The following is a 57,671-nucleotide window of genomic DNA, read 5'->3' on the forward strand; positions in this document are numbered from 1 at the left end:
CTCCAATATGACTGTTATTTTGAATATATATTCGATTACAAATCTAATTTTCACCATGTCGCCTAACGACCAAGGGTTATCGACGTTTTGCGAGTGCGAAGCGCTTGGCACGAAGCTTGCCACGCAAGATGAGTGACAAAGCAAAATGTGGCGTAGCCCAAGCGAAGGTTGCGAAGCAATCCTGAAGCGCAGCGATAAGCCGACAGTTATACGCCGTTGGTAAGTTTTTATAAAATATTGAAGAATAAATTATTTTTTAGATCCAACCCTTCTAACATCCTTTATTAGATCATCTATTTTATTTAAGATAAGCGAAATGGAATCAGAAGCAACTGCGCCAGGAATTAAGCTTGGGAATTTTTGTTTATCGTACTTCTGAGTATGATTAAAAACGTTGTCCAGTAAACTTGCTACAGGCATATCTTCATCTGACGAATAAATAAGTGCGATATGAAGACGTATTAGTCCGATTTTAAAATGCTCATATTTATTTATCTCAGTAATATGAAGTCTATACAACGCCATGAGAATACCAACTAATGTAATAAGTAAAAGTACTAACGAAATTATTATGGATCTACTAATACCTCCATCATATATGTTTAGATAATTTTTTGCAGTTTCTGGATTAAGGATTTTAAGCAATTCAAGAGATTCCGCACTAGATTTATAAGTCTTCTCTGCAGTATCAATAAGTTTGAAAATAAACGTCCCAATCGTGACAATGACAACTATGGAAATGAAAACGAAAAAATTGGCTCTTGCTCTATTTCCATTGATTATAGTATCACAAATAGAAATCCCAGTTCCTATGGCATTTTTCCAACTTCCTTCTTCAATTTCTTTTTCTGCTCTACTTTTTTTCATTAACTTTCTCTAAAAATTATTACCAATGGCGTATAACGACCAAGGCTTGACGACGTTTTGCGCGTGCGCAAGCACTTGGCGCGAGGCTTGCCACTGCAAGACGAGTGACAAAGCAAAATGTGGCGTAGCCCAAGCGAGAGTTGCGAAGCAATCTCGAAGCGCAGCGATAAGCCGACAGTTAGGCGAAGCGCTTTTTATTACCCAGTATTTTAATGTTGAATTAAGTCAGAACAAATAACTATAAGGAATTGATATCCCAATAATTAGTCCTTTTTCAAGGAAGTCTTTGGGAACAATTCCGAAATTAAGTTCCATAACTGAATTCAAAATAGCTTTATTAATGTTCTCAGGAATATTAGAACAATGAAGTGCTATATCAATAACTTTTCCCTTCGAGTTCAGTAAGAATGTAAATTTTAACATAATATCGCTTTTAGAAATATTTGAATCGAAGTTACCTTCATTAAATGAATTTTTCAGTTTTGATTTCTTTAGGTCTGTTAACTTCTTTTTCAAGATCTTTAATATTTTCTGTTCATACAAATTTTCTGCAGACTTGACTTTATTATTTTTTATATTCGATTTTCTGACTGATCCGGAACTACACTTTTCGATTTCTTTTGTTTCTACTTGATCACTAAATGAGATAATCGTAAAAAGAAACAATAAAGAAAGAGTATATTTCACAATTTCGCTCACAAAGATTTTATAACTCAAAACTAGTCTAAAAGCGTTTCGCCTAACGACCAAGGGTTGGCGACGTTTCGCCAGTGCGCAAGCACTTGGCGCGAGACTTGCTTTGCAAGACGAGTGACAAAGCGAAATGTGGCGTAGCCTGGAGCGAGGGTGCGAAAGCATCCCGAAGCGCAACGCCAAGCCGACAGTTATACGAAGTGGCTGGTTGCCTAAGCACCTTTACTTTTTAAATGAATAACAGGTTCCGCATCCAATGCTTTAGCAAGGCGGTTAATGAAAGAAAGCGATAAATTTCTATAATTCCCAGACTCGATTCTTGCAATTGCCGGTTGGGATGTCCCAATTCTTTCTGCCAAATCCTTTTGGGTTAAATTTCTTTTCTTGCGAAGTTTAATAATTTCTTTGGCAAGAGTAAATTCATTAGAGAGAGCATCATATTCTTTCTTAAAATCTTTATTCTTCAGTTCTTTATTTAAAAGCGAATCAAAGTCTTTAGTCTTAAGTTTCATGCCCATCTCCTTTATAAGTTTTCATTAATTTGAAAGCTTTAGTTAATTCATCTTTATCAGTCTTTTGATCTTTCTTTACAAAACCAGAAGTTATTATGACAACCCGACCCTTTTCAAAAAAGTAAAATAATCTGCAAATATTAGAACCTTGTTTAACTCTTAGTTCAAACAATCCCGCATAACCTTGAATCTTTTTCGAAAAAGGTTCTCGAAGTTCAGGGCCGAATTCTGCTAACAACTCGATAGTTCTAAATGCTTTTGCCTTTAATTTATTCTCCAGTTTTAGCAAGAAATCTTCGGCAGGTCCCAAAAACTGGACTTTGAACTTCACAACGTCAATATATCATATTTGATATATTTTGTCAACTCTTGTAAAAAGGAAAGTTCCCAGCCATTTCGTATAACGACCAAGGGTTATCGACGTTTTGCGCGTGCGCAAGCACTTGGCGCGAGGCTTGCCACTGCAAGACGAGTGACAAAGCAAAATGTGGCGGAGCCCAAGCAAGAGTCGCGTAAGCGATCTCGAAGCGCAGCGATAAGCCGACAGTTAGGCGTAGTGGCTAAGTAGTAAGCAAACTATCAACTTCCTTTAAAGATTCGTCGATGATCTCAGATAACACTTTTCCTAAATAGTCCGGCTCTTTCGGTTTAAATGCTACTGTATTCTCATTTTCGTAGATTTTCTCGAACATTCTATTTTGAGAGCAATTAATTTTTTCTTCTTTGGAAAGTGTAGTAATGTATTTTAGAAAATATTTCTTAAAAATAGATTCGAATTGCTTAACATTTATATTCATTTTTCCCTTTTTATTTAATTTTTCAATTTTACTGATAACAGGATGATCAACTGAATTATCTTTATAATATTTAGCTTCAATTTTCTCAAAACCAGAATAGTCTCGTACAGTATATGTTAACCAAATAATATACTGATTTATTTCATGCGCAACCGCTTCTGTGACGACAAAAGCAAGTGCTTTCTTAATATCTTTTTCACGCTCATAGAATAATCTTACCTTATCCAAAACTTGAGGGAGCCGAATATTATCCTTTTTGTTATTTAAAATAAGATCACCAAGGACTTTTTCCGCTTCAACGGACTTCCCATTTTCTTGAAGATACATTGGAAGTCTTAACTCTTCCGCTATTAATAGCTGCACAGAGCTGACTTCAGCTAACGAATATGCCTCTTTTAAGAGAGATATTGCTTTATCAAGATTTCCCTCTTTCTTGGCGTTAGTTGCGTCTCTTAATTTTTGATATATTTCTTCCATCTAAGTATCGTTTTTAGCCATTACGCCTAACGACCAAGGCTTGACGACGTTTCGCGAGTGCGACAGCACTTGGCATGAGGCTTGCTCTGCAAGACGAATGACAAAGCGAAATGTGCCGGACGCCAAGCGAGAGTTGCGCAGCAATCTCGAAGCGAAGCGTCAGAGCCGATAGTTAGCCGACGTGCTTGCCCTAACTCGAATAGATTTCTTTCTTATCTAATACTTTAAGTATCTTTTTATCTAATGTCCAAAGTCGAAGTTTTTTACTTCTAACTTCATTAATAAGCACTGAATCAATTAGTCCAATACCTTTATCGATATGCTTGCTTTCAAACGATAGCTTGCCTGCTAACAAAAAGCTACCATCTGAAGTTAAGGTGTTTAGATTTTCCCAATACTCTAAAATAAAAGATACTTCAGTCTTATTTTTACATCCTTGGAGCAATTCACCAAAGACAACTTCATGAACTATTACTTCGGAAGATTCTATTAGTTCTTTCAGTTCACTGAAATAAGGTTCGTTCCCTCTAAAGAATTCTATCCAAACCGAAGTATCTACTAAGATCATCTATTTCGGTTCAAGCCCCTTATATTTTCACCGGAAAAGTCTTCCTGAAACGAAAGTGGGGATTTATGTAGCTTTGCGTTCAGATTCCTTATTTTGGCTTGTTTTAGCCATTCTGAAAGGGCCTTCTGGAGTGAATCAGTTATATTCTTACCACCAGAATACTTCTGAACCTCAGCAATTAAATCATCTGGTAATATCGCGGTCACTTTCATACGATACAATATACGATAAGAATTCGTATTTTCAAGCTTTTAATTTCAGATTCTTCGAATAATCTTTTGAAGCTTCCCCTTCCCTATATTTCTAAAATATTTATTAAACAATAGAATTTGGCAAGCATGTCCGGCTAACTCCAACTATCCGTATGTTCGCCCATGTAGCTGCTTACAGGGCATATCCCGTATATAATCAGAGATCGTCCAGAGGACTTTTGATCTTAGAAACCATCGGGTCAACAATTCTAGCGTAGATTTCCGTAGTTTTTACAGATACATGGCCAAGCAATCTTTGGATCATTTTAATCGATGTGCCTGACTCCAGGAGATGGATCGCAAATGCGTGTCTCAGATCGTGGATCGAAACATCTTTAGTGACGCCTGCTTTTTTCTTAGCAGAAGTGAATATGTTTTCCGCGCTTCTGACGCTAAGATGTTTGCCTGGAATTTGGCCAGTGAAAATCCAGGAACTTCTGACTTGGTGTTTGAACAAATCGTTTAGATCTTCTTTGCAACTATTTGGCAAAAGACTGAAACGGTCCTTCTTTCCTTTACCTTGTCTGATACGAATAGATTTTTTATCCCAATCTAAATCATACCCTTTTAACTTTACGAGTTCCCCTACTCTTAAACCGGATCCATAACAAAGTTTTAATAGAAGTTTATGTTTCGGATTGGAAAGAGATTCTATGATACGGGTAACTTCTTTCCTGGATAAAGATTCCGGGATCTTGTTCTCTCTTTTCGGAGGAGAATAAGATATTAGGAATCTGCTACCTATTACAGTATTATAATAAAATTTAAAAGATTGAAGAGCTGATCTTAGGGAATTAGAAGCTAAGTTTCTTTCGTATAAAATCCGATCCAAGTAGATCTTTAGTTCGGACTCGGTAACCGTGTATGGATTTTTTTCGACGGACCTTAAGAAAGCTCGGTTATATAGAAAATAAGACTTCAGGGTTTTCTTGCTATAATTTCGCCTTAATACCTCGGTTTTGAGTGGAATGAGAAGAATATCAGGCTCCGCTTCTATCTTCTCCCGATGAGTAGAAACAAATTCGGATAGAAAAGATTCAGAGAACGGGATTTTCCAAAATTTGGACTGATGGCTCCAAACTGCATTCGGCATTTTGGAGAATTTTTGGAAGAGTTCGGTGTCGTAAGAAAACGAAATGGCACTGAAGCAGAGTCCATTCTCCCAATGTTTCCAAATTTTGATTTTTTGGGGCATAGGGAGAATTTAGGAAAATACTAAATATTTGTATAGTAATTATTTTGAATTTAGAATATAGCTCCGCCCCTTCAGTCACACTGAAACAAAAAAAATCTTATAAAAAAGAAATCGTCGGACCTCATTTGACGCTTCTGGGTAGAATTTTGCCTTTTTTATTCGCGTTTCGACTTATTGCCAGCAAATTCCGAAATTTCAGGAACGTTACCAGAAAAATATCCGTTATGCGCCTCTTCCGGACAAATTTATTGATTAAGAGAGAAAAAATTTTGTAGGAGGTCCAACGGAAGATCAGGACCGTTTAACATACGCAGTTGGTGGATTTTTTGGAAGTATACTTAAGTGACACCATCACTCAAAGGCTAATTCTTGAATGACAAAACTTCCCTAGTTCTTTAAAAACGGAATGGATTCTAATGGAACTTTTTAGGAAATTAGATATTCTATTTTATCCGTATTCTTTAATTTTGAAATGAATTCGTATATTTTTGGATCTATTTCATTTCTATATTAGGCAAACCAGATGGATCATTCTTCTTCCAGCCCTGATTTTCGTCTTCTTTTCGAATCTGTTCCAGGTTTGTACCTGGTGCTTTCTCCCGAGCTCAAAATTATAGCAGTGAGTGATGGGTATCTCAAAGCCACTCTAACAGAGAGAGATAAAATTGTAGGCAGGGGAATTTTCGAGGTCTTCCCCGACAATCCGGATGACCCGGAAGCAACCGGTGTAAGTAATCTTCGCAGTTCCCTTCTCCGTGTTCTGGAAACGAAAGCTCCGGATACGATGGCAGTCCAAAAATACGATATCCAACTTCCTGAAGAAGAAGGCGGAGGATTTACTGTTAAATATTGGAGTCCTTTAAATTCTCCTGTCTTAGACAAAAAGGGCAAAGTGATATGTATCATCCATAAGGCAGAAGATGTCACAGAATTTGTCCTTCTAAAAGAAAGGGGGGAAAAACAATCGGAGATGACAGAGACGCTTCGTTCCCGCACCGAAGAGATGGAAACGGAAATCATCCGCCGTTCTCAGGAATTGCAATCTGCAAATAAAAGTTTAAGAGAAACCGAAAAGATCAAAAACGAATTTTTTGCGAATGTTTCCCACGAGCTTAGAACTCCTCTTAGTTTGATCTTAGCTCCTGTGGAATCCATTCTTACGGATAAAAAATCCAATCTATCTTCCAATAATATCCAAATGTTGGAAACGGTTCACAATAATTCAGTCAGACTTCTTCAAATGGTGAATAGTCTATTAGATTTTTCTAAATTTGAAGCCGGAAAGATGAAGGTGGAACTTGAATCGACAAATATCAGTAATTTGATCCAATCGATTTTGAAAGATTTCGAGCCGAGCGCTTTGGAGAAGAATATACGGATCCAAAAAGAGATACCCTCTTCCGACTTGTATGTTTTGATCGATCGTTATTTATTTGAAAGGATATTTTTTAATCTTCTTTCCAACGCATTAAAATTCACTCCTAAAGATGGGAATATCTCGGTTACTCTAACATATTCGAAAGAGCAACTTTTTCTTACCGTTCAAGATTCCGGGATTGGGATATCGGAAGCAGATCAAAAGATCATCTTTAAAAAGTTCCAACAGGCGGAAGGTTCTTCTACCAGAAAGTATGGTGGGACCGGAATAGGTCTTGCGATGGTAAAAGATTTTTCGGAACTTTTAGGCGGCTCCGTAGAAGTTGACAGCAAATTAGATTCAGGAAGCAAATTTAGCGTCAAAATTCCGGCTCAAAAAGCGGAGTCAGGGGAGAAGGATCCTTCTTCTAAAATTTTCTCCCATTCTCCTCAATATTCTAGTTTAGAAATATCGAATAAAGAAGATACGGCTTTTTCTGATAAGCCTAAAGTCCTTATCTGTGAAGATAACGAGGATCTTTCTAGTTATATTTATTCCCTTCTTTCTCCTTTATACCAGGTCAAGTCCGCTCATAACGGAAAAGAAGGTATAAAATTAGTTTATACCTGGGAACCCGATCTGGTTCTTTCGGACGTGATGATGCCCGAGATGGACGGTGTCCAACTCTGTAAAGAGATCAAGGCTGATCCTAAAATTTCCAAAACAATCGTAGTACTTCTTACCGCTTTAACTCATAGAGAAGCTATGTTAAAAGGTTGGGAAGCGAAGGCGGACGAGTATTTATGCAAACCTTTCCATCCGGAAGAATTGATCGTAAGAGTGAAGTCGCTTCTTGCTATTGCGGAAGATAGGAAAATAAATTTAGTAAAATTAGAGCAGAAAAACTTCGAACTGGAATTCGCAAACGCCGAGTTGGAAGCATTCTCTTATTCGGTTTCTCATGATTTAAGAGCGCCATTGAGAGCGATCCAGGGATACACTCAAATGATCTTAGAAGATCATAGCTCCGTTTTGGATGCCGATGGGATACGATTCTTAAATGTACTGATCGACTCCACGAAAAGAATGGAAAATCTAATCGATAACTTATTAGAATTCTCTAAAGTAGGAAAAAAGGAACTCAAGGATTCCACTTTTGATCTTACCGAAGTTGCGGAAAATGTAGTAAGTCAGATCAGGGACCAAACAGAACATAATGCTGAAATTATAATTCATCCACTCGCGAAAGTAACCACGGACCGAGACATGATGTCTTACGTATTCCAGAATCTGATCTCCAACGCCGTAAAATATTCCGCCAAAAAAGAAAAACCTAAGGTCGAGATCGGAGTTACTAATACAGAAAAAGGTAAAACGTTCTTCGTAAAAGACAATGGAGCCGGTTTCGATATGAAATATTATAATCGGCTCTTCGGCGTTTTCCAAAGATTGCATAGACAAGACGAATTCTCAGGCACAGGAGTCGGTCTTGCAATCGTACATAGGATCGTCACACGATACAAGGGTTCGGTTTGGGCAGAAGGTAAAATAGGAGAAGGTGCATCCTTCTTCTTTACCTTGGGAGAAAAAGCAGGAACTGCGGTCGGTTTCCGTAACTGAAATAGACATTTAACTCTATAATTTCTTTACTTAAGAGATAAATTTACTCTTCAAAGATTGGATATACTCAACTAATACGTCTTATATTTTAAGCTTAGAAACTTTCTCCTTGAGCCGAAGGGGTGGCGTTCAAAATTAGTTTGCATGGGAACGGAAGTCCAATCTTTAGCCTGGTTCAAATGGACACCTTACGCGATCCTTCCCTTAATTAGCCTCTTTCTTTCTTTTCTCTCTCTTAGAACAGGATTCAAAAGTAGACAAACTTCCGGCGCTCCTGAATTCATCCTGGTGTGTCTTGGGATCGTTCTGTATAGCTTCGGTTATTTTTGGGAGATAGTCAGCATAAGACCGGAGAATATTATTTTTTGGGATAATTTCCAATTTATAGGCCCGGACCTTCTGATCGCTTCTCTTCTTTTCCTCTGCTTAAGAGTAGCAAACTTAAATAGATTCATTCACCCGATCAGTATCCTTCTTTTTTCTATCATTCCTATCTGCACCGAAATCGCGGTTTGGTTCGGACCGGAAGAATGGATCCGCCCTTCTTTCAGATTCGACCCCTCCGCTCCTTGGTTGGCTCTCATCTACGAATATGGACCTTGGATGCAGGTCTATGTTATCAATTCAATCTCCATATTCACTTTGTGTATTATAATTTTGATATACGGTGCTTGGTCACAAAGAGCGTTCCACAGAATAAGATGTTTGGTATTTATGATAGGGATCTCACTTCCTTTCGGAAGTCAGGTAATGACTGCCGGAGGTTTTATTCCTTTCATCCATCCTAAACTAGATATTTTTCCTTTAACGGCAAGTTTTGCTTTGATCGTTTGGATGTACGGTCTTTTCTATTTTAGGATCTTAAATCTTATTCCTTTGGCGAGAAACCAAGTTTTCGAATACATTCAAGATGCAGTTTTTGTAATGAATTCTTCCGGTTTCCTTTTGGACTGTAATGTTTCCGCTCTACATCTACTCGGAACGGCAAGGCTCAAACAAAATTCCAAACTTTCCGAATTTCTTCCCGATCTGGATGTTCTTATAGAAGAATGCCATGCCAGCCGAAAGGCAAATACGGAATGGAAAACGAATCATGGAAAATATTATGATGTTTCCGTTCGTTCCCAAAGAGCAGAAGGTTCTCATTTTACGATCGTAGTTTTGAGAGATGTGACCCAAAGGGCAATTTCCGAAAGAAAACTTTCGGAAAGAAGGGATATTCTTCAGAGTATTTTAGATTCCACTAGTATCTTATTCTTAGTTTTAGACGGTGATGGTAAATTAATTTTATTGAATAGAGCCTGCTTACAAACCACAGGATTCGACCTAATGGAGTTGGAAGGAAAAGTTTTTTGGGAAACGGAACTATTTGCGGAAGAAAGTAAGGCTATCGCAAAAGTTTTCGAACTACGATTCGCAAAGAAGAAGTTCCCAAAACACACAAGTGTACTTCTTAGGACCAAAGACGGAAAATCCAGAAGAACTCTTTGGGAACATAAAGAAGTTAGGGATAGAAACGGCCATTTACAATATGTGATCTCTACCGGAACCGACGCCACAGGCTTAAAGGAAGCAGAATTCAGAATAGAAACATTACAAAGAGCGAATGAAGAAATTCTAGCTCAAAAGGAAATCATCGAATCCCAAAAATTCGATCTGGAAGATGCTCTTCAGAATCTAAAAAGGACCCAAGCAAAACTGATCCAAGCATCTAAACTTGCGGACCTAGGGCAATTAGCTGCAGGGATCGCTCATGAGATCAATAATCCCATAGGCGCAATCCAAGCCGCAGGTTTTAATATTCTATCTTATTTAGAAAAGATCAGAACAGATTTACGTTCTATTCTTCCACTTCTCTCTTCTTTATCCGACGAAGATTGGAATTCATATAAAGAACTGATTTCTTTGGGAGTTTCTTCCAAAGAAATATTGATCGGTCTGGAAAGAAGAAGGATACTTGCAGAGATCAAAACTGAAATGAAGTCGGCAAATATTCTTTTCCCGGAAGAAACCGCCGATTTTTTTGTGGATTTCGGAATTGCATCTTCTTGGAAAAATTTCGAAAGAATATTAAAAAATCAGAATACAAGGGAACTTCTACCCTTCTTTTTAAATCTTTTGGGTCCGGAACAATGTGTGGATACGATCAAGACCGCAGTAGAACGTTCCGCAAAAATCGTTTACGCGCTTAGAAGTTTTGCACATTTTGAGTCCTCTCATAAGAAAAGAAAATTTTCCTTAAAAGAAAATATAGATACTGTTCTGACATTATACCAAAATCTGTTCAAACATGGTGTTGAAGTTTCGACTAACTTAGATGGGATCCCGGAATTTTTAGGTTTTCCGGATGACTTAATGCATCTATGGACAAATTTGATCATGAATTCCGTCCAAGCAATGTCGTATAAAGGTTCGATTGGAATAAACGCTGTCTTACAAGATAAAGAAGTAATAGTTTCCATCCGAGATAAAGGGCCTGGCATCCCTGCAGAAGTGAAAGACCAAGTATTTGATGTATTCTTTACTACCAAACCTTTGGGAGAAGGTTCCGGTTTAGGTTTGGATATAGCGAAGCGAATTGTAGAGAAACATAAAGGAAGGATCTGGTTTGAATCTTCTCCTGGAAATACTATATTTTATGTGGGGCTTCCTTTCGAGGTCTGAGTTTTTGTGATCGCATTTTTAGATAATTTTTTCATTTATAATTCTTCAGCTAAACTACTTACGGCCACATACAATCCTTGGCTGGTAGTCCTTTCAGTTTTGATGGCGATATTTGCATCTTATATCGCTCTTCAGATCGTAGGACAGAAGGTTCCGGAATCTTCTCCACCGATTACAAAATATTTAATTTCTTCAGCCGGAAGTTTGGCATTGGGCTGCGGTGTTTGGTCCATGCATTTTATCGGAATGCTTTCCTTTGAACTCTGCACAACCGTTCAATATGATAAAAGTCTAACTATCTTATCCATCTTTCCCAGTCTTCTTGCTTCCACAGTTGCTCTGTCATTCGTTAGCAAACCTAAAATTTCGGGTACGGAATTAATATTAGGCGGAGTACTTGTGGGCTCCGGGATTGGAGCGATGCATTATACAGGCATGGGAGCCGTGGAAACCGCTCCTTACTTACGTTATGATCCATGGTTCTTTGCATTATCCATCGTAGTTGCGGTGGTACTTGCGATTCTCTCTCTTTGGGTAAGGTTCGGTTTAGAAAATTTGAAATTAGGAGCCCTCTGGCCTTCTCTTATTTCTGCCACCACCATGGGGTCTGCGATTTCCGGAATGCATTATACCGGAATGGCAGCTGCAAGATTTATCGGAGAAGATGATAAAAATCTGATATCTCAAACTGCGGATTCCACATTCTTAGCCCTTGCCGTTTCATTGATCACGATCGCATTCACTCTGTTCGCATTTGCGGTAAACTGGTTCTTAAGGTATCGTGATCTAGTAAACGATCTAAGGATAAGCGAATCCAGACTTAGAACAATCATCACCACTGCAGTGGATGGCGTAATCACGATGGATTCTCAAGGTAGGATCCGAGAGTTTAACCGTTCTGCAGAATTGATCTTCGGTTATCTAAACAAAGAAGTGATCGGAAAAAATATCAGAGAGCTAATGCCTGATCCGTACTACACTGTAAAAGATAAAAACTCGGAGATAATGTTAAGTGCAGGCTTCGCTAAAATTATTGGAAGCAGTAGAGAAGTTATAGGTGTTAGAAAAGATGGATCCGACTTTCCAGTACGATTAGCAATTGGTCACGGAAAACTTGCCGGAGAAGATCTATTTGTTGGTTTTGTAACGGATATCAGCGAAAGAAAAATGATCGAAAACGCATTAAAACAAAGCGAGCAACAAGTGCGTTCCTTGATCGAAAATATTCCAGGGATCACTTACAGATGTCTTCCTAATAATGATTGGAATATGTTATTCATGAGTGATGCTTCCGAATCAATCACCGGTTATCCTGTCCATGATTTTATAAGCGCAGGATCCGTACGATCTTTCAAAGATATTGTGCATCCTGATGATCTTAAAATGGTAGAGTCCATAGTCGATTCTGCAGTCGCAGGGAAAAGAGCATTTACTTTAGAATATAGGATCATCCACCAAAACGGAGAGATTAGATGGCTTTGGGATAATGGATGCGGAGTCTATGGTGGAAATGGAGAAGCAATCTTCATCGACGGAGTTATTTTAGATATCACAGAAAGAAGAAGGATCGAAGAAGCGTTACGTAAGGAAAAAGAAAAAGCGGAACTTGCAGCGATCACTAAAACTTCCTTTTTGGCAAACATGAGCCATGAGATCCGAACCCCAATGAATGCTATTTTAGGATTTACGGAAGTTCTACTTTCAGACGAATTAGAAAAAAATCATAGAACCCATTTGGAAACAGTCAAAAGTTCGGCAAAATCTTTATTAAGACTTTTGAATGATATCTTAAACACTGCTAAGTTGGAAAAAGGAGCGGTGGAATTGGAAGAAATGGACTTCTCCCTTTTCAAATTGATCGCAGAATTAAAATCCACTTTAGGTATCAGCACTAGAAAGAAAAATTTAGAATTCGAAGTGATACAAGGTCCAGATCTTCCTGAATTTTATAAGGGAGATTCTTTAAGGATCAGACAAATCCTGATGAACCTGATCGGTAACGCTGTCAAATTCACTGATAATGGAAAAGTAAGTTTAAAAGTAACCAGAGAAGAAGGAAACCTTCACTTTGCGGTACAAGATACTGGGATCGGAATCCAAGCAGATCGTTTGGATAAAATTTTTGAACCGTTCACTCAGGCAGACATTTCCACAACAAGACGTTTTGGTGGAACAGGATTAGGGACCACAATCTGTAAACAGCTAACGGAATTGATGGGCGGTAGGATCTGGGCAGAGAGTGTTATCGGGAAAGGAAGTACATTCCATGTACTTCTTCCTTTGGAAGAAGGGAAACCTAGACAAGAAAACAAGGTGCAAACAGGGATCAAACTTCCTTCTTTAAAGATCCTTGTTGTGGATGATGTGGAAAAAAATACGGAATTAATTTCCCTCCTTCTGCAAAACCTAGGGCATCAGGTGGAATCGTCGTATAACGGCGAAGACGCGGTAAAAAAAGTCACGACTGGATCTTTTGATCTGGTTCTAATGGACGTACAGATGCCCGGATTGGATGGTCGCCAGGCAACTAAAGTAATCCGAATGCATGAGGCCCAGGAAAATGTTTCCAAGACCCCTATTTTAGCATTGACCGCAAGCGTATTTGAAGAAGATAAAAATGCAGCGACTGCGGCCGGGATGGACGGATTTGTCTCCAAGCCTGTGGAGATGGATCAGCTGATAGCTGAGATCGCAAGAGTATTAGATTATTCTGAAATGATCGAAAATCCGGAAATTGCTCTTTCCGAAAAGGAAGGAGCGGAATGGGATCCTAAAAAAGCGTCCGTTCTAGCAAAAGAACTATCCGACTCTTTCCAAAGAGGTTCGATAGAAGAAGATTATTTAGAAGAATTTTCGGATCTGATCCGAACAAAAGTGGAAAATTCCGATTTTAAATCTTTTCGTTCTAAAATAGAACAATTCGAATTCGAAGAGGCATATACTCTTCTTAAAAAATTCGTTACCCAACTCGAATTATAAACGGATTTCGGAAAATAGAATGAGCCATCCACTTGATGACAGACCTAAAATTTTGGTCGTAGACGATGAAGCAGCAAACCTGCAAGTACTCAAACAAATATTACAAGAAGATTATAGACTTTTTTTCGCGAAAGACGGGATCAAAGCTATAGAATTAGCTATTTCAGAAAAACCAAATCTTATCCTTTTGGACGTGATGATGCCTGGAATGACCGGGCATGAAACCTGTAAAAAACTCAGAAACGAACCTTCTACTTCAAGAATGCCTGTGATTTTCGTGACGGCAATGGCGGAAGAAGAAGATGAGGCGGATGGTTTCGAAGCGGGAGCAGTAGACTATATTACAAAACCTGTAAGTCCTGCGATCGTTAAGGCAAGAGTAAAAACACATCTTTCTTTGGTCAGAAACGATGAGTTAAAGGAAACTAGGTTACAGATCATCCAAAGATTAGGACTGGCAGCGGAATACAAGGACAATGAAACAGGTCTTCATGTGATCCGAATGAGTCATTATTCTCAAACTCTAGCGAAGGCTTTAGGTTATTCTCAGGAAACTGCAGATAAAATTTTACATGCATCACCGATGCATGATATAGGTAAAATCGGGATCCCAGATAGTATATTACAAAAACCAGGTAAATTAGATCCGGAAGAATGGGATATCATGAAAACCCATCCTACTATAGGCGCGGAAATCATTGGAGATCATGATTCTTCCCTCTTAAAAATGGCAAAAAGTATCGCTTTAAACCACCACGAAAAATGGGATGGGAGCGGTTATCCGAACGGGATTAAAGGAGATACAATTCCGGTAGAAGCGAGGATCGTAACGATCGCGGACGTATTCGATGCGCTCACTACCGAAAGACCTTACAAAAAAGCCTGGAGTATAGAAGACGCGGTCAATCATATCCGAAAAGGTGCCGGATCTCATTTTGACCCAGGTCTTGTTCCTATCTTCTTAAATTTGATGCCTGATCTTTTAGCGATCAGAGAACGTTGGGCAGAAACCTAAAATTTAAAGTACACCTTTAGGTGGAAGAAAAAGTATCTCATCCTGGTTGAAACTTGCAGGAAGAGAATATAAACTTTCTAGAAAAATTGCAGCGTCCGACGCAGGTATCATATCTTCTCTTTTAAACCCTTCTCTTCCATCCCAAATTGGAGTATCGATCGCTCCTGCATATACGGTAGTCACTCTTATTCCACGATCCTTTACTTCTTCCCGAATTGCTTTTGCGAAACCGGCCAGACCATGTTTAGAAGCGCAATAAGGAGAAGATTCCGGAAATCCCTGTTTCCCCGCAGTGGAAGATATATAACATAGAAGAGATCCCTTCTTCATAGAAGGCAAAAGTTTAGAAGTTAGTAAAATAGGAGCACTTAAATTTAGGGTAAGATGTTTTTGAAGATCTTCCCATTCCAGATTTTCTATCTTTAAGAATAAGCCATCCCCGGAAGCGAAATAGATTGCATGAATCTCTTTCCAAAATCGCAAAAGTGAAGAAGTAAACTTGAGGATCTGGTCTTTGTCCCCCAGATCGCAAAGATAATTTGTCCCTTTTTCTAGATCTTTCTCCAAGGGGACTCCGCGTCTGGAGATCCCGATCGGAAAATATTCAGGATTTGTATTCAATTTTTCTAATAAAGATCTGCCGATCCCAGATCCGGCCCCGACTACCAGGATATTTTTGGGTTCCATGTTCTTACTTGGACATTGCCCGCACTTTTAGTATAAAATCCGCAGCTTCCAGATGTCGATTTGCCTGGATCAGATCTTTTCCCCAAACAGTAATCCCATGTTTTTCTATAACGCAAAATGGAACTCTGGGTTTTGCTTGAATGAGATGTTGTTCCAAATGGTCCGAGATATCTTGGACCTTAGGATAATTGTATAGAACAGGAACGGATACATTCGGATTCTCATCCCAAATACCGAATGCTTTTATAATTTCTAAAGGAAGAAGAGGCAGATCCTCAATAGGATTCTCTTTAGAAACTCCTATCTCGATCAGATTGGACTCAGGAGTATGAACATGAAGAGAACATCCCATTTCTGGAAATGCTTTATAAACTGCTCTGTGGATAGAAGTTTCAGCAGAAGGTTTCAGACCTTCTCTACCTTTCCAACCTTCTAATACTTTTCCAGATTCTATTTCTACAGGAAGAAAATCTTTTCGAGTCAGTTTGTTTTTATCCAAACCGCTTCCACTTACCCAGAATACGTTAGGATCTTTTTCATCTTTGATGGAAAGATTGCCTGCAGTTCCAGGCATCCATCCTTTAGAATGATATAGTACTCCTGACTCCGCAAGGCGGGCCAGGATTTTTTTTTGGGACATTCTTTAAACTAGAGCCGTAGTTTCTTCTACGTAATTAGGGACCCAGCCACTCATGTCCTGGAAATAACGGACTGCTTTGATCCTTTTGTTCTCGTCTAGAGTGAACCAGTGATTTGTGTTTTTAGGAACGGAGATGAAGTCGTCTTTTTCCACCCTTACTAAAAACTTTTCACCGGCAAGTGCGAATCCGAAAATCCCGGATCCGTCTACGATATAACGAACTTCGTCGTCGGTATGATAATGCACTTTATCAAATTTAGCTAACATCTCGTTTAAGCCGGGAACTTGCGGATGAAGAACGATTAGGTCTCTAGATTGATAACCTTCTTTCTCCTTCAATGTCTCGAAACGATTATCTAAATTTTTAAGAAGAGCTTCTTTCTCATCATCTACAAGAGTTAATTTATCCGTAAGAGAATTAGAGGCACTAGGAACCGGCCAATGATCGTACTCGATCCCTCTTTTATTTAGGAAAGATTTAACTTCAGTGTTGTCTTTGATTTCCGGTAGTCCCGGTTTTTGGATAATAGTCGCCATTCGCGCCCTCCTTTAGGTGGTGTCCCTTTTTTTAGCTCCGCACCCTCAAGCGGTAATTGCGGTCCCTTATATTTATGAGACCGCTTTATAAAACCTTATTTATTGACCCTCTCCACGTAGGTAAGATCTCTCAAGTCGATCCGGATAGAATCACCTTGTTTGATAAAAATAGGTACGTTAATCTCTCCGCCTGTTTCTACAGTTACTCTTTTGAGAGCGGTTCCAGAAGTATCACCTTTGAGACCTTCTTCTGCATAAGTTACTTGCAGGATAGCAAAGTTTGGAGGAATCACTCCGATTGGTTTACCTTCATAGAAGGAAACTTCCATAGCAGTTTCTTCTTTTAAGAATGGAAGGATGTCCTCTAAGTATTCTTTAGAAACCGGAAGTTGTTCGAAGTCATTCGTGTCCATGAAGATGATATCATCACCCTCGGAATAACAGATGGTCATCTGTCTCTTTTCCAATTCTACGGATTCTAATTTTTCCGCAGCCTTGAAGGTTCTTTCGATGGAGCTACTACGAACCAAGTTCTTTAATTTTGTGCGGATGAAGGCAGAACCCTTTCCCGGATTCACGAATTCGCTTTTTACAACGGAATAAAGTTCTCCTTCTACCTTGAGAACCATTCCTTTTCTAACTTCAGTAATGCCTAAGTTCATAAACGACCTAAATAAAAAATACGCTACTTCTATATCCTTGCGGGAAGGCCGGGTGTCAAGCGATGTACTCAGGCTCTCTCGTTAATTGTAATATTTCAAGGCCAAAATCCGTTCGACTTTTCGCCTTATAAGAGGAGAATCCCCTTTTGGAAAAGATTTCCGGAGAACCAAAGACTCGATGAAACAAAAATTAACGCTATTACTCCTTCTGTTTACCGTCCTAACGGTTGCCAATTGCAAAAAAGAACCCTTACTGATCACGGGGTCCGAAACCATGCATACTTTATTGAACGTGGTAGCAGCCGGATACGCTAAGAAGAATTCTAATATAGAAGTGACCGTCCAAGGAGGAGGTTCCTTCGAAGGGATTGAAAAATTATTCGAAGCCAAGACGGACATAGCCGCTTCTTCCAGACCTTTAACTCCTGAAGAACAAACCCAGTTCGAAAGAAAAGGAAGATTCGAGAATGTACTGATCGGCTATGATGGGATCGCTGTAGTAGTGAATCCGGCAAACTCTGTTTCTAAACTTACCTTAGAACAAATCTCCAAAATATTCTCCGGGGAGATAAAAGATTGGTCCCAAGTAGGTGGAAAACCAGGACCGATCCATGTGGTACTTCGAAACGATAAGAGTGGAACTGCAGCTTATTTCGAAACTCATATTCTAAGACAGAGAGACTTAGGAGAAAAAGAATACCAAACTTTTAAGAAGAAAGAATTCACGAATGATTCCAAGGTAGTTGCGGATAACGATGAGATGGCAGATCTGATCGAGAAAGATACCGCATCCGTTGGATTTATGGGAATGGGAAGCGCTCAGATCCAGAACAAAGGAAAAGTGAAAGCAGTTCCTTATTCCAAAACCGGGAAAGATCCTTTTGTGGAGCCGAGCATCCAAAACGTTTCCGAAAGAAAATACAAACTCTCTAGAGGTTTGTACCTATTTTATCTCTCCGATAGAGGTAAAAAAATTGATGAGTTCATTACTTATATCACTTCGGAAGAAGGACAGGCTATGGTGCTGAAAAGCGGCTATTTAAGAAGTACTTTAAGTACTGTAGAAGTAGAAGCGATCAAACCATAAATTCCGATTTTCTTCCCGAAAAAAGGTTGCGAAAGCCGTTTTGTTCCGTCTAAGGTTAGATAGATATGAAGCGGCTTTGGCTTTTACCTCTGATCTTATTCATGGTACTCGCCCTCTTCAGTGAGGTCGTGGCCAGAGATTATAGTTCCGCCAAAAGTTATTCCTTCCAAAAAAAATCAAGAACCCAATCTTTCAGAGATGGTGATGACCAAGGACTTCCGTCCTTATTCTCCACGAGTGCAGACGATGCAGTCATCGGATTAATCACCAAATTCTCCCAGTCAGCTTCCGGATTAAAGAGTAGCCTTCTTCCGAATGACTCAGATCGCAATTTTTACTTTCACACCCTAGCTTATCGTTATCTTTTCCTTCCCCCTCCGGTCTGACCGGTTTTCATTCTGTAAGTCCTCGGGAGGACTTTTCCCCGTAAAAAGCATGAATGCGGTTTCGGGCAAAAATTCCGCTTCGGCAAAAATAGAAAACGGGAAATCTAGCTCATCCTTCTCCTAAGTCTCCAACTTTAATAGATGGGCATTCTCCTTGAGGTTATATAAATAAACGACTCGAATGGAAACCTATGTTTGGTTTCCTTCTTTTTTATACGGATACTCGGTTGACTAGAATTGCAGGCGTGAGAATCCATCAGTAAGAGGACTTCTTGGAACTCGTTTCATCACATCCAAAACAAAAGAAAGTTTCCGAATCGGAATGGTTGGATTGGAAATGGCAGATCCAAAATCGGATCAAAGATGGATCCGAACTGGAAAATTACATCCGGATCAATTCTGAAGAAAAAGAAGCATTACTCGCTTGCTCGGATGTGTTCAGCTTCTCCGCTACTCCTTATTATTTGAATCTCGCAGATCCGGAAGATCCGAACTGCCCTATTCGATTACAAGTTTTACCAAGAAAAGAAGAGTTACATACAAGAGCCTGGGACAGAAGAGATCCGCTGGCAGAAGAATCCTATATGCCAGTCAAAGGAGTGACTCATCGTTATCCGGATAGAGCACTTTGGTATCTATCTCATGTATGTGCAGTCTATTGTAGATTCTGCACCAGAAAAAGAAAGGTATCCCAATCTGCAGACACGCCAGGCTCCGAAGATTGGAAAGATGCAATCCGTTATTTTAGAGAACATACTGAGATCAAAGAAGTAATCCTTTCAGGAGGAGATCCTTTAAATCTTTCTGATTCAAAACTAGATTATCTTCTGGGCGAATTAAAATCTATTCCACATATCAATCAGGTTCGTATCCATACGAGATACCCTGTTACACTTCCTATGAGGATTACGTCGGAACTCTGTCAGGTGCTCAAAAAACATTTTCCGATCTATCTGGTAACACATTTCAATCATTCCAAAGAGCTTACTGAGCTTGTAAAAGAAAGGATCGGGATGCTCGCGAAAGAAGGTGCAGTAACCGTTCTAAACCAGGCTGTACTTTTGAAAGGGATCAATAATTCTGTAGGAGCTTTGACAGATTTATTCTACGGACTGACCAAAATCGGGATCAAACCGTATTATTTGCACCAATGCGACGAGGTATTCGGATCTTCTCATTTTAGGGTCCCTATAGAAGAAGGTGTGGAACTCATGAAACAGATCCGAGGAAGTATCAGCGGACTGAGCGTTCCGTTATATGTGGTGGATCTGACAGGAGGAGGAGGAAAAGTACCTCTACCTGCGAACTATCTGGAAGAAACCAAAACTTCTTCTTATGTATTTCGAAATTATAAAGGAGATCTGTATGAGATCGGTTTTTAGAAGTATCATTCTACTTATATCCGCCCTGGCCTTCTCAGAATGCAAAAGCCACCAGGAGAATCCGACCTCGGTCGTAGCTGAAAATCCGTCGGCACTTCGACTCAATTATGATGTAGTATATTATACAGGCGGACATTCCGTTTTACTCAACTCAGGAAGATTATTCGCCAGGGGACTCTTCTACGAATGTAAAGTATCCGACACGAATTCCAATTTCGAAAGTTTCCGGGCTTCTTCTTACACTGAGGATAATTCAAACGATTTCAGACAATTGGTATCCGAAACAGACCAGGCAAAATTCAATTCCAGACAATTCCAATATTTCCCAATCGGGGAAAATTCCAGGGCCACAGTATTTTCTGGCTGCGCCAAAGGATCGGGAGCGGAAAAATGTTACGTCCGTTGGGAGTGGCAAAAAGAAGCGTTCATATTCGTGTTCGAAACCCAATTGGAAAACAAAAAGGGACTGGGTACCGCGGAATTAGGAAAAGAATTCCACGAATTCGTAAGCCGGGGAATAAAAGCGTTTTAAAAGTGTATTTTCTTGACCGATTTTGATCCGGAAAGTATGTTATCCGGCGGGGAGAAGAGATCCCGAGGATAAGATAGAATGTGGTTAAAATTGGGGGATACCGAGGTCATTAATCTAGACTATATCTCCTCCATCAAAAAGAACATGGCGGCAAACTCGATAGAGATCACCTACCATGACTTCAACCACGTAAAATCGCTTCCTTTCGGAGATCCGGAAGATAGAGATCGGGCCTACAAAGCCATTTTGGAAAACCTTTCCAGGATGCGTTTGTTTTTCGAATAGTATATCTTCTAATATTCCTAAGAGTAGAGACCAAAGCGATTCTAAAGCCATGGAACGAATTAAAGAAAATCTATCCAGCGTCTCCTCCCTAAAACCATTCGAACTCATATTTTTCGGTTCCAGACAAAGAAGAGAAGGAGACGAATCTTCCGACTTCAACTTTCTTGTGCTCGCAGATCCTTCCGATCAGCTCAAAGGAAATTTTATCCGAGAGATCAACCGAGCGATGGAGCCACTCCAAAGCCAGGGACAGGTAAACTTACTCGCTGCAGACTGGGACGGATTCCGCACCAGGATGAGAAGTTACGACCCGGGAGCCATCCATATCTGCGAACTGGGCGAACCTTATTTCGGTTCGGAATACTTTCCAGTCATCAAAGAAGAATGGGATAAACTTAAATCCGAGCCTATCGACGGAAACACCGCAGGCAAATATTTAAGAAAACGTTATAGATTCTATAAAGGTATCGTTCCTCGCAATACTAAGGAAGACGTGGTCCGGATGGAAAGACTTCTGACAGTCTATCTCCAAAACTGGATGTTCCGACATATCGAAGATCTTGGGATCGCAGAGATAGTAAACTCGGATATCCCTTCCAGGATCGGGCCGATGTTCCGTGCGCTTTATTCAAAGGAAGCCAAAGGAAACACTTTGGAACTACTATCGCTATATGAAGAAGTTCTAAAATTGAAAAAGGAACTGCGTTCTCCGGAGTCCCCTTTCTCCGTAGAAAGATTCAACCAGCTCAAAGAAACTTTACGCTTCGAAGAAAAAGAAATTCGAATTTTAAAACTGAACTATTAAGATTTAGTTGCCGCGGCCAAAATTGAATCCGCGATTTCTTCTCCCCAAATAGAACAACCTTTTATTGAAGGATGGAATCCATCCGAACAAAAGATTCCGTCTGGAGAAAGTGATCCGATCTTTCTCATCGGAATATGAAATACATTTTCTAACTTCGCAGAAAGATAAGAAGAAGCCTGGTCCAAAAGTCTGGCCTTCCAACCTAAAACAAATCTCATAGTCTTAGGTAAGGCTGGGAAAATACCGAGAGGTGGAACTCCTGCAATAAATACTGGAGCGCTCGGATATTTTGTCCTACAAAGATCGATCAGATCCTGCAGATCAGAAGACCATTTTTTCTGGGAATTCAATTTCACTACATCATTAGCGCCCAAAGCAATAACGATCGCATCCGGAAAAGATTCAGGCAAACGAGATCCAAACTTTTCCTTTGCTTCCTCCAAAGTGATCCCACTTTGTCCTATCGCTTTCCAAAAGATCTTCCTTCCGCTCTTGTTTTTAAGAGCAGAAGCAATTTGGCCGGTCAAAGAACTTTTATAGTCTGGAATTCCCACACCTGCAACGGTAGATTCTCCCAAAACCAAAAGATGGAATGGATTAGAACCAGGAAATTCCCCAAAGTTTGGGCCGGAAGCTTCCGGCAAACGAGGGATCCTTTTACGAGCCTTCAACCCCTGCCATATAAGTACAGGGGATAAGAGAAGGCTCGTAGTATAAAACGGGATCTCTCTCATTAGAATTTTCTAATTTCTTAATTCTCTCAATAAATTTGCGTTGCCGGTTACTGCAAGAGCAGCAGCTAAACCCCCCATCATCGCACCTGCAATTCCAGGAGAAGCTGCATCCGCACCGGTTAAATATAGACCCTCAACCGGAGTTCTAACATCAAACCAAGGACATTTTTCCTTCTTATATCTTTCAGGCACACAAGCCAAACCATAGATTGCGCCGTCAGGATGTGAAGTAAAATGTTCATTCGTAATCGGAGTGGAAAGTTCCGCAAATTCGACCAATTTAGTAAGACCAGGAAATCTGGACTCCAATGTGGTAAGGATACGATTTATGATCCTCTCCTTAAATCCCTTATACTCCTCTCCTCTTTTCTTCCAAGGTTCGTCTTTCCATTCTGCAAAATTAGAATAATCCGTGAATGTGATAACATCCATCGTATGGGACTTAGCTTCCGGGTTTTTTAAACTTGGAAAGGAAAGATATAGATTCGGGATCTCATCACTTTCGGAAAGCCAATCATTCCTTTCTGAAAAATTCTTATCATGATCAGGAGAAGCGAAAATCCAATAGTTCTCCCCTTTAAATCCGAATTTCGCAGGACTCTCGGAAAGACCAAGATAGAGGCAAATACTTGTAGTCATTCTTTCTCTATTATAAAAATCTTTTAGATCCTTTCTGAAAGAAATCGGATAGGAATCAGGGATCAATTTTGTATAAGTAGGATAAGCTCCCGCGCAGGAGATTACCACCGGAGCGAAAAAGTCGCGCTCATGACCTTCTCCTCTTAATGCTTTTGCTTTTACCCCTACTACCTTTCCATCCTTGATCAGGATTTCCTTTGCTTCTACAGAAGATAAAACCGCACCACCATTCTCTTGTAAGATAGGTTCTATTGTATCGAAAATTTTACCGGCGCCTCCGACTGGATAATAACCTCCGTTAATATAATGCTGAACCAGTGTAGCATGCATCGCAAAAGCAACTTTAGAAGGTGGAAGTCCATAATCACCCCATTGAGCGGCCAAAATTCCCTTCAAATCATCACTCTTAAAATTTTTATCGAAATAATCCTTGAGAGTTACTACATTTCCTTCTCCTAATATTCCAATGAGAGAATCCAAAGGTGGAGGAGAAAGTCTCATCATGATCGCCTTTCCAAAAAGGACTGAAATTTTTCTAATATCCTTTAAATATCTTTCGATAGCTTCCTCTTCTTCCGGGAATTGGCTAATCAGATCCGATTTGAATTTTTCCGGATTTCCATAAATATCAAAATTTCGAGTAGGGAAAACCAAACGTTCAAAAGGATCCGGCATTCTTTTCCAAGCGAGTTGTCCACGAGTGATCTTATCCGAGATCTTCTTACAAAGTCCGCCTTCATGCATATCACCCACATAATGAATTCCCACATCCCAATGATACTTTCCTTGTTTTCTTTGGAACTCGTGAGTAAAACCGCCCGGCTGGAAATGTTTTTCCAGAACCAAAATTTTCTTACCCGCAGATTGGGCCAAAAGACTTGCGGTGGTTAGGCTTCCCATTCCGGAACCTATAAATATAATATCGAATTCGTTTCCTACTTGATCAATATTCATTGACAAAACCTCTTATTCGCATTCAATGTGAACACTGAACACATTCAGTTTTATAATTTCACCCTTTAATGTAATACATGTCAACATGAAAAATTCCCAAGAAAAAAATTCATACCACCACGGAGACCTAAAAAGGGCCTTATTGGATGCTTCCATTAAGATCTTAAAAGAAGAAGGTTATAAGGCCCTAAGCCTCAGAAAAGCCGCAACCCTGGCCGGAGTCAGCCAATCCGCACCTTATAGACATTATCCAGATTTAGAATCTTTATACGCAGACATCGCAGAAGAAGGATTTAAGATCTTAGCAGAAAGACAAAAAAGACTGAGAGCAAAATATAAAAAAAGACCCTTGCTACTATTCAGAGAATCCGGGGTTTCTTATGTAGAATTCGCATTAGAAAATCCTGATCTATTTCGAATCATGTATGGGAACCAGATCGAAAGCCATCTGAAATATGATTCGCTGATCAAAACGGAAGATGAAACTTTTCAGATCATAGTAGATATCATCAAAGATTGTCAAAAAGCAGGACTGATCCCGGAAGGAAATGCAGAAAAAGCGGCCACATCCGCTTGGACAATGGCACATGGAGTTGCAGTATTATTGTCCGGCCAACAGATGATGTTTCGATCTATCGAGATCAAACAAGCAAGAAAGATCACTAAGGATTTAATTCAGTTTTTATATACTGGATTAAAGGCCTAGTTCGCAATTTAGTCGCGGAATTGCGGACTCATTGGCTACTGTGCAAAGGTTGCAAACCTATATGCGAAGGATATTTCATCTTTTATCAAAAAGATAATGGGAGACGATCCATTCTTCTCCGTTTTTGTATTTCCAAAGTTCTGCACATGCCATAAAGAAAGTTTTCCAATAAACAAACCATTTCACTGCTTGTTCTTTGCCATAGGTTTCTTCTAAAATTTGTAAAATTTCTTTTTTATTTTTATACATATTGGAAAGCCAAGCTTCCGAAGTAAGAGCGTAATTATTTCCGTTTACAACCCATTGGTCGGAGATCTGAAAATCCTTTTGGAAATATAAAAACAGATCATGAGAAGGCATCTGCCCTCCCGTAAAAAAGTATTTTGCCATCCAATCAGTATCATCTACAATTTCAAAAGGATAAGCGAATTTTTTATGAGTGAATATATGTACGAAAAACTTTCCTTTCGGTTTTAGAAAAGTAGCCAACTTTTGAAATAGAACCTCATAGTTTTTCATATGCTCTAACATTTCGATAGAAATGATACGATCAAATTTAAGATTCGTTTTAAATACATTCATATCTGAAGTAATAATATTCAGGTTTTTTAAACCTCTTTTTTTAGCCTCAGAATCTATGAACTTTTTTTGGCTTTTGGAATTGGAAACCCCTGTTACTTTGCATTTCGGATACTTCTCTGCTACATAGAGAGAAAGAGATCCCCAACCACAACCCAGGTCCAAAACATTCATTCCGTTTTCGAGTTCGGCCCTTTTACAAGTCAGATCCAACATCGCTCTTTCTGATTCGTCTATTCCAATATCGTGAGAAGTCCAGTAACCTGAGCTGTACTTCATATATTTTCCCATCACCAATTTAAAAAAAGAAGAAGGTACCTCATAGTGCTGTTCATTTGCAGCCTTAGTATCAATTGCAATAGGAGATTGTTTTAAAGAATTTACATATTGGATCAGATGTTCCTGATTCTTTTCCAGATTGCCTTTGTCTTCCATACGAAGCCTAAGACGTAGAAGCTGGCGTATTCTGAATCGGATCAACCAATCCGGGAAAACATCTTTTTCCATTAGAGTATAGATCAGGCTCATATTTAAGTTTTCCTATATTTTAATATGGATCTACTTTTTAGGAAACCAAGGGAAGAATGCACTTGTCCTGGATTTGTATTCCAAGTACAGATTTCCTTTTGATTTTAATTGTCCGATCTCATTCAGGGGAATACCTGTGATCTTAGTTAGAAGAATAAACATCACTAATGGAGAAATAAGGCCGATCCATCCCCAAGGAGAAGCAAGAGAGACCAAACCGAAAGAAATCCAGATCACCCATTCGAAAAAATAATTCGGATGCCTACTATATCTCCAGAGCCCAGCATCGCAAACTTTTCCTTTATTCGCAGGATCTAATTTGAATTCCGCTAATTGGAAATCCGCGACCGATTCTCCCCAAAGGCCAATTACAAATACGCAAAGACCTATCACTTCCAATGGATGCGTTTGGATAGAAGGATTCAGAGCAGGAAAAAGAAAAGGAAGACTTAAGATCGTTCCAAGAACTCCTTGGAACTGAAATACATTGGTGAAAAATTTTCGATCCACCTGATTCCCGTATTCTTTGCGAAATTCGGTATACCTTGCATCCTCATGTCCTGTTAGAACTCTTGTGGTAAATATAAAATAAGAAAGTCTCCATCCCCAAACCGTTGCCATAAAAGCAAAGATAGCCTTTCTTACCGAAAAAGCATCGCCTAATAAAAAATATACGATCGCAACCGTGGAAATACAAAGTCCCCATCCCACATCTACGATCGAATAATTTTTAATCAATTTCCCGATCAACCAAAGTAGACTCATCAAAAAGAATATAACCACCCAAGCGCTGAACATTAAGGACACGGCTTTTTCGTACATTAGAATGCTCCGATATACATGGATTTTATTTGCGGACGATCTGGTTCGCTTTTTTGACCAGGATTAATAATAGAAAATAGGAAATCACCGCAGGAATAGGAACCATACAAGTCCAACCAAGAACGGCATATCCTGCAGTATGTGAAAGACCTTCCCATACCCCCGAACTGTCTCCTTCTATAAGTTTATACGCCCAAGTCAGATCCAGTTCCTTACCCGACAAATGAGCACCTAATTTTAAAAAAGGAATAATTAGAAAAACTTGAAATGGATACATCGCGTAATTTGCGATCTGAATGGAGACCGGATTCAATCTTAATACAAAACCTAAGAAAGCGCATAATGCCATTGTAGTCCCGATCAAAGGGAAAATACCGATTGCCCCGCCGATTGCCAAAGATAAAGCAATCTTTTCCGGACTGGTCCCTGTTTTTAATTCTTCTAGGATCCTTGCTTTAGTCTTAGCTAAAAAGGAAGGTTTCGATTCTTGGTCTTCTAATTTTGTCACTGGGAATTCAATCCGAGATTATTCGGCCTAGTATATACTACCTGCACCACGCTGATATTTCTCATATGGAAGGCTGCAGCGCAATACGAAAAATAATATCTCCACTTGCGCAAAAAGGATTCATCATAGCCCATACTTCTGATGGCAGGAAGATTTTCTTCGAATCCCTTATGCCAAGACATGAGAGTTTGATCGTAATATTTACCTATATCTTCCAATTCGTGTAAAAACATATCACCGGTCTTATTGATCGCTTCGTTGATCCTTGCAATAGAAGGCAAAAGTGATCCAGGGAAAATATGTTTTTGTATAAAATCCACACCCTTTCTGAAAGATTCATATCTAGAATCCGGGCAAGTAATGATCTGGTGAGCCATGAGTCCGTCTTTTTTTAAAACCCTATGACACATCCGAAAGAAATCTTCGAAATATTCGTGACCGACTGCTTCTAACATTTCTACAGTCACGATCTTATCGTAGGAGCCCTGCACTTTCCTGTAATCTTCCAGTCGGACTTCGATCTTATCTTCTAGACCCATATCGGAAATTTTTGCTTTTGCAAATTTGTATTGTTCTTCCGAGATCGTGTAAGAAGTCACTTTGCATCCATAATTTTTAGCGGCATAGGTAGAGAACGCACCCCAACCTGTTCCTATCTCCAAAAGATGATCGGAAGCCTTGAGTTTCAGTTTTTTGCATAAATTCTCTATCTTCGCAATCTGCGCTTCTTCCAAAGTTTTTGACTTATCGGCAAAATAAGCACAGGAGTAAGTCATCGTAGGATCTAAGAATTTTTTATAAAAATCATTTCCTAAATCGTAATGTTCTGAAATATTCTTCTTACTTCCTCGAACTGAATTATTTCTGAACAAATGCAAAAGTCGATTTCCTAGATTCATTAACGTAAGATGAATGAAATTTTTGTTAGAACCACTGACAGAAGGAGTACTTTCTATATTTAATAAGAACCAACATATGATCGCACGAATATCATCCGTGTCCCAGTCGCCGTCCATATAAGATTCTGCAAGCCCAAGATCACCGTACAATACCAGCTTTTTGAAAAACTTTCTGTCTTTCACTTGTAAGATCGCGTGATGAAACTCAGAAGGATCGGAAGAATTAGGATTTCCTAAATATCTTTGCCCTCCGTCCGGAAAAAGGATCCGTAAAGATCCCCTTTGCATTCCTGATAATGCGGAGAAGAAGATCCTTTCATAAAAACCTAAAGTTCCGATCTCGGAACCTGCACTTTCCAACGGTTCTACTTTTGCAATATTATCGCCTTCCAAGATGCAATCCTCTTTGTTTGTCTAATCCTTCATTCTTTCGAATGAAAGGAAGTTTTTTCAGGTAAAGAAGTAATGCCTGCCAATGGATAAGTCCGATCACTTTTAAGGTTACAAAAGGATATTTTACAAACATCCAGATTAGATTTAGATCAGTAAGATCCGAAACCTTTCCGGTATAAGTTGTCACCATGACCCTTTCTCCATTTTCGAAAGCGTCTATCCTTAAGTTTATCCTTCCGCCTTGGGGAGGATTTAAATGAAATTCAAACTCCGAGTCCAAACTGACAAATGGAGACACATAGAAGAACTTCCCTTCTTTCTTTTTAAATCCTTTTTGATCAAAGGATCCTTTTCCAAGGAAGAATAACTTCATTTCTCCGAATGTATTTCCAACCTCAGCAACGGCACATATTGGATTTCCGTCTTTGCCCTCGGCAAAATAAAATGATACCGGATTAAAGACGTAGCCGAATACTCTTAGATTGGTGATTAGCGTTACCTTTTCTACCTTCTCTTTGACTCCTTCCTGTCTTAAGTACTCTAAAAAATTTTCTTTTATACCTTCTTTTCCGAAGTTTAAATGATCGGTATCCTTAAAAGAAAATACTCGAAATTTATTATTTCCAATCATCCATAAACGATCGTTTACTAAATCAAGCTCGTCCAGATCCAGCTGGAATGTAAAGATCCCGTAATTGAACCTATTCGGTTTGGGGATTTTACGATCGTGCATTACCCTGGCTTCGACTATTTTGGAATTTAGTCCCATACCTTCCTTCCAAGTAAGGTCTCTGATAATTCTTTAGCGGACCAAAAAGCATCCTCATGGAATCCATATCTAAAATAACTTCCGCAGAAATAGATAGGTCCCTTTCGATTCAGTTCGGATAATCTTCCTTGGGCTTTCAAAGAACCGACGTGAAAAAGAGGATGTTCATATTGTATCCTTTTCAAGATTTTTTTAGGATCCACAAGCCCAGGATCTCCTATAGATAGAAAATAATCCTTTTTCTTTGACACTCCCTGCAAGCTGTTCATCCAATAAATCGTATGAGGTCGGATCTGACCTTGGATCCGGTCCATTCTATAATTCCAAGAAGACCAAGTAGATCTTGTATTCGGCATTACGGAATCATCCGTATGTAAGGTCGCAATATTCTCCTGGTACTCAAACTGAGATAATAATTCTTTCTGCAAAGATGTCGGCTTTTTTAGAATAGATAAGGAACTGTCTGCATGGCAGGCAAGTACGACCTTATCGAATATTTCGGACTTCTTTCCTTTGATAATAAGTTTGGCCTTCCCAGTCGGAGTAGTTTCCACACCTAACACTTGTGAGTTGGTATGAAATCTGTCTTTATTGGATGAAAGTAATCTTTTAACATATTCGATAGAGCCACCGTCTACTGTGTACCATTGGTGCTGAGTGTTTAGTCCCAAAAATCCGTGATTTAAGAAGAAACGAACCAAGGAGTAAGCGGGAAACTCCAACATCAGATCTTCCGGAGTAGACCAAACCGCAGAACTCATTGGCACAAGATAGTAAGTCAAAAGATCGTGATGATACCCTTCTTCTTTTATGTATCTCTGCAGAGAATATTCTTTATATTTTGGATCCTGTAATATCTTAGGAGACTCATCATTGAAACGATTTATATTCAAGAGCAAACGTAAAAAACGAAAATTGAATATATTCTTTTTTTGAGCAAATAGACCGTTCAACCCCGAACCACAGAATTCCAGTTTATCCGGAACATGTTGCACACTGAATGACATACTGGTCTTTTTTGTAGGCACATTCAATTCTTCGAAAAAACGTTTTAAATTCGGATAAGTGACATGATTGAATACTATAAATCCGGTATCTATCGGGACCTTTTTGTTTTCTTCCGGTACGAATACTGTGTTTGTATGACCTCCGACATAGTCAGCTTTTTCGAAAACGGTAATATCATAATGGTCCCTTAAAAAATAAGAGCAGCCCATTCCGGCAACGCCAGAACCTACGATTGCAAGTTTTTCCTTTTTTCGGTTAGAAGTCTTTGGGGACTTCTTCTTGAGGGGAGAATTCTTTTTCAAAATCTTCCTTCTTCCTTTCTGGTTTTGTATTGTTGGAGTTCCTTCTTATAGATAGGTCTTAAGAAGGCTTTTCTATAGACTTGGCTTGTACCTTTTGGGTTTGGAAAAATTTTTCCAAAGCCCGGCCATTAAAAGAGAATTCGCAGTTTTAGTAAAACAAATTAGGCGAATCCGAATGCGAGAGCCAGATATCTTAAGATCCTAAGTGAGAATACTACCAAGGCAAATATCCAAAACTTCTGGCGAAAGAAGCCGGAAAGCACCGTGATTGGATCTCCTATAAATGGTAGAAAAGAAAACCCCAATACCCAATAGCCCCATCTGGACATTCTTTCTGCCCAGCCTGCATAGGTTTTGGATTCGAAGATCCTTGCTTCTATTTTTTTCCCGAACCAATAGCCCAATGAATAGTTGAATGCGCAGGCTGCACAGTTCCCGATCGAAGCCCAAATCACCGCCTCGCCTGGAGAAAGTCCGGACCAGATCGCCCCCATAAGTGCCGCCTCAGAACTGAAAGGTAGCAATGTAGCGGCTCCGAAAGAAACCAAGGTCAATCCAGGACCTGCGTAGGCCTGTAGGAGTTCTGACAAAATTTTTGAAAGTTCCAACAAGCTCTCCCAGTCCTAGATTTTTTTCAGTATAAATCCAATTTCAAATGACCCCTTTGGGCTTTAGATCGGATATGTAATGTAAGACGATTTTAATACAAGAGCGCCTAACCTTGAAAAAAATAATATCCCTATTTGTAGTTTGTATTTCCTCCCTTCTTCCATTTTCTTTATTTGCAGAACCCTTTACCCTAATTGGAGAAGGCACTCAAATCTCACCTTTCACCGCAAAGATAGGAATCGGAGCAGGACAGGCAGAATACCAATACGGCCTTGCAGGAAGATCCGAAACGTATAGAGCTGGATTCGAATACAATCCAAGAAATTTCGGTTTCGAACTCGGAATCAATCGTAGCAGTTATTTTATCCCTCCGGATCGCTCTACGGAAGTATCTTCTGCGATGATACTTTCCGCTCCGACTTTCGATAATTTCGGATATTATTTTGCCGGAGCGGCAATGATCGATAAGATTACATTTTCCAAAACATTCTTAGACTTAGGACCCACATTCCATTTTCGTCCCGGATCTAAATTCGATCCATACATTGGAGCGGGATTTGGTATCGCAGACATAGGCGCAAAACAATCTACATTAAGAGCCTACGGTAAACTCGGTGTCCGGATGAATTTCGAGCGCAGCTTTTTATTTTTAGAATTGGAAGGAGCTTCTATCAATCGCCATTTCCTAGGAGAAAAGTATATCTACGGAGAAGGTTCCGGGATTTTCGGATTCGGTTATTATTTCGGATCCGCTTCCTCTTCCGATAACAAACAAGTGGCTCCTGTAAAACAAAAAGAAGAAGAGCCTGCACCTAAGCAAGAAGAGGTTAAAAAAGAAGATCCTAACCCTTCTAAAACGGAAGAAGTTCAGCCTACAGAAGATAAACCTTAAGATAGATTTAGAATCCTTCTTATCTTTTATGGGGAAATGACTTAATTTTTCGTTTTACCTCGACAAAGACCTAAAAACAATACGAAGCAAGCGGTATCAGCCTGCTTCGTATGGACATCTTTCAGTTTTCCTACCATTCTATCGGTTATATTTCAGGAACAATTTTCACCGTTTTCCTAATAGCCTCTTTATTAAAATTAAAAAGTAAAACAAGACATGCCTGGATACTAATATCTTATCTATCGTTTGTTTTAGCTTTGAATTTCGGATTTCTAATCCGGACTTCTTTGTTCCTTCCTTCCCTATCCAAACCTGCTTGTTTCCTGATCGCGTTATATACTTCGTTTTCAAACCTAGGACTTTTATATTTTATATATTCTTTTTTCGGTATAGATCGTAAAAAAGAATCCAGAATTACATTACTAACAATCTTCTCCGCGGGAATGTTCGGATTTTTATTCTATGTATTGAAGAATATTAACTCCGAAGTTTCTTATAACTTCAGCATCCAAATGTTCGAATTTCAGGATCCTGAGTCCACGGCCCCTATGGGCTCTATCCATTTTTTGACCTTTATTTGGATCTTGATCGTTATTCTAAGACGGAATATACATCTAAGAAGAGAACTTTCTCTCGAACAGGATACAAATTCAATAACCGAGAAAAAAAGAGAATTGAGAATGTCCCGTAATTTCGGACTGGCGATCTTACTTCATGCATTATTCTCTCTTACTTATACTTTTTACGGATGGGGTTATCTTTCCTTTTCTAATTTCCAACTTATACTAACTTCCGTCACGAGTTTACAGCTCTTCTTTTATACGGTTCTATATTTGAATTATTTTCCGGAACCTTCTTCTTTTATGATCAAGATACTGGGAGTTTCTTTAGCAACTGTGTTGATCCTATTTTGCGTAGTTGCTCGGATCAGCTTTGTACTGATCGAAAGTCATTATGATGAAACAAGAAAAACAGAAATAGAGAACCTAAGAGAAAATCTAAAATTGGGCAAAGATCATATTCTACCTAAGGATGTATTATATCTAATCTCCAGTTTAGATCAAAACAACAATTCTCGTTCTGATTCTTCAGATGGAAACGATCCATCGCCTATTTCAAAAAGAATGTATAGAGTGCTTTCTCTTCCGGAAAACAAACCCGTATATATTATTTGGTACACATTCTATTCGGAAGGAAGGATCTATGAAATAGGTTATCCTTATGAATCTTATAGTAAGATGATCCATTCCATCGTTTCAGTCATCGCCTTAATCTTGATTTCTTCTTCTATCTTTTTGATCCTTTTACTTCCTTATTTGATCCGTAAAGGGTTAAGAGATTTGCAAACGGATCAAAAAAAGTTTTAACTTTTAATCCTTAAAATTTTCTAAACAGTAAGGGAACCGTTATCTCCATCGAGTCGGTCTACTTCTCGTGCGATATGAATTCGCAATAAGATTATTCTGCACTTGCAAATAATTTTTTGTAGGGAACCTAGTTCTAACCCAAAAGGATCATATCCGTTTAACAAATATTAGGCGGTGACGATCAAATGAAAAATTTACTTTTAGGGATTGTTATCTGTATTCCAGCAATGCAGATCATGGCAAAGGATACTTCGACGGACGTAAGTCAAAACACATCTTGGACATTGAAGTTGGGAGCAGGAAGAGGAGAAGTCCGAAACGAAAATTACGATTACGGAACTAGTTCCGCATATCGTGTCTCTGCTGAGTATAATCCACGTTATTTCGGTTTGGAATTGGGGGCTACAAATGCGAATTACTCCATTAAAAAAATGGAAGAATTGGACAAAAATATCGCTCTGATCTTCTCGGAGGGACAACCCATTTCTTATTTTCAATATCTAAACTTCGGTAAAGCAACAGATAAGGGTGAGTTTGTGAAGATGAACTTCTTGGATATAGGTCCTACATTACATTTCCGCCCGGGCAAAACCTTTGATCCTTATGTTTCTATAGGCGTTGGGATAGGAAGTTCAGACGCTAAATCTTATCGCAGTTTCGGAAGATTAGGTCTAAGAGCGAATTTCGAGAGAGCGTTCGTATTTTTAGAGGCAGAAGCTTCTAATATTCATAGATATATTTCCGGAACAGATCTAGCCTATCAAGATTATAGTGCTTGGTTTGGGATAGGTTCTTATCTAGGAACAATCGAATCTAAAGATGGATCTCCAACAGATAGCGCGAGATCAGAGAAATTAGAAGCGTTCGCTTTCCGATAGGAAATTAAACCAGCAGCTTTCTCATCTGCTCAGAGACGGAAGCTGCTGCTTTTCGGGCCCCTTCTGCAAAATCAGGGCCTGAGGAAGAGAATATGATACTTCTGGAAGAATTGACCAGAGAATTTTTCCCACAAACGGAGATCACTTCCTCTAAAGAAGCGCCTTGAGCTCCGTAACCCGGGATCAAAAAGATACGATCCGGATGAGCTTTACGAATTTCTAATAATTCCTTTGGATGAGTAGCTCCAACGACTAAACCTACATTCTTAACCGGGAATTTTTCACTAAGAGCTGCAACTTCTCTATAAAGAGTTCTGCCGGTCTCGGAGAACGTTTTTTGCTGGAGCTCCGCAGAATCCGGGTTGGAGGTCAAACAAAGCAGGAATACCATCCTGGAATCGTCCTCAATAAACGGTTTGATAGTATCCGAACCCATATAAGGAGAAAGAGTAAGTGAATCCACTCCCAATTCTTTAAAAAAGAACTTAGCGTACTGTCTTGCGGTATTATCTAAGTCCCCACGTTTTGCATCCGCAACGATTGGGATCTCAGGATGATTTGTTTTGATATGAGAGATCAGTTTTTCGAACTGTTCGATTCCTTTAGAACCGAATGCTTCAAAGAATGCAATATTCGGTTTGTATGCTACCGCATATTCTGCAGTAGCATCCACGATCTCTTTGGAGAATACGTATAGTTTGTCCGGAACTTTTTCTAAGGAAGGAGGAAGTTTAGCGATATCAGGATCGATTCCAACGCAAAGAAGGGAGTTTAGTTTCTCCCTTCTTTTTACGAATTTGGAATAAAAATCCATTACTTTCTTACGATGTACTCTTGCGCAAAAGGAGGAAGAGTAAACGCAGCCTTATGAATTTCGGCAGAGTAATATTTTAATCCTTTAGGAACACGATTCGGATCAGGCTCTACTTTATAAGGATCCGGTCCTTTAGAACAGTAAGTAAATCCGATGATCCCGGAAGGATAAGTAGGAACCACAGTGAAATAATATCCGCAGTGATCAAATACCTGCGGAATGAATTGGAATAATTCCTTAATTATCTTTCCGTGATAGTAAAAACTTTCTGCCTGACTAGTACAGATACCGCCTTGTTTTAAGGAAGCAGCCATAGTCTCATAGAAAGGTCTTTTGAATAAAACTTCTGCAGGGCCTACAGGATCGGAAGAATCCACACAGATCACGTCGAAGTATTCTTTATAATCCTGAACGTATTTCGCTCCATCTTCGTACGCGTGAACCACTCTTGGGTCTTTCATCGCATTTGCTATCTCTGGGAAGTATTCGTAACATACGTCTACGACTCCCTTGTCGATCTCACAAAGATGTACTTCTTTTACGGAAGGATGTTTTAGGATCTCACGAACGGTTCCTCCGTCCCCACCACCGATCACTAGAACCTTTTCAGGATTCGGGTGGCTCATCATAGGAACATGAGCGATCATTTCATGATACGCAAACTCATCCGCCTCGGTCATCATGACCACTCCGTCTAGAGTGAACATTCTGCCGAAACTTTGAGATTCGAATACGTCTATTTTTTGGAAAGGAGTCTTACGAGAATGTAAAAACTCCTTCACTCTAATCTTGAGAGCCCTTCCGTTAGGTAACTCGAGGGTCTCGTCCAGCCAAAGTTCCAATATGACCTCTTAGAAGCGGTTTGTTACTGTAAGACGCATTGCAGCGCCTTTGAAAAATTTGCGAGTAAACTCAGCCGCAACTTTAGGATCGTACCCTTTACATGAGAAGATATCGATATAAGAAGTATTGGTATCGTTTGCGAAGTGTGCGGAAATACAAGAAGTCTCGATCAACTGCACCATGGAGTAACCAGCTACACGATCGTCTTCTCCGAAGTAAACTACTTGGGTTTCGCCGAAACGTTTCATCTCGATCAAATCACATAGTTCCACAACGTATTGTTTAATTGCGTCCGCGTCACGGATAAGAGCCGCATCACAATTTTCCAGATCGATGGAGGTTAGAAGTCCCCAAGCTCCGTCTTTGAAAGGTTCATACACTTTCAATTCAGGATCGGATTCGATCTTGGACTGGATATAAGTAGGGAAACTTCCGTTAAAACGTTTACGGACGATTTCAGCCTCTTCGTTGCGAGCCCATGCAAGTTCTGGGTTTTTCATCGCAGGATGATAAGTGATCTCTTGGCCTGCTTCGATGTCACGAAGTGCAACCAGAGTGATATCTCCTTGGAAACCGCAATTTGCATCCGCAGATTGGCGGATATAATGAACAGAATCAATTCCGTCATCATGCAAAGGAGAAACCAGATAGAAATCCTTATGGACTCTATGAGGAGAAGAAAGTCCGGAAAGTCCTGCAAGTTCATTCTTATGAACTGCTTTTCCTCCCCAAACTGCTACAACTTCTCCCGCAGAGATAGTTTCCTTAGTGAAAAGGAAAGCTTCGCCCTTGTCGGTAGTAGCGATTTCGATACTGTTTCTTAGATAAGAAAAACGATTAACTATTTTAAGTTGGTCTTGGATCTTTAGGCTCATACTCTGATACCTCTCCTTAAAGTTTGAAAATAAGTGTAGTCGCCCTTTCCTCCCGGAGAGGGGAACTCGTCTTTATCAATTAGGGTGTTTCCGGCTCTGCCGGAGAGAAGATACTTATTTCCCAACTGGTTTGTGAGGTAGGTCTACGCCAAGTTTCAACAAACCGCGCTTCATTTCCACTACGGAGATGCTCTTTGAGCCGAAGCGTTCCTTGAGATATTCCAGAGCTGCCTGATTATCGATTAAGTCTCCGCAAGTGAAGACGTCGATAGCGCAATAACCGTATTCTGGCCAGGTATGTATGGCGAAATGGGATTCGCTCACGACAACCACACCGCTCACACCAAACGGACTAAATCTGTGAAAAACAGATTTAACTGTGGTGGCGCCGGAGAGGTCGACTGCCTTCAACATGATATCTTCTACCAATTCGTGATTGTTGATGGTCTCGTAATCACACTCATAAAATTCTGCAATTACGTGCTTTCCCAATGCGTTCATCTACTGCCTGACACCTCCGAACCGGTTTTGGTTTAGTAACCGAGCATGCGTATGACTATGTTTTTTTGTCAACTCTCTACGTAAATTTATATTTATTTTTTCTGTGCAGCTTTTTCTAAGATCGGAAGATCCTACAAAGAGATAAGATCAGAATTTTCTGACAACGAGAGAGAAGAAATTACTCGAGGAGCAAGATTATCAAAAATATACGAATTCAAAAATGGGTCCTTTTGAGCTTTTTCGGGGTTTTTTGGGTTATTTTAGGTACGCTGATTTACATAGGCAGAGAGAAGTTTGACTTCTTAAAAACTTCTTCTTTTGTTTTTCATTCCAAACAGGAAGCGATCGCGAGCGCAGAGAAGAATGAAAAAAAAGGAATCGTACTTATCTTAACGCCTAGGTCTTGCGGTGAGTGTGGCGTAAGTGCCACACTCCTAGAGGAATTAGATTCTTTAGGTTGGAGTATTCTAAGACTGGAAGAAGAAGATCCTGACTACGAAACTATCCTCTCCGATGATAGATTCTCGGAAATATTGCCCGCAATACAAGAATCCAAGCCTGCGTGGGGAGTCTTCAATTTGGGAGAAGAACTTTTGCTCACGAAACCTGGATTGCCCAGCAAATCGGATCTAGAAACGATTTTGTAATGTTAGAAGAAGCCAAGAATATGGCTTCTTTAATAATTCAATCTCCCTTTTTCAGGAATTCGGAGATGGAGTTCTTGTCCTTCTCCAAAGAATGTCTATGGATCTCTTCGATAACTGTTTCGATCACAGAGCCCATTAAGAATACTCCGGAGCTTACTTTTACTTCGTAACTTCTCTCTGATTCAAGTGGGCTGATCTCCTTGTATACGGAGAACCCTTTGATGGTAACAATCGAATCGTTTCCCGGAGGAGCGATCGTAAACTCATGGGTATTTGTAGAGATATCGAAAACGGAATCTTCTAAAAGAGAAGGATCAGAAAGAAGTGTAGCAAGCACCTTTGGCAGGGATTCGGCTAACTTTACCTTTCTTTTTTGGTAAACTTTGTTTCCCTCTTTTCTTTCCTCCAATAATTCCACGTTTTTCAACTCTGGGAATCTATCTAAATATTTGTATCTATCTTCTCTCGCTCTGAGTAGATCTTGGAGGGGAACTGGGAAAGTTTGTACTACTTTATATTGTTTCATCCGGGGATCCTGAGGATTTGTTTAGCCGTTTCCCGGGCAGTCTGTTTGTATTTCCCCACTCGGGAAACCCTTTTTTCCTTCCTGTCGAAAGGAAAAATCCGAATGACAGGCTGGCCGTAAAAGGGGCTCATGACTAGAGATCTTCCGCTAATTTCAAAGAATGAAAGACAGAACTTGGATAGAACTTTCCAGAGCAGCGATCTCAGCAAACCTGAAAAATTTTCGCGCACTTCTCTCCCCTAAGACCTTACTCACTGCAGTCATCAAATCAAATGCATATGGTCACGGACTTTTAGAAACTGCCGAGCTCGCTCACAAGGCAGGAGCAGATCTTTTCGGGGTCAACTCCTTAGAAGAAGCAAAACTTCTACGTGGGAAATACCCCGAGTTTAAGATCTTAATCATGGGAGAAGTTCCCGGCCTAGCAGAAAGGGCCTCCGAAATTTCAGATCCAAATTTTTGGATCATAGTATCTCGCACGGAAGAAGTAAGAATTTTAACAAATTGTAAACCTTCTCCTCAGATCCATTTGAAAGTGGATACTGGAATGGCTCGCCTGGGATTTTTCGGTAAAGACTTAGAAAGAACACTTTCCGAGATCAAATCGGAAGGTTTGAGATTAGATGGGATTGCTACTCATTTTGCAAGTACAGAAGATGTATTAGAGCAGAAATATTCCAAAGAACAGATGAAGTCTTTTTCAGAAGCCATCCTTCTCGCAGAAAAATACGGATTCAAAAATTTGGTGAAACATGCATGTGCTTCCGCTTCTACCATGTTGTTTCCGGAAGCACATTATGATCTAGTTCGAGTAGGAATTTCTCTCTACGGTCTTTGGCCAAGTTTACAAACTAGACTTTCTTTGCATCTAAGTGGCAAAAAAGATTTTAATCTTTCTTCGGTTCTTTCTTGGAAAACTAGAATTGTTCATATCAAAACCGTTCCGGAAGATAGTTTTGTGGGTTACGGTTCTACTTACCAAACCAGTGCGCCTACAAGGATCGCAGTTGTGCCGGTCGGTTATTATGAAGGTCTCGACCGTAAACTTTCCAATAATGGAGTCATGCTCATAAAAGGAAAAAGAGCAAAGATCCTAGGAAGGATCTGCATGAACATGACCATGTTGGATATCACACATATACATGACGCGGAAATCGGAGATATAGTCACTATCTTAGGTAAAGATAAAGAAGAAGAAATCTCAGCAGATGATCATGCAAACTGGACCTATACGATTAATTACGAAGTTACCACTCGGATCAGCGAGTCGGTCCCTAAAAAAATAACAGAATAAAAATAGAAGAGGAACTGGATGGACCCTATTACAGAAAAAGAAACTCCAAAACAAGTTCAGCCCGTATACACTACTAAGACCTATAGTTTTTTGATCAGGATCGTATTCAAAGCAAGAGGAATACTCTTTGATGGTTTCGAAGAACATTTCCCAGCGAGTAATCCTAAAAAAATTTTAGAAGCCCCCTATCCTTCTATTCTAATGGCAAACCATGTTTGGGAAGGAGATGTTCCAGCTCTCGCAGCAGTTTATCCTCATATTCATCCATCTATCAAATTTGCGATCCCGGCTAGAGAAGATATATTAGGAAAAGATTTTTTAGTAAAAGAATTCAAACCGAAAGGACTTCTAAAACTATTCTTCTTACTTATAGATAAATCAGGGATGATCCCTAAATATTTGGATTATATCGGTTGTGTTCCGATCAAAAGACCATTCAGAGACAATGCCAGAGAACTTCTAAAAAAAGGACTCTTGAGAGATATGGTAGACCAAGAATGGGGTTATCTTTCTGACAGGATCTCGGAAGGAAGAAACCTTTTTCTATTTCCGGAAGGAGTGTTTAACCAAGACGGATATATGGCGCAGGTGAAAAAAGGGGTCTATTTCCTTAGAACTAAATTCAAAAATTTGAATTTTACTTCTTTCACTTTGACTTATGATTATTTCTCTTCTAAAAAATCGGAACTTCATATTGGTTATGGAGAACAATTCCCTATTCCTGAAAATGCGGATGCAGATCAAGTTACCGGAATCGTAAAAGAAAAATTAGGAAGCGGATATACTATCACTGCAGGAAATTTAGCTTCCTATATGGTCTTAAAATTCGAAGGGAAGGCCAAAGAAAGTAAGGAAAAATTATTTTCACTTCTTTTATCCTTAGCGGAGAAGATCAAAAGTTCTCATCCTGAAATTTATATTTCCGAAAAATTCAAAACAGACGCACTAAAACATGCATTCGATTCCTTTTTAGAGAAGGCCAAAAAAGGGGGGTTCCTAAAATTAGAAGGAAACGATATAGTTTTCTTGGAAAAATTGTTTCAGATCCCAAAAGATCTTCATAATTTAAAGAAGAAAAATTTGGTCTTATATCATAGAAACCAACTCACGTACCATCTTCCTAAACTGGATACGGTATGGTCCACAATCAAAGCCTGAGGAGTAACTTTTGGCATTTTGGAAAAGATTTGTTTCCCGTAAAACTAGGGTAGAGAATTGGATCACCAAGCCCGGAGTTTTGGAAAACAGCATACGTAAAAGTTTACATTTTTTATTTAGATCCAGCTTAGAGGAAATTTTTCCGGAAGATCTTTCGATCTCACCTTCTGCATTAGGGCTCGTTCGTCTTCCAGAGGAAAAATTAAAAGTTTTAGCCGAAGAATTTCCTATAGAGAAAGCATTCCCCTACACTTCTGCAGATGAATTTCTTTCCGAAGAGTCTATGAATTCTATTGTGGAGTTTATAGCAGGAACCCAAGCTGCTCCTTCTAAAAATCTAATCCTAGGAATCCTGAATCAACCTGAAGTTCAGGCAATCTTTTCTCAAGGATTAGAGAAGGTGCTAAATGAATTTCATAAAAAAATAAATCCTTTGCATGGAGTTTTCCAAGCGGCCGGTTTAGAAAAACAGATCTCTCAATTTTTATCTTCTTTATTGCCTACGTTTACGGAGAGGATCGCCGAGTTTGTTTCTATCGGTTCCGGGACACAAGAGATCCAAACGGTGATCCGAAATACTTTGAAAATCCTTTTCCAAACAGGTTTTAACGATCTAGGAAGATTGGAAACTTCCAGATTCGGCGCAGGAACGGATAGGATCAGAAGAGCAATCGCAGGCGACGAAAAAGTCCGTGGAGCTATGGAAAACTTATATTCGGTAAGCAGAGACACATTACTGAATCATTATAGAAAAGAAACTTTGAAAGAGTTTGTAGGACTTTCAGAACCCGAACTGGATCTTTGGATCGGAAAAATCTCGGAAGATACAGCGTCTAATATTAGAAAGGTCCACGCTAAAAGATCTCTTTCTCCTATGGTTCTGGACCTACTCTCGGATATCTTGGGATGAAGAAGGTAATCTCCACGATCCAAAACGCATTAGAATACCTGGATAAGTTAGGACCTCAAAAATCCTTCCAGTTATTCCGTAACCTAGGTTATGAAGCGTTGTTTTCCATTTCGGAAAAGGTGGATCATAAAAAACTTTTATTCTTAAGCCAAAATCTGAGCGAACAGGAAATAGTAACTCTTTTACAATCCATCCAAGAGACAACTCTTGTGGACCTGATCCAAAATACAGTCCCATCGGATCTAGTGTACTATGTAAAACATCTAGGCCTAAAAGATCTGAAATTTCTAGCTGAGTCTATTTCTCCTTTAGATGTTTCTAAGATCAATCATACGATAGGTTCTAAAACGATCGTAGAGATCTTAATGAATCTCGGACCTGATCCATCGATTGCTTACTTGAATGCGATTGGTATAGATTCTTTTCTGGAACTGACAAAGGCTTTGCCGGTAAAAGATTTTGTTCCTTTAACCAAGGCTTTAACTCCGGAAGAATGTGCGGAATGGATCCGTAAAAGATCCATCTCGGAAATTCCAGCCTTACTAAAAGGTTTAGGAACTAAAAATGCAGTGAATCTATTACAACAGGTAGGCTTTCAAAAGGTAATTTCTATTTTATCCGTTTTGAATCCGGAAGAACTTGTGAATTTAATTCATACTCTGAACAAAATGAAATTACCTTCTGCCAAAAAACCTGCCGCAAAGAAGACAAAAGCTCCTGAAAACAAAAGAAGTTCTAAAAGAAAACGTAAAAGTCTTTAAGATCAGTTTCCTTTTTGAGCGGAGATCACTTCTTCCCTACTCTTAGAAATCCCATCCAATCTTTCCTTTATAAGTTTCTCATATTCCGGATTGGCGTTTTTTGGATTTTCTCCCACTAATTTTTGGTAATTCTCCATTCCATATTTCAGGATCTCTAACATATCGTCGGATCGTTTTAATTTTGCATTTAGATAGAAGGACATTTCTTCCTTAGGGACATCCTTTCTTTCTAAAATTTCTCTTTGGATCCTATAATAATTATCTTCGTTCTCTTTTTTCTTGGCTAACTCTTCTTCGGAAAGTTTTTTAGGGATAAGAGAATTGTTTGGGAATTTTTCGGTGAGAGGTTTGAACTTCTCGTAAAGTCGATCGTATAATTTGGCTCTTTCTTCCGGACTTAAACTTTCTAGATAAGATTTTGTTCTACTAGGTTTAGAATTAGGTTCTTCCGTAACTGCGATCGGTCCGGATACTGTCTCTTCTACATGTCCTGAAAAATCTAAAAAGGATCCTCCCTCGAATAAGGAATTTTCCTGTCTAGTTAGAGTCTCCTCAGAAAGTCCACCTTGGTAGCTTGAGTTTTCTGTTGTAGAAGTTCCCGGGAATAGCAGATAAAAAATCCCGATCAAGGAAACGATTAGTATGGATAAGATTAGAAACGTTCTTTTTTGATTCATTCAGAATACAAAGGTAAAATCACCTTAAAAATGCTGCCACCTTTTTGGTTCGGCTCTACGATGACTTCTCCTCCCATCTTATTGATTAAGGTCCGACTAATAGAAAGTCCGAGTCCAGTACCGCCCACAGTTCTATTCCTTTGGTCCGGTATCCTAAAAAATCTTTCGAAGATCAGTTCTTTATATTTAGGATCTATACCTATCCCTGTGTCCGTAAATCGAACCTCTAGTTTTTTATCCGCGGTCTTTTTAAGAGAAACATCGATCCCGCCTTTTTCAGTATATTTTATCGCGTTCACAAAAAAATTCGTGATGATCTGAGAGAACTCGAATCTTACCCCTTTCAATTTCAAATTTTCGGAAAGATTGGTAGTCACTGTCAGGCCGCTTTCGGAAGCAGAAGGAGAATTGATATAAAGAACTTCTTCAATCACGGTTGACGGATCGAAAATTTCGTACATCTCCTCTGAAGTTTGAGATTCCTTTTTCTCCAATTGTAGAAGGTTATCTATTAAGAAGTTCAGCCTTCTCACATTTTTACGGATCACATCCGTCATTCCCTTCTGATCTTCATTTAAAGGAAGTTGTTCATCCACAAATAGAAGGTCGAAATATCCTTGGATATTCGTCATAGGAGATCTAAGTTCATGAGATATATTGGATATAAACTCATGTTTGATCTTCTCTGATTCCAAAATTAATGCATTATCATTCACTTGGATCTGATAAAATCTTTTGGTTTCCGCGCTAAAACCGGTAACACTTAGGCCCACTGAAAATTTTGTACCGTCTTTTAGGATCAGTCCTGCTTCCGGAATAAAGGTCATGTTTTGATCCTTTCCACCGGGAGATTTCAATTCTGTTTGTTCTAGAATGTCGGGAAGAACTCTCGCAAGTCTGATATTTTTGATCTCGGAAGTTTGGTATCCCGATACTTCCCTGAATCTTCTGTTTGCATCCACGATCATTCTTGTGTCGGCATTTACAATGATCATCGCGTCAGTCGCAAACTCGAACATATAACGGTATCTTTCTTCGGTAGTTTGGCGTTTTAGATCGCTTATATCCAACCTAGTTTCCAATAGATAGTTGTCTTCAGAAAGCCTTTTGTTCTTTTCTTCGATATCCCGGATCTCTTGATTCAAATAATCTAATATTGCATTCACAGTGGAACGTATGAAAAGGTAAGGACTTTTAGGAAGTTGTGTATCCAATGAAACTTCTCTTCTTCCTAAAAAGAGAGAAAGAGCCAATTCTTTCATCTCGGAAACTAAACTTCTGAGCGGAGAGATATCTTTTACGATATTCCCGAACTTGGATTTTCCATTTGAATAATAACTATTATAAAGTTTCGAATTTGTTTGTTTGATCGAAGAAGGAAATTTAGGAAAAGGATTATCCGCGACTGAATGAGCCAGATTTTCTAAAATTTTCTTTCCACCGTCCATACCTGGGAAAGTTTTTCCGTACATTTCCATCACGAAACGTACATCTTCTAATGCAGGCATTCCGGATAAAATTTTTCCAAGCTCAGGGACCGGCCTTCTATAAAATCCATCCAGTTCTCCCGGCTTCCAAGGACAAGGACCTACCCAATCCGCTACAAAAGAATCTCCTTCGTAAGCGACATGATTAGCCAGGTCTTCCATTGCCTTTTTAATCGCTCTGGAAACTCTATTTGCTTCTTCCGGAAATTTAGAAGCGAATCTTCCTGTGAATGCGAGCATATTCGTAGGTAAGTAATAAGGAGGGATCTCATTTTCCACCGTGAGACAGTAACCCTTCTCCCCAAAAAATGGATACTCTTGGAGAGAAGCCGCAGCACCTAAACACTCCGCACGAATGAACTCATGAGCGAGTAACGTAGGTCTTGTGGTAAGATAAGGTACAGGTTTTCTGCGATGATAGTTTTCGGAGCGAAAAAATTCCTCCGCTACGAATCTATCTAAGGAATAAGGATGTAAGATTGGTAAAAAACTATGATATGAGTCTCGGATGGACTCGGCTTCCATATAAGATGCTGAATAAAACCCGTGCACCAAACAAGATAAAATGACCCCTCTATAAAAAGTCCAATTAGGAGAAGTTTTTTTGAGCTGCTGATGAGCCCATGCAGTGAAAGGAATTTCTCCTGCTTCTGCCCTACCTTCTCTCAAGTGAGCAAGTACTGCCTCATAACTTTTGAGTGCTCTGACTCTGACGAGTACATCTTCTTCTTCAAAGTATCCCCTGCTGAAAGCCAGGAAGACCGGGAAAGCTGTGAGCCTTGGGGTTGTGACTATCTCTATTTCTATCACGCGGTCTATCGTTCTTAGGCGCCGGGTTTTTTCAAGAAACCCTTGGATTTCCTCTCTAAAACCTGCAAAAAAGACTAAACGGATCCAAGTTTTCGTCCGAGAGACATAATAAGGGTGTGAAGATTAGCCATTTCGGCTTAGGTAGGAACTCCTGAGGACTATATGAAGTTAGATGATCTAGAATCTTATCGCAGAATTGTCTCCAGAATGGAAGAAATCCAGGGAATCACAGAGAGATTTCAGCCGAAACCTCCCGCTCAGGACGGAGATCCTACACCTAAAAAGATAGAGTCAGAATTTTCCCAAGAGTTGGATTCCAAAATGAAAGGGATTTTCTCCCAGGAGAATGATCCGACTCCTAGTGATCTAAGCAGTATTATAGAAAGGGAATCTTATAAAAATCATTTAGATCCGAACCTGGTCAAATCCGTGATCAAGGCAGAATCCAATTTTAAACCGAATGCGGTTTCTTCTAAAGGTGCGATCGGCTTGATGCAACTTATGCCAGGGACCGCGGATATTTTAGGAGTGGAGAATCCATTTGATCCGGAAGAAAATATCGCAGGTGGGACTAAGTTCCTAGCGGATATGATGAAAAAGTTCGGAAATTCCGATATGGCAATCGCAGCTTATAATGCCGGCCCAGGAGCGGTCCAAAAATACGACGGAATCCCTCCTTATAAAGAAACGAAAGATTACGTGAAAAAGGTAAATCGTTTCTGGAAGGGAGAGTATTAAGAAAGTTTTAATAATACTTTTTTAATTCTCCGAACAAACAAGAAGTCAATTCGGAACAGCTTGCCATCTTCTCGGGCTGAAGACATACCTGCATCTTATCGAAATGTTTTCGGCAACCTCTTAGGCAGGAATTTTCCACCTTATATAATTGGTCTTCGGAAGTCTGGGGTAATTCTTTCTTAGTACATTTCGCAAGATTATCGCAATAATCCAGACAAATCTCTTTTCCTTCCCACTCCATACCGGACTGAACCACAGTCCCTCTGGAATATTTGAAAGCGATAAATGTGCCCACGGCCAGGCCCAAAACGAAAATGGGAAGATAAGGGAAAATTTTTCTGAAAGGGAATGGGCTCATCGACTCTCCAATTCGGAATTCTTATTCCGAGAGGGCTCATAAAAGTATACGTATTCTTTTCCCTGAGTTGGGCTCAGGAGTTCCTTCAGGGTAACATCTCTTTTCCAAACAGTTTGTGTCTGTAGAAGTTGATACCCCGACGGAATAGGGACTTGTTCCTGGAAGAAGACCAAATATCTAATTCCATCCACACAATTTCGATCCGCACCTGGAACAGAGTGAATGATCTCAGCACCTGGAAGCGCATTTCTAAAAGTAAGTGCTGTCCAAGGATTTTCTGAAACTATACAAATCTGTTTCGCACTGGTGAATGGTCCATTTTCCGGAACCTCACTTAGGTTCACTCTGGGGAGAATGGAAAATTGGATATAAGAGAGCAAACCAGCCGCGAGTATTAGATTCAATGCGGTGGTGGAAGGAACTCCTGACTTTTGCGCTCGGATCCTTCTCCTCCATATAAAGATCAAAAGTAAGAATACTGTGAATAGTAATTCCGCCCAGATATTTTGGCCCAGAAGAATTTCAAAACCCCACATCGCAGCCAAAACCAAGGCGCTGACCCCGAAACAGAAGAAATAGTTTAAAGATAGAAGTTTCGAGAATTGATATTCCTTTTTCCGAATGAAGAATAATCCGATTCCCAAAAAAGCCAAGGGGATCAAAGGAAGAAGGTAGTAAAAATCCTTACGATTCGGAGCCAAATGAACCAAGCAGATAGTAAGGATTGCCCAAAGGTAGGAACTCCCGACAACTTCTCTCAAGGACTTTGGCTTCTGTAATAATTTAGAATAGAATCCGAAGAAAACAGCGAGGCTGAAAGGGAAACTATAGAGTAAAAATCCGATCGGGATAATCCATTCAGATTGATTAGCCGTGGCTGCTGAGAATTTTCCGAGGTTTTCCGTGAATAAAAAGATCGTTAGAAATTCTTTTCCTAATTCTGAATACGAAAGAAGGACCAGTATCCAAATCGCTGGAACGATCAAAGAAGAAAAATGGAAGATGATATGGGAGAGGAGTTCCTTCCCTATTCTTTTTTTGCCTGCCCATCCCCCATTTGAGTGAAGAAGGAATATTCCAATAATGGAATAAGATCCTAAAATGATCCCACTATACACTTGGAATACAGGACCTTTGATTAGAATTGCAATTCCGGAGAAAAAGCCTCCTACAAGTAACCAGATCCGATTTTTAGAGAGCCTGAATTCTAAAATAGTGACTGAGACCAAGATAATGAAGAAGGTCAGTAAAGATTCCATCATCACCAAACGAGAGAATTTGAATACTCCCAAAGTCAAAGTATAAGCAGAAGAAATTGCAAAGGCTAGTTTAGGACTCCCACCTGCTCTTCTAATCCCTAAGTAAATTAGAACAGAGGACCCGAAAAAGAGTAAAAAGGAAGGAAATCTTTCCGCAAAAAAGCTGACACCAAAAAGGTTATCCGAAAAAATTCCGAGCCAAAACAGTGCTGGCGGCTTGTAGAGATTTAAAACGCCTTCAAATTTAGGGAAAAGATAGGAAGAAGAGGCTAAACTTTCTCGGATTGTAGCGATATGCATCGCTTCATCCCCTTGGGTTAAGAGAGCATTTCCTCCGGATCCAGGAAGAAGAAGGAATACGTTTAACAAAACGAGCAGAGAAACGAATATTCTATCTCCATTTAAGCTTTTTTTAAAAAACGAATTCCAAACCATAAATTTGAAGAAAGTTCCCTTTTTTACGGAGTCTCGATCCGAATGGATCAAAAAGTCCTGATGTAATCATTTACTTACTTATCACCATATTGTAAAAATAAACGGAACAAGCAAGAGTAAAGTGGATCTAAAAAGTAAAAATGCGCTTGGCTGATTAGTCGAAGGTCGGGATACATCCCATATAGGCAGTTAGATGGTTCGAACCCCTAAGAAGAAGGTCAAAAAAAGTAAGGTATCCAAAGCGGGTGCCCACGGTTCTAATAAAGGCCCGAAAAAAAGAGACCGAAAGGCAACTGAGACCGCTTTGATGAAGGCGGGGATACAAGTTTTTGCCAAAAAAGGATATGACGCGGCGACCACTAAGGATATCGCCAAAACTGCGGGAGCTAACGAGGCTCTTATAATGCGTTACTTCGGCGGGAAGAAGGGACTTTTAGAAGCAATCCTAACTCGAACCGACGACCTGGGCGATTCAGCTACAGGAAAAAAAGAAGAGGAGACCAAACAACTTCATTTGGATGAGGCCTTAGTCGAGTCCATTACGGAAAGATGTTCCGATTTTAAACATTATTCAGACTTTATGAAAGTCGCAGTCAGCAGGATCATCTTAGATCCGGACGTTAGCAGAATTATCCAAACTAAAATTTATACAAAGGCTCTCCCTGAAATGATCCATGAACTGGAAAAATTCAAGAAGGGAGGAGAGATTGATCCGAAAGCGGATCTAAAGTCGGTAGCATTTGGAATTTCTTCTTTAACCTTTGCGTTAGGATTTATGGCTCAAGTGGTTTATAAAATTCCGGAATCGGAAATCAAAGCAACTATCAAGGAAATGGTGAGGATCTTACAGAAAGGTCTAAAACCGGATTCCAAATAAAAAAGCCGAGACCGCTTTTACACAAGCCTCGGCTTTCTTCAGAAAAATTTTACTTTTTGCCGCCGATCAAATTCAAAGCGCTTCCTGCCTTAAACCATTCAATCTGCTGAGCATTATAAGTGTGGTTCACTTGAAATTCGTCCTTACTTCCATCTTTATGATTCAAAACTAAAGTAAGAGGAGTTCCTTCCTTAAAACCAGTAAGTCCGATAATATCGATCTTATCGTCTTCTTTAATCTTATCGTAGTCCGCCTTATCCGCAAATGTCAAAGCAAGCATCCCTTGCTTTTTCAAATTTGTTTCGTGGATACGAGCAAATGATTTTACAAGAACCGCTCTTACACCCAAGAATCTTGGCTCCATAGCAGCATGTTCTCTAGAAGAACCTTCTCCATAGTTTTCGTCGCCGATTACTATAGAACCGATCCCTTGTGCTTTGTACTGGCGTTGAACTTTAGGAACCTCGTCGTAAGATCCGTCCAATTGGTTCTTCACACTATTGATCTTCTCGTTGAAGATGTTTGTAGCTCCAATCAGAAGGTTATTGGAAATATTATCCAAATGCCCTCTGAATTTCAACCATGGACCCGCCATAGAGATATGGTCAGTCGTACATTTTCCTTTTACTTTGATAAGAAGGTTCAATCCTTTTAGATCAGTGCCTTCCCATTTAGTGAATGGAGCGAGCAATTGTAGACGATTGGACTTAGGATCTACAACTACTTGCACGCCGGAACCATCAGCAGCAGGAGCTTGGTAACCGGCATCTTTTACATCGAATCCTTTTTTAGGAAGCTCGTCTCCATTCGGAGGATCCAATTTAACCTTCTCCCCTTTTTCATTGGTAAGAGTGTCTTTGTTCGGATCGAAAGTAAGATCTCCCGCAATCGCAAGCGCAGTTACAAGCTCCGGAGAACCCACAAATGCAAAAGTGTTCGGATTACCGTCGTTCCTAGATTGGAAGTTACGATTGAAAGAGTGAACGATTGTGTTCTTCTCCTTCTTATCCGCTCCTACCCTGGACCACATTCCGATACAAGGGCCGCAAGCGTTTGCAAAAACTTTTGCTCCGATCTTTTCGAAAACTTTAATAAACCCATCTCTTTCTATCGTAAAGCGAACTAACTCAGAACCAGGAGTGATCGTAAACTCTGCCTTAGGTTTTAGGGATTTTTCTGCAGCCTGGTTTGCAAGGGAAGCTGCGCGAGCGATATCCTCATAAGAAGAGTTTGTACAAGAACCGATCAAACCTACTTCTACTTTAGTCGGCCATCCATTCTTCTGAGCTTCTTCTTTCATTTTAGAAATAGGAGTAGCTAAGTCAGGAGTGAAAGGTCCGTTCAAATGTGGTTCTAATTCGGAAAGATTGATCTCGATCACTTGGTCGAAAAATTTATCAGGATTTGCATAAACTTCTGGGTCTGCGGTGAGGTGTTCCTTCACTCCATTTGCTAAATCAGCGATCTCGGCTCTATTAGTAGAACGGAGATATCTTTCCATAGACTCATCATAAGAGAATGTAGAAGTAGTTGCTCCAATTTCGGCTCCCATATTGGCTATGGTTCCTTTTCCTGTACAGGAAAGAGAAGAAGCTCCTTCACCGAAGTATTCTACGATCGCGCCTGTTCCACCTTTTACAGTAAGAATTCCAGCTACTTTTAAAATAACGTCTTTAGCAGAAGTCCAACCATTCAACTTCCCGGTGAGTTTCACTCCAATCAGTTTCGGCCATTTGAGCTCCCAAGGAAGGCCGGCCATAACGTCGCAAGCATCGGCTCCACCGACCCCGATCGCCACCATTCCCAATCCACCTGCGTTTACAGTGTGAGAATCGGTTCCGATCATCATTCCTCCAGGGAATGCATAATTTTCTAATACTACCTGGTGGATGATTCCAGCTCCGGGTTTCCAAAATCCAATCCCGTATTTGTTGGAAACAGAAGAAAGAAAGTCGTAAACTTCTTTGTTTTCGGTAGAGGCAGTTGCTAAGTCTGTAGAGGAACCGATTTTTGCTGTGATCAAGTGGTCACAGTGTACGGTGGAAGGAACTGCTACCTTACTTCTACCTGCGGACATAAATTGTAATAAGGCCATCTGCGCAGTTGCGTCCTGCATTGCAACGCGGTCCGGTGCAAAATCAACGTAAGATTTTCCTCTTTCAAAATTGGAGGAAGGAGTTCCTTCCCAAAGGTGAGAATAAAGGATTTTTTCGGTCAGAGTGAGAGGTCTGCCGACCACTTCTCTGGCTTTTTTAACCAGGTTCCCGAGTTTTTCATACCGGGCACGAATCATATCTATATCAAATGCCATTGTCATCTCCGATGATGGTTTCATCGTCTCTTAGGGTCGGGGTGCTTGTATAGGATTTTTCCGCCAAAAGGACAATTTTAAGAATACGGAATATCCGTTTACTATTAGATTAGACGAAAGAATATGGAGAAGTATCTGGAGTTCCTACCAGAAATAAAACGAAGGAAGAAAAGGGAGATAACTCCCCTTTCACTTAACGATTTGGATATCCACTCGTCTGTTTTTTTCCTGACTTTGCCCCTTCCCCTCGGAAGAAGAAACTATTTGAGAACCTTTCGCTTCCAGAATGAAACGAGAAGTTTCCAAACCATTCCCCAATAAATAATCTCTAACCATCTCGGCTCTAAGCTGGGAAACTTTCAGATTCACTTCTTCGGTTCCTTCGGAAGAAGCATGTCCAATCAAAACTACCTTAACATCCGAATGTTTTTTGAGAAGAAGTGTAAGGAAATCTAGGATCCTTCTTTGTGATTGAGGAATTTTTATATCATTCTTATCGAAAAGAATCGGAGAAGATTGGATTTTAGAAGCAAGCTCAGCGTCTTTTCCGGAAAAAATCGCAGGTTCATGTTTTTGAGAGAAGAAACCAAAAATGCTTCCCTTTTCCGAAGAGGAAGAAGTTTCCTTCTTCTCTTCCGCCACTTGCTTAGGTTTACTTTCTTTAACTTCTTCAGTATGATTAACGGATTTCTTTCCGTTGTTTCGGAATGCGTAATAGATCCCCACTCCGAAACCACCAAGAATGATGAGAGACAGGACCAGAACAGGAATGCTATTTTGTTTTTTCGTCTGTCCTGCAGAAGGAGTCGGGATATAACCTTTATAAGGTTCAGAATGTTGAGAACTCATAAGACTAACCGCTTCATCGTGAGAAGTATATTCCTCTTGTGGGGAAGATTTAGTGTGAGTATGAGAAGATTTTTCAGCAGCCCATTTGCGAATTTCAGTGCGAAACCACTCATCCGCTTTTGTAGTAAATTGAAAATTCTCACGGACATATTCCATCGTTTTCTTTTCGATGTCTGTATAAGTATTGTTATCCTTAACGGCATTGAGAAGTTTTTTTGCATCCGCAATCGAAATACGGCCGTCTTTTTTACCTGAGGTTGCCTTCTCGGCTAACTCGATCAGGCCTCGATCATATTTTTTGCCTTTTATAGTGACGTAATAATTCTGCTTCTTAGTCATATTCTCCGTCCGCACTAAAGGCCAGGATTTCTTCGATCGAAGAACCCTTTTCAGGGCAAATCAAATCTTAAGTTAAATTGATAGATGATCCGTGCAACAAAAGTTTTGCGAGGCCTATATTCATTATCGAACCTTCCATGATGCTTTCTTAATTCGAAATGAAGTCGGAACGGAATAAAATCCGCCGTTTTCAAATTTCTCGCCAATATGGGCTAACTTCTGAGAGGGAGTTCCTTCCCAAAAGTACCATTAGAAGACGATCCAATCCGATCGAAATTCCAGAACATTCTGGAATGCCTCTTTCTAATGCTTGAAGGAACTCCTCGTGAACTGGAAAAACTTCCTTCCCTAACTTTCTTCTCAATGCTTGCTCTTTTTCAAAACGAGCTCTCTGTTCTATCGGGTCCAAAAGTTCGTAAAATGCGTTAGCTAATTCTATTTTTCCAAAATACAATTCGAACCTTTTTGCTGCTCCGTTTTCAATTCGAGAAAGAGCCGCCATTTCTGGAGGGTAATCATAGATGAATTGAAATTCCGTAGCGAAGTTTGGCTCTAACAAGTTTAAGAATATTAAAAAAAAGCAGTCCTCATATTCCATGGAATTCAATGGGAGATTTGTGAGAGATAGTTCTGCGATCTTTTGTTCTAAGGAGCTTCTATCCCAATCTATGTTTGCCCAATTGGAGAGGAGTTCCTTCACAGATTTTCTCTGAAATGATTTTTCCAGAAGCGGAAGGCTAAGCTTATTGGAAATCCATCGAATCAATTCTTCAAGAAGATCCATTGCCTGGTGCAAATCGATACCAGTTTGGTAAAATTCCAGCATAAGGAACTCGGCAGTATGGTAGGAACTCCCCTTCTCCCCTGAACGAAACGTATGTGCAATCTCGTATACCTTTTCTGCACCTAAAGATAAAGCCTGCTTGAGAGAATATTCAGGAGAAGTAATCAGATATCCTTTCTCTGCCCCCGAAGGAGATCCTACCATAAATGGATCCAAATACGGCTCCATCCCTGGGATTTTTTTCAACGATGGAGTATCAACCTCGAGGAATCCTTTTTCATAAAAAAAAGTTCTCGTAGCATGTAAAAATCTGGATCGAAATGACAATATCTCTAAGTTATTCAGCTTCATCTTTGGATATGAACGCTCAAAATGGCAAACTAATCCTTTAGAAAGGGAAACTACTGTGGAGTATAGTCGAAAATACAGTTACTTTGAAATAAGAAAAAAGGCCAAGGCTGTAGAAATTGAACCTCTTCTTTCTGAAATAAACGATCAAGTCTTGGGAGAATTAAACTCTGTTTTAGCGATGGCCTTCTATGAAACAAATCGGCATGTAAAATTGGAAATATCGAAATTCGAGACTTTGCCATTCCCAGTAATAGAAAAATTAATCAAATATGCCTTGGATCTGCGTGAAAAGAACCGAGTGTTAATTCTTTCCAAACCGAGACCTCCGATCCGAAAATACATTAAAACCTTCTCTTTAGAAGAATTAATTCTGATCCTCTGACCTTCTCCTTCTTTCCGGAACATTCCATGCGTGAAAGGACAATTTTAGTCCAAGATTTCCAAGTAACAAAAGAGTTCTAGCGCTTAGCGCAGTTTCTTCTAAACTACCATTATTGAATTCAATAGAACAATAAAGTACGACATTATGTTTTTCGCAAAAACTTTGGAATTCTTTGCGACGGGGGGCTATTTTCTCCAATAATTCTTGAATATGATCTTCTAACGGGGCACTCGCGTCTCTTTTCGAGTGAATTTGCCATAAAGAAGAAGTAACCGATTTTCCAGAGATGGCAGGAACTCCTTTATTCACCGATAAGTCAGGTCGAATTCCAAGAGTCCTGGTTACTTCGTGAACATCCAATCCAGGCTCCGAAACTGCAATAAGAGCCCAACTCCGAGGAAAGGAAGGATTGCCGTATTTCATAAATTGCCCAAAGCCAGATTTTTCACATTAAGAAATAAGAATTCTCCGGAAATACCATTAGAGATAAACAGCAAAACCTTCAAAAACGCCAAACATATCGCATTTTTCGAATTTTTGTTTTCCAATCAATACATTTAAAATCCTATTTTTTGCTATGTTACAATTTTGGTGGGAATAATATGTTGTAATGAGGTTAAATTTAACATCCAATACACCTGAGGCGCTTATGAAGAATATTCTGGTAATTGAAGATGATCCGGACATCGGGAATTTAATACGAAAGTCATTGGATTCAGCTCATTACCGAACCACAATTCAAACTTCTGGCGAAGAGGGCCTTAAATACTATAAGGCAAACCACCCCGACCTCTTAATTTTAGATCTTTCCTTACCGGATATTGACGGAATGGATGTATGTCGAACAGTCCGAAGATCTGACGAGAATACACCGATTTTTATCGTTACCGCTCGAAATGAAGAAATAGATCGAATCATGGGCCTCGAGTTAGGTGCAGATGATTATATCACAAAGCCTTTCTCCGTTAGAGAATTGAAAACCAGAGTAGATGTGTTCTTCCGCAGATGGGATAAAAAAGCGGGTATTAAACCAAACATAGGAAGCGGTGGAGAAATTATCAGAGGATCTTTAAAAATCGATCCAGTTCGACGCAGGGTCACTTTGAAAGATCAGGTAATCAATATTTCTCGGAAAGAATTTGATATTCTACAGCTAATGGCAACTTCTCCTGGAAAAGTATTCTCAAGAGAAATGATCTTAGAAGCGGTTTGGGGAATGGAATGGGATGGATTTGAAAGAATGATCGACTCCCATATCAAGAGAATTCGCTCAAAGTTGGAAAAGAATTCAGCTCAACCTGAGTGGATTGAAACAATTTGGGGGATTGGTTATAGATTTACTGATAATTACGAGGGGATTGTAATTATAGATTAAGTCTTTCATCTTCAACTTAATGAAAGTCCGTTCTTAAACTATCTTAAGGACGGGCTCCTAAGGAGTTCCTTCCCAAAATAAATTCCATCGTTCAAATAAATCGCAATTTCTGCAAAAAATTCACTCCCTTTTTTCATTCCGAGACCCGTCTCTCATATGGAAAAAATAAAACCCACCTACCACCGCTCCTTCTCCCAAAACATAGCTTTAGGAAATATAATTAAGAAAAAACGTAATGTCTCTACCCTTCTTATTCCCCCGCACTTGGCAAAATATGTTCATAAACACGGCATCAACAACCTACTAAGAAAGACTCTCTCAAACCGGCGAAGAAGTTTTCATTCAAATAAACGTATTAATTCTGAATCAATATACACGAAATATCAAAACACTATAGGAAAATCGAAGGAGAATAGATATATAAAGTTCAACTTCAGACCAAGATCAGAAGATTGGACTCAACTTAGAAGTCTTGCCATTAGTCACGGAATTTCAATGTGTTATTTATTTGTGTTATTATTGGAAGAATATAAATCCGAAGGCTTTTCAAATTCAGAAAAAATAATTTGGCAGGTAAAAGCAGCAATACATGCAAATTTTGATTCAAAGATCTTCTTTCGAGAACTATGGATCTTAGAATACCAACTATCTAAATCTGACTTTAAAACGAAAAGAAAAAGTCCTCATGGACCAAAAATCGCCTAAAGATTCAGAGTATTGCTAATATATTAGAGATTACTAAAGAGATTTTCGGCAGAAATAGCAAATTGCAAATCAAAGCTGGACAATCCCTTTAGACTATGGGTATATAGTTCCACTCTCACAGAACTATACGAAAAAAGGATTTCCGGGTGGTGATCCATTTCATTAGCCAGGTTTGCTAAAACAGTTATTACTTTTATTCCATCTAGGTATTGAGATAATTTATATACTCTAGCAATTTTTGGAACTACGTCTATAGTTAGCACTTCCCAAGTGGCTGGGAGTTCCTTCCTAATTTGCTCGATTGAAAGCGGAACCGGAGAATTGCCCATGAAAGTTTAAAATTAGAGAACTTTTTTCAATGCTTGCTTGATTTTTTCCGCATCGTCGATCGCGCCGTTTGAAAGAGATCCTGCACGTGCCATTAAATTGACGGCCCCGTCCATTCTAGCTTTTAGCTCTTCGATTTTGTGCAATTGGTCGTTTAGAAAAGCGAGTTTAGATTCTATCTCCATTTCCTTTCTTTCAAGAAGAAGTTTATAGTTTTCTAACTCTTGGATTTTCTTGCGGGTTTTTTTCGCCTCGCTATCCACATCTTTACGATAATATTTCTCTAATTCTTTCTCTGCTTGCGCGTGACGATCAGCTTCTGCCTTAAATTCTCGCTTCAAATGTTTCAGAGCTTGGCGATATGCCCTATTGTATATTCTTTGTCTTTGAGTTCTTCTTATCTTAGCTATTTTAGATAATAAATTCATGTGCCATCCCCTTTTTACTTTGCATCGACCGGAATGGTTTTCGCTTCAATTTCTATCCGTTTGCCGGTTAGACCTAATATATCGACTTATTTATCCCTACGGTCAAATTTAAAGTCCTTAATTTTTACGATTGAATGATTCCAAGATGTAAAATTCTTGAAATTGATTAGCTATACTAACATAAAAGTATCTGGAGGGCGTTCTTATGTCTAAAGGTGATAATCTAAGCGAAGAACTCCAAATTTTAAAAGATAAGGCCAAGAAA

The 57,671-nt window shown here is 39.6% G+C and carries 61 protein-coding genes (1 of these 61 running past the window's edge); 25 read left to right on the forward strand and 36 right to left on the reverse strand.

Translation table 11 applies throughout. The features are described 5' to 3' along the window. Positions 1-249: 249 nt before the first annotated feature. The 8 genes from EHO58_RS00005 to EHO58_RS00040 form a co-directional block, all read right to left on the reverse strand. Complete coding sequence (locus EHO58_RS00005; protein WP_135677851.1) at positions 250-867, reverse strand: hypothetical protein; 618 nt, start codon at positions 865-867, stop codon at positions 250-252. Positions 868-1,092: 225 nt separating this feature from the next. After that, the gene (locus tag EHO58_RS00010; RefSeq protein WP_135627531.1) at positions 1,093-1,554 is read right to left on the reverse strand and encodes a hypothetical protein; all 462 of its coding nucleotides are present in this window, start codon (positions 1,552-1,554) and stop codon (positions 1,093-1,095) included. Positions 1,555-1,772: 218 nt separating this feature from the next. Beyond that, positions 1,773-2,072: a helix-turn-helix domain-containing protein gene (locus EHO58_RS00015; RefSeq protein ID WP_135627470.1), complete on the reverse strand. Its 300-nt coding sequence runs from the start codon at positions 2,070-2,072 to the stop codon at positions 1,773-1,775. Continuing rightward, entirely contained in the window at positions 2,062-2,403 is a 342-nt protein-coding gene (locus EHO58_RS00020; RefSeq protein WP_208728659.1) for a type II toxin-antitoxin system RelE/ParE family toxin, read from the reverse strand. Before EHO58_RS00020 ends, EHO58_RS00015 begins: the two co-directional genes overlap by 11 nt. Positions 2,404-2,632: 229 nt before the next feature. Next, positions 2,633-3,346, reverse strand: a complete 714-nt coding sequence (locus EHO58_RS00025; protein WP_135677855.1) for a hypothetical protein — start codon at positions 3,344-3,346, stop codon at positions 2,633-2,635. 190 nt (positions 3,347-3,536) lie between these two features. Then, positions 3,537-3,914, reverse strand: a complete 378-nt coding sequence (locus tag EHO58_RS00030; RefSeq protein ID WP_135677857.1) for a PIN domain-containing protein — start codon at positions 3,912-3,914, stop codon at positions 3,537-3,539. After that, positions 3,911-4,126, reverse strand: a complete 216-nt coding sequence (locus tag EHO58_RS00035; RefSeq protein WP_135677859.1) for a DUF2191 domain-containing protein — start codon at positions 4,124-4,126, stop codon at positions 3,911-3,913. Before EHO58_RS00035 ends, EHO58_RS00030 begins: the two co-directional genes overlap by 4 nt. A gap of 196 nt (positions 4,127-4,322) precedes the next feature. Next, positions 4,323-5,360, reverse strand: coding sequence for a tyrosine-type recombinase/integrase (locus tag EHO58_RS00040; RefSeq protein WP_135677861.1), 1,038 nt, complete (start codon positions 5,358-5,360; stop codon positions 4,323-4,325). 523 nt (positions 5,361-5,883) lie between these two features. Between EHO58_RS00040 and EHO58_RS00045 the strand changes: the two genes are divergently transcribed. The 4 genes from EHO58_RS00045 to EHO58_RS00060 all read left to right on the forward strand — a co-directional run bounded on the left by EHO58_RS00045 (position 5,884) and on the right by EHO58_RS00060 (position 14,995). Further along, positions 5,884-8,337, forward strand: a complete 2,454-nt coding sequence (locus EHO58_RS00045; protein ID WP_135677863.1) for a hybrid sensor histidine kinase/response regulator — start codon at positions 5,884-5,886, stop codon at positions 8,335-8,337. Between the two features lie 144 nt (positions 8,338-8,481). After that, on the forward strand, positions 8,482-11,001 hold the full coding sequence (locus tag EHO58_RS00050) for a histidine kinase N-terminal 7TM domain-containing protein (RefSeq protein WP_135677865.1): 2,520 nt from the start codon (positions 8,482-8,484) through the stop codon (positions 10,999-11,001). A gap of 6 nt (positions 11,002-11,007) precedes the next feature. Next, complete coding sequence (locus tag EHO58_RS00055; RefSeq protein ID WP_135677867.1) at positions 11,008-13,980, forward strand: MHYT domain-containing protein; 2,973 nt, start codon at positions 11,008-11,010, stop codon at positions 13,978-13,980. A 19-nt stretch (positions 13,981-13,999) separates the two neighbouring features. After that, on the forward strand, positions 14,000-14,995 hold the full coding sequence (locus EHO58_RS00060; protein WP_135626981.1) for a response regulator: 996 nt from the start codon (positions 14,000-14,002) through the stop codon (positions 14,993-14,995). Between the two features lie 3 nt (positions 14,996-14,998). Here EHO58_RS00060 and EHO58_RS00065 read toward each other — a convergent pair whose 3' ends face one another. From EHO58_RS00065 to efp, 4 genes are all read right to left on the reverse strand, one after another. Beyond that, positions 14,999-15,682 (reverse strand): SDR family NAD(P)-dependent oxidoreductase, encoded by a 684-nt coding sequence (locus EHO58_RS00065; protein WP_135677869.1) that lies wholly within the window; start codon positions 15,680-15,682, stop codon positions 14,999-15,001. A gap of 4 nt (positions 15,683-15,686) precedes the next feature. After that, entirely contained in the window at positions 15,687-16,322 is a 636-nt protein-coding gene (mtnB, locus tag EHO58_RS00070) for a methylthioribulose 1-phosphate dehydratase (RefSeq protein WP_135626979.1), read from the reverse strand. A 3-nt stretch (positions 16,323-16,325) separates the two neighbouring features. After that, entirely contained in the window at positions 16,326-16,859 is a 534-nt protein-coding gene (locus tag EHO58_RS00075) for a 1,2-dihydroxy-3-keto-5-methylthiopentene dioxygenase (protein WP_135626978.1), read from the reverse strand. A gap of 95 nt (positions 16,860-16,954) precedes the next feature. Then, entirely contained in the window at positions 16,955-17,521 is a 567-nt protein-coding gene (gene efp, locus EHO58_RS00080; RefSeq protein ID WP_135626977.1) for an elongation factor P, read from the reverse strand. 178 nt (positions 17,522-17,699) lie between these two features. Here efp and EHO58_RS00085 point away from each other — a divergent pair, with 178 nt between their 5' ends. The 6 genes from EHO58_RS00085 (at position 17,700) to EHO58_RS00115 (ending at position 21,998) form a co-directional block, all read left to right on the forward strand. Next, entirely contained in the window at positions 17,700-18,608 is a 909-nt protein-coding gene (locus EHO58_RS00085; protein WP_135626976.1) for a phosphate ABC transporter substrate-binding protein, read from the forward strand. Between the two features lie 65 nt (positions 18,609-18,673). Further along, positions 18,674-18,994 carry a hypothetical protein gene (locus tag EHO58_RS00090; RefSeq protein ID WP_135677871.1) on the forward strand — a complete coding sequence of 107 codons (321 nt, stop codon included), beginning with the start codon at positions 18,674-18,676 and terminating at the stop codon, positions 18,992-18,994. Between the two features lie 272 nt (positions 18,995-19,266). Next, on the forward strand, positions 19,267-20,376 hold the full coding sequence (locus EHO58_RS00100; protein ID WP_135677873.1) for a KamA family radical SAM protein: 1,110 nt from the start codon (positions 19,267-19,269) through the stop codon (positions 20,374-20,376). After that, a complete protein-coding gene (locus EHO58_RS00105) occupies positions 20,360-20,908 on the forward strand; it encodes a hypothetical protein (RefSeq protein ID WP_135677874.1) in 549 nt (182 codons plus the stop codon). The genes EHO58_RS00100 and EHO58_RS00105 overlap by 17 nt, the downstream gene beginning before the upstream one ends. A gap of 78 nt (positions 20,909-20,986) precedes the next feature. Continuing rightward, a complete protein-coding gene (locus EHO58_RS00110) occupies positions 20,987-21,193 on the forward strand; it encodes a hypothetical protein (protein ID WP_008589214.1) in 207 nt (68 codons plus the stop codon). Positions 21,194-21,242: 49 nt separating this feature from the next. Continuing rightward, positions 21,243-21,998 (forward strand): hypothetical protein, encoded by a 756-nt coding sequence (locus tag EHO58_RS00115; RefSeq protein WP_135677876.1) that lies wholly within the window; start codon positions 21,243-21,245, stop codon positions 21,996-21,998. On the opposite strand, the gene EHO58_RS00120 is transcribed toward EHO58_RS00115, so the two are convergent. Then, entirely contained in the window at positions 21,995-22,732 is a 738-nt protein-coding gene (locus tag EHO58_RS00120; protein WP_135677878.1) for an SGNH/GDSL hydrolase family protein, read from the reverse strand. The two genes, EHO58_RS00115 and EHO58_RS00120, sit on opposite strands and share 4 nt — an antisense overlap. Before the next feature lie 9 nt (positions 22,733-22,741). After that, on the reverse strand, positions 22,742-24,325 hold the full coding sequence (locus tag EHO58_RS00125) for a phytoene desaturase family protein (protein ID WP_135677880.1): 1,584 nt from the start codon (positions 24,323-24,325) through the stop codon (positions 22,742-22,744). 85 nt (positions 24,326-24,410) lie between these two features. Here EHO58_RS00125 and EHO58_RS00130 point away from each other — a divergent pair, with 85 nt between their 5' ends. Continuing rightward, the gene (locus tag EHO58_RS00130; RefSeq protein ID WP_135626969.1) at positions 24,411-25,031 is read left to right on the forward strand and encodes a TetR/AcrR family transcriptional regulator; all 621 of its coding nucleotides are present in this window, start codon (positions 24,411-24,413) and stop codon (positions 25,029-25,031) included. Positions 25,032-25,106: 75 nt separating this feature from the next. Here the strand turns inward: EHO58_RS00130 and EHO58_RS00135 are convergent, their stop codons facing one another. From EHO58_RS00135 to EHO58_RS00165, 7 genes are all read right to left on the reverse strand, one after another. Further along, positions 25,107-26,138, reverse strand: coding sequence for an SAM-dependent methyltransferase (locus EHO58_RS00135; protein ID WP_135677881.1), 1,032 nt, complete (start codon positions 26,136-26,138; stop codon positions 25,107-25,109). A 30-nt stretch (positions 26,139-26,168) separates the two neighbouring features. Then, positions 26,169-26,960 carry a DUF1295 domain-containing protein gene (locus tag EHO58_RS00140; RefSeq protein ID WP_135677883.1) on the reverse strand — a complete coding sequence of 264 codons (792 nt, stop codon included), beginning with the start codon at positions 26,958-26,960 and terminating at the stop codon, positions 26,169-26,171. Positions 26,961-26,985: 25 nt separating this feature from the next. Further along, positions 26,986-27,468, reverse strand: coding sequence for a DUF2062 domain-containing protein (locus EHO58_RS00145; protein ID WP_135626966.1), 483 nt, complete (start codon positions 27,466-27,468; stop codon positions 26,986-26,988). After that, on the reverse strand, positions 27,465-28,760 hold the full coding sequence (locus EHO58_RS00150) for an SAM-dependent methyltransferase (RefSeq protein WP_135626965.1): 1,296 nt from the start codon (positions 28,758-28,760) through the stop codon (positions 27,465-27,467). Before EHO58_RS00150 ends, EHO58_RS00145 begins: the two co-directional genes overlap by 4 nt. Then, entirely contained in the window at positions 28,747-29,529 is a 783-nt protein-coding gene (locus tag EHO58_RS00155) for a DUF1365 domain-containing protein (protein ID WP_135626964.1), read from the reverse strand. Before EHO58_RS00155 ends, EHO58_RS00150 begins: the two co-directional genes overlap by 14 nt. Beyond that, positions 29,520-30,839, reverse strand: a complete 1,320-nt coding sequence (locus tag EHO58_RS00160) for an NAD(P)/FAD-dependent oxidoreductase (protein WP_135677885.1) — start codon at positions 30,837-30,839, stop codon at positions 29,520-29,522. Before EHO58_RS00160 ends, EHO58_RS00155 begins: the two co-directional genes overlap by 10 nt. Before the next feature lie 161 nt (positions 30,840-31,000). Further along, positions 31,001-31,447, reverse strand: coding sequence for a YqaA family protein (locus EHO58_RS00165; RefSeq protein ID WP_135677887.1), 447 nt, complete (start codon positions 31,445-31,447; stop codon positions 31,001-31,003). Between the two features lie 113 nt (positions 31,448-31,560). Between EHO58_RS00165 and EHO58_RS00170 the strand changes: the two genes are divergently transcribed. The 3 genes from EHO58_RS00170 to EHO58_RS00180 all read left to right on the forward strand — a co-directional run bounded on the left by EHO58_RS00170 (position 31,561) and on the right by EHO58_RS00180 (position 34,585). Beyond that, a complete protein-coding gene (locus EHO58_RS00170; protein ID WP_135677889.1) occupies positions 31,561-32,340 on the forward strand; it encodes a hypothetical protein in 780 nt (259 codons plus the stop codon). A 110-nt stretch (positions 32,341-32,450) separates the two neighbouring features. Continuing rightward, positions 32,451-33,707, forward strand: a complete 1,257-nt coding sequence (locus EHO58_RS00175; RefSeq protein WP_135677891.1) for a HAMP domain-containing protein — start codon at positions 32,451-32,453, stop codon at positions 33,705-33,707. Between the two features lie 185 nt (positions 33,708-33,892). Continuing rightward, positions 33,893-34,585, forward strand: a complete 693-nt coding sequence (locus EHO58_RS00180) for a hypothetical protein (RefSeq protein ID WP_135677893.1) — start codon at positions 33,893-33,895, stop codon at positions 34,583-34,585. Between the two features lie 4 nt (positions 34,586-34,589). Here the strand turns inward: EHO58_RS00180 and pyrF are convergent, their stop codons facing one another. From pyrF to speD, 4 genes are all read right to left on the reverse strand, one after another. Then, entirely contained in the window at positions 34,590-35,399 is an 810-nt protein-coding gene (gene pyrF, locus EHO58_RS00185) for an orotidine-5'-phosphate decarboxylase (RefSeq protein ID WP_135626958.1), read from the reverse strand. After that, on the reverse strand, positions 35,399-36,241 hold the full coding sequence (gene speE / locus EHO58_RS00190) for a polyamine aminopropyltransferase (protein ID WP_135626957.1): 843 nt from the start codon (positions 36,239-36,241) through the stop codon (positions 35,399-35,401). Before speE ends, pyrF begins: the two co-directional genes overlap by 1 nt. A gap of 9 nt (positions 36,242-36,250) precedes the next feature. Next, on the reverse strand, positions 36,251-37,117 hold the full coding sequence (locus EHO58_RS00195) for an S-adenosylmethionine decarboxylase (protein WP_008588737.1): 867 nt from the start codon (positions 37,115-37,117) through the stop codon (positions 36,251-36,253). 114 nt (positions 37,118-37,231) lie between these two features. Beyond that, a complete protein-coding gene (speD, locus tag EHO58_RS00200; RefSeq protein ID WP_008596834.1) occupies positions 37,232-37,618 on the reverse strand; it encodes an adenosylmethionine decarboxylase in 387 nt (128 codons plus the stop codon). A 230-nt stretch (positions 37,619-37,848) separates the two neighbouring features. On the opposite strand from speD, the gene EHO58_RS00205 reads away from it, so the two are divergent. Continuing rightward, a complete protein-coding gene (locus tag EHO58_RS00205; protein WP_135626956.1) occupies positions 37,849-38,265 on the forward strand; it encodes a hypothetical protein in 417 nt (138 codons plus the stop codon). Positions 38,266-38,302: 37 nt separating this feature from the next. On the opposite strand, the gene EHO58_RS00210 is transcribed toward EHO58_RS00205, so the two are convergent. After that, the gene (locus tag EHO58_RS00210) at positions 38,303-38,791 is read right to left on the reverse strand and encodes a DUF2505 family protein (protein ID WP_100710655.1); all 489 of its coding nucleotides are present in this window, start codon (positions 38,789-38,791) and stop codon (positions 38,303-38,305) included. 160 nt (positions 38,792-38,951) lie between these two features. Here EHO58_RS00210 and alr point away from each other — a divergent pair, with 160 nt between their 5' ends. From alr to EHO58_RS00230, 4 genes are read left to right on the forward strand one after another with little or no spacing between them, the layout of a single operon-like run. Next, entirely contained in the window at positions 38,952-40,085 is a 1,134-nt protein-coding gene (alr, locus tag EHO58_RS00215) for an alanine racemase (RefSeq protein ID WP_135677895.1), read from the forward strand. Between the two features lie 18 nt (positions 40,086-40,103). Next, positions 40,104-41,243: a 1-acyl-sn-glycerol-3-phosphate acyltransferase gene (locus tag EHO58_RS00220; RefSeq protein WP_135677897.1), complete on the forward strand. Its 1,140-nt coding sequence runs from the start codon at positions 40,104-40,106 to the stop codon at positions 41,241-41,243. A gap of 10 nt (positions 41,244-41,253) precedes the next feature. After that, the gene (locus EHO58_RS00225; RefSeq protein WP_135677899.1) at positions 41,254-42,153 is read left to right on the forward strand and encodes a hypothetical protein; all 900 of its coding nucleotides are present in this window, start codon (positions 41,254-41,256) and stop codon (positions 42,151-42,153) included. After that, positions 42,150-42,914: a hypothetical protein gene (locus tag EHO58_RS00230; RefSeq protein ID WP_135677901.1), complete on the forward strand. Its 765-nt coding sequence runs from the start codon at positions 42,150-42,152 to the stop codon at positions 42,912-42,914. The genes EHO58_RS00225 and EHO58_RS00230 overlap by 4 nt, the downstream gene beginning before the upstream one ends. Positions 42,915-42,916: 2 nt before the next feature. Here EHO58_RS00230 and EHO58_RS00235 read toward each other — a convergent pair whose 3' ends face one another. Both EHO58_RS00235 and EHO58_RS00240 read right to left on the reverse strand, forming a co-directional pair. Further along, positions 42,917-43,591 (reverse strand): LIC_20245 family lipoprotein, encoded by a 675-nt coding sequence (locus EHO58_RS00235; RefSeq protein ID WP_135626951.1) that lies wholly within the window; start codon positions 43,589-43,591, stop codon positions 42,917-42,919. Beyond that, the gene (locus tag EHO58_RS00240) at positions 43,588-45,888 is read right to left on the reverse strand and encodes a sensor histidine kinase (RefSeq protein ID WP_135677903.1); all 2,301 of its coding nucleotides are present in this window, start codon (positions 45,886-45,888) and stop codon (positions 43,588-43,590) included. Before EHO58_RS00240 ends, EHO58_RS00235 begins: the two co-directional genes overlap by 4 nt. 162 nt (positions 45,889-46,050) lie before the next feature. Between EHO58_RS00240 and EHO58_RS00245 the strand changes: the two genes are divergently transcribed. Continuing rightward, positions 46,051-46,626 (forward strand): lytic transglycosylase domain-containing protein, encoded by a 576-nt coding sequence (locus EHO58_RS00245; protein ID WP_135626949.1) that lies wholly within the window; start codon positions 46,051-46,053, stop codon positions 46,624-46,626. Positions 46,627-46,633: 7 nt separating this feature from the next. Here the strand turns inward: EHO58_RS00245 and EHO58_RS00250 are convergent, their stop codons facing one another. Together EHO58_RS00250 and EHO58_RS00255 are read right to left on the reverse strand one after the other, a co-directional pair. After that, a complete protein-coding gene (locus tag EHO58_RS00250; RefSeq protein WP_135626948.1) occupies positions 46,634-46,984 on the reverse strand; it encodes a Cys-rich protein in 351 nt (116 codons plus the stop codon). Then, on the reverse strand, positions 46,981-48,678 hold the full coding sequence (locus EHO58_RS00255; protein WP_135677905.1) for an ArnT family glycosyltransferase: 1,698 nt from the start codon (positions 48,676-48,678) through the stop codon (positions 46,981-46,983). Before EHO58_RS00255 ends, EHO58_RS00250 begins: the two co-directional genes overlap by 4 nt. A 193-nt stretch (positions 48,679-48,871) precedes the next feature. Between EHO58_RS00255 and EHO58_RS00260 the strand changes: the two genes are divergently transcribed. Then, a complete protein-coding gene (locus EHO58_RS00260; RefSeq protein ID WP_135626946.1) occupies positions 48,872-49,555 on the forward strand; it encodes a TetR/AcrR family transcriptional regulator in 684 nt (227 codons plus the stop codon). 49 nt (positions 49,556-49,604) lie between these two features. Here EHO58_RS00260 and EHO58_RS00265 read toward each other — a convergent pair whose 3' ends face one another. The 3 genes from EHO58_RS00265 to epmA form a co-directional block, all read right to left on the reverse strand. Beyond that, positions 49,605-51,866, reverse strand: a complete 2,262-nt coding sequence (locus EHO58_RS00265) for an aconitate hydratase (RefSeq protein WP_135677907.1) — start codon at positions 51,864-51,866, stop codon at positions 49,605-49,607. A 189-nt stretch (positions 51,867-52,055) separates the two neighbouring features. Next, positions 52,056-53,054, reverse strand: a complete 999-nt coding sequence (locus tag EHO58_RS00275) for an OmpA family protein (RefSeq protein WP_135677909.1) — start codon at positions 53,052-53,054, stop codon at positions 52,056-52,058. A gap of 190 nt (positions 53,055-53,244) precedes the next feature. Then, on the reverse strand, positions 53,245-54,189 hold the full coding sequence (epmA, locus tag EHO58_RS00280; protein WP_135677911.1) for an EF-P lysine aminoacylase EpmA: 945 nt from the start codon (positions 54,187-54,189) through the stop codon (positions 53,245-53,247). A 55-nt stretch (positions 54,190-54,244) separates the two neighbouring features. Between epmA and EHO58_RS00285 the strand changes: the two genes are divergently transcribed. Further along, the gene (locus tag EHO58_RS00285; RefSeq protein ID WP_135677914.1) at positions 54,245-54,571 is read left to right on the forward strand and encodes an STAS domain protein; all 327 of its coding nucleotides are present in this window, start codon (positions 54,245-54,247) and stop codon (positions 54,569-54,571) included. Here the strand turns inward: EHO58_RS00285 and EHO58_RS00290 are convergent. Next, positions 54,554-54,994, reverse strand: a complete 441-nt coding sequence (locus EHO58_RS00290; RefSeq protein WP_135626941.1) for a DUF4279 domain-containing protein — start codon at positions 54,992-54,994, stop codon at positions 54,554-54,556. The genes EHO58_RS00285 and EHO58_RS00290 overlap by 18 nt on opposite strands. Positions 54,995-55,220: 226 nt before the next feature. Between EHO58_RS00290 and EHO58_RS00295 the strand changes: the two genes are divergently transcribed. Continuing rightward, positions 55,221-55,946 (forward strand): response regulator transcription factor, encoded by a 726-nt coding sequence (locus EHO58_RS00295; RefSeq protein WP_008588853.1) that lies wholly within the window; start codon positions 55,221-55,223, stop codon positions 55,944-55,946. A 156-nt stretch (positions 55,947-56,102) separates the two neighbouring features. After that, positions 56,103-56,651: a DUF1564 family protein gene (locus EHO58_RS00300; RefSeq protein WP_135677916.1), complete on the forward strand. Its 549-nt coding sequence runs from the start codon at positions 56,103-56,105 to the stop codon at positions 56,649-56,651. Between the two features lie 23 nt (positions 56,652-56,674). Here the strand turns inward: EHO58_RS00300 and EHO58_RS19850 are convergent, their stop codons facing one another. Together EHO58_RS19850 and EHO58_RS00310 are read right to left on the reverse strand one after the other, a co-directional pair. Next, positions 56,675-56,980, reverse strand: a complete 306-nt coding sequence (locus EHO58_RS19850) for a 4a-hydroxytetrahydrobiopterin dehydratase (RefSeq protein ID WP_135677918.1) — start codon at positions 56,978-56,980, stop codon at positions 56,675-56,677. A 12-nt stretch (positions 56,981-56,992) separates the two neighbouring features. After that, positions 56,993-57,406, reverse strand: coding sequence for a TraB/GumN family protein (locus tag EHO58_RS00310; protein WP_086445698.1), 414 nt, complete (start codon positions 57,404-57,406; stop codon positions 56,993-56,995). Positions 57,407-57,611: 205 nt separating this feature from the next. On the opposite strand from EHO58_RS00310, the gene EHO58_RS00315 reads away from it, so the two are divergent. After that, positions 57,612-57,671, forward strand: the start of a protein-coding gene (locus EHO58_RS00315) for a DUF883 family protein (protein WP_135626938.1). Its footprint extends 219 nt past the window's final position; the window shows 60 of its 279 coding nt (coding positions 1-60); it begins with the start codon at positions 57,612-57,614; the stop codon falls past the right edge of the window.

It is taken from the genome of Leptospira selangorensis (assembly GCF_004769405.1).
GTDB classification, from domain to species: domain Bacteria; phylum Spirochaetota; class Leptospiria; order Leptospirales; family Leptospiraceae; genus Leptospira_B; species Leptospira_B selangorensis.

Coding starts and splice junctions, on each gene's coding strand:
- EHO58_RS00040 (WP_135677861.1), bottom strand. CDS start 5,360: ATGCCCCAAAAAATCAAAATTTGGAAACATTGGGAGAATGGACTCTGC.
- EHO58_RS00250 (WP_135626948.1), bottom strand. CDS start 46,984: ATGAGCCCATTCCCTTTCAGAAAAATTTTCCCTTATCTTCCCATTTTC.
- EHO58_RS00195 (WP_008588737.1), bottom strand. CDS start 37,117: ATGAGCCTAAAGATCCAAGACCAACTTAAAATAGTTAATCGTTTTTCT.
- EHO58_RS00065 (WP_135677869.1), bottom strand. CDS start 15,682: ATGGAACCCAAAAATATCCTGGTAGTCGGGGCCGGATCTGGGATCGGC.
- EHO58_RS00060 (WP_135626981.1), top strand. CDS start 14,000: ATGAGCCATCCACTTGATGACAGACCTAAAATTTTGGTCGTAGACGAT.
- alr (WP_135677895.1), top strand. CDS start 38,952: ATGAAAGACAGAACTTGGATAGAACTTTCCAGAGCAGCGATCTCAGCA.
- EHO58_RS00125 (WP_135677880.1), bottom strand. CDS start 24,325: ATGAATATTGATCAAGTAGGAAACGAATTCGATATTATATTTATAGGT.
- EHO58_RS00255 (WP_135677905.1), bottom strand. CDS start 48,678: ATGGTTTGGAATTCGTTTTTTAAAAAAAGCTTAAATGGAGATAGAATA.
- EHO58_RS00090 (WP_135677871.1), top strand. CDS start 18,674: ATGAAGCGGCTTTGGCTTTTACCTCTGATCTTATTCATGGTACTCGCC.
- EHO58_RS00235 (WP_135626951.1), bottom strand. CDS start 43,591: ATGAATCAAAAAAGAACGTTTCTAATCTTATCCATACTAATCGTTTCC.
- EHO58_RS19850 (WP_135677918.1), bottom strand. CDS start 56,980: ATGGGCAATTCTCCGGTTCCGCTTTCAATCGAGCAAATTAGGAAGGAA.
- EHO58_RS00140 (WP_135677883.1), bottom strand. CDS start 26,960: ATGTACGAAAAAGCCGTGTCCTTAATGTTCAGCGCTTGGGTGGTTATA.
- EHO58_RS00045 (WP_135677863.1), top strand. CDS start 5,884: ATGGATCATTCTTCTTCCAGCCCTGATTTTCGTCTTCTTTTCGAATCT.
- EHO58_RS00015 (WP_135627470.1), bottom strand. CDS start 2,072: ATGAAACTTAAGACTAAAGACTTTGATTCGCTTTTAAATAAAGAACTG.
- EHO58_RS00290 (WP_135626941.1), bottom strand. CDS start 54,994: ATGAAATACGGCAATCCTTCCTTTCCTCGGAGTTGGGCTCTTATTGCA.
- EHO58_RS00130 (WP_135626969.1), top strand. CDS start 24,411: ATGAAAAATTCCCAAGAAAAAAATTCATACCACCACGGAGACCTAAAA.
- EHO58_RS00050 (WP_135677865.1), top strand. CDS start 8,482: ATGGGAACGGAAGTCCAATCTTTAGCCTGGTTCAAATGGACACCTTAC.
- EHO58_RS00105 (WP_135677874.1), top strand. CDS start 20,360: ATGAGATCGGTTTTTAGAAGTATCATTCTACTTATATCCGCCCTGGCC.
- EHO58_RS00300 (WP_135677916.1), top strand. CDS start 56,103: ATGGAAAAAATAAAACCCACCTACCACCGCTCCTTCTCCCAAAACATA.
- EHO58_RS00155 (WP_135626964.1), bottom strand. CDS start 29,529: ATGGGACTAAATTCCAAAATAGTCGAAGCCAGGGTAATGCACGATCGT.
- EHO58_RS00295 (WP_008588853.1), top strand. CDS start 55,221: ATGAAGAATATTCTGGTAATTGAAGATGATCCGGACATCGGGAATTTA.
- EHO58_RS00230 (WP_135677901.1), top strand. CDS start 42,150: ATGAAGAAGGTAATCTCCACGATCCAAAACGCATTAGAATACCTGGAT.
- EHO58_RS00085 (WP_135626976.1), top strand. CDS start 17,700: ATGAAACAAAAATTAACGCTATTACTCCTTCTGTTTACCGTCCTAACG.
- EHO58_RS00115 (WP_135677876.1), top strand. CDS start 21,243: ATGGAACGAATTAAAGAAAATCTATCCAGCGTCTCCTCCCTAAAACCA.
- EHO58_RS00275 (WP_135677909.1), bottom strand. CDS start 53,054: ATGACTAAGAAGCAGAATTATTACGTCACTATAAAAGGCAAAAAATAT.
- pyrF (WP_135626958.1), bottom strand. CDS start 35,399: ATGGATTTTTATTCCAAATTCGTAAAAAGAAGGGAGAAACTAAACTCC.
- EHO58_RS00175 (WP_135677891.1), top strand. CDS start 32,451: ATGGACATCTTTCAGTTTTCCTACCATTCTATCGGTTATATTTCAGGA.
- EHO58_RS00180 (WP_135677893.1), top strand. CDS start 33,893: ATGAAAAATTTACTTTTAGGGATTGTTATCTGTATTCCAGCAATGCAG.
- EHO58_RS00110 (WP_008589214.1), top strand. CDS start 20,987: ATGTGGTTAAAATTGGGGGATACCGAGGTCATTAATCTAGACTATATC.
- EHO58_RS00075 (WP_135626978.1), bottom strand. CDS start 16,859: ATGGCGACTATTATCCAAAAACCGGGACTACCGGAAATCAAAGACAAC.
- efp (WP_135626977.1), bottom strand. CDS start 17,521: ATGAACTTAGGCATTACTGAAGTTAGAAAAGGAATGGTTCTCAAGGTA.
- EHO58_RS00220 (WP_135677897.1), top strand. CDS start 40,104: ATGGACCCTATTACAGAAAAAGAAACTCCAAAACAAGTTCAGCCCGTA.
- EHO58_RS00035 (WP_135677859.1), bottom strand. CDS start 4,126: ATGAAAGTGACCGCGATATTACCAGATGATTTAATTGCTGAGGTTCAG.
- EHO58_RS00260 (WP_135626946.1), top strand. CDS start 48,872: ATGGTTCGAACCCCTAAGAAGAAGGTCAAAAAAAGTAAGGTATCCAAA.
- EHO58_RS00005 (WP_135677851.1), bottom strand. CDS start 867: ATGAAAAAAAGTAGAGCAGAAAAAGAAATTGAAGAAGGAAGTTGGAAA.
- speD (WP_008596834.1), bottom strand. CDS start 37,618: ATGAACGCATTGGGAAAGCACGTAATTGCAGAATTTTATGAGTGTGAT.
- EHO58_RS00120 (WP_135677878.1), bottom strand. CDS start 22,732: ATGAGAGAGATCCCGTTTTATACTACGAGCCTTCTCTTATCCCCTGTA.
- EHO58_RS00030 (WP_135677857.1), bottom strand. CDS start 3,914: ATGATCTTAGTAGATACTTCGGTTTGGATAGAATTCTTTAGAGGGAAC.
- EHO58_RS00210 (WP_100710655.1), bottom strand. CDS start 38,791: ATGAAACAATATAAAGTAGTACAAACTTTCCCAGTTCCCCTCCAAGAT.
- EHO58_RS00265 (WP_135677907.1), bottom strand. CDS start 51,866: ATGGCATTTGATATAGATATGATTCGTGCCCGGTATGAAAAACTCGGG.
- EHO58_RS00245 (WP_135626949.1), top strand. CDS start 46,051: ATGAAGTTAGATGATCTAGAATCTTATCGCAGAATTGTCTCCAGAATG.
- EHO58_RS00135 (WP_135677881.1), bottom strand. CDS start 26,138: ATGAGCCTGATCTATACTCTAATGGAAAAAGATGTTTTCCCGGATTGG.
- epmA (WP_135677911.1), bottom strand. CDS start 54,189: ATGAAGCTGAATAACTTAGAGATATTGTCATTTCGATCCAGATTTTTA.
- EHO58_RS00310 (WP_086445698.1), bottom strand. CDS start 57,406: ATGAATTTATTATCTAAAATAGCTAAGATAAGAAGAACTCAAAGACAA.
- EHO58_RS00025 (WP_135677855.1), bottom strand. CDS start 3,346: ATGGAAGAAATATATCAAAAATTAAGAGACGCAACTAACGCCAAGAAA.
- mtnB (WP_135626979.1), bottom strand. CDS start 16,322: ATGTCCCAAAAAAAAATCCTGGCCCGCCTTGCGGAGTCAGGAGTACTA.